Origin of the sequence: Janthinobacterium sp. PAMC25594, assembly GCF_019443505.1 — a bacterium.
Taxonomy (GTDB): Bacteria; Pseudomonadota; Gammaproteobacteria; order Burkholderiales; family Burkholderiaceae_D; genus Janthinobacterium.
This window is the reverse complement of record NZ_CP080377.1, coordinates 2,350,260-2,406,455: the sequence shown is the minus strand read 5'-3', so window position 1 is coordinate 2,406,455 and position 56,196 is coordinate 2,350,260. Positions and strand designations below refer to the sequence as shown.

Annotated in this window: 54 protein-coding genes (2 of these 54 running past the window's edge); 32 read left to right on the top strand and 22 right to left on the bottom strand. The window is 62.9% G+C overall.

The genetic code is table 11. The annotated features are described in order from the left end of the window. Positions 1-159 carry the 3' portion of a TIGR03790 family protein gene (locus KY494_RS10835; RefSeq protein WP_306823181.1) on the top strand. It extends 846 nt beyond the left edge of the window, so only the last 159 of its 1,005 coding nucleotides appear in the window; the start codon falls outside the window, past its left edge; its stop codon occupies positions 157-159. A gap of 6 nt (positions 160-165) precedes the next feature. Here KY494_RS10835 and KY494_RS10830 read toward each other — a convergent pair whose 3' ends face one another. Beyond that, entirely contained in the window at positions 166-915 is a 750-nt protein-coding gene (locus KY494_RS10830) for a PEP-CTERM sorting domain-containing protein (protein WP_219890931.1), read from the bottom strand. A 426-nt stretch (positions 916-1,341) separates the two neighbouring features. Here KY494_RS10830 and KY494_RS10825 point away from each other — a divergent pair, with 426 nt between their 5' ends. Then, positions 1,342-4,365 carry an ExeM/NucH family extracellular endonuclease gene (locus tag KY494_RS10825; RefSeq protein WP_219890930.1) on the top strand — a complete coding sequence of 1,008 codons (3,024 nt, stop codon included), beginning with the start codon at positions 1,342-1,344 and terminating at the stop codon, positions 4,363-4,365. 10 nt (positions 4,366-4,375) lie between these two features. Beyond that, entirely contained in the window at positions 4,376-5,014 is a 639-nt protein-coding gene (locus tag KY494_RS10820) for an NF038129 family PEP-CTERM protein (protein ID WP_219890929.1), read from the top strand. A 29-nt stretch (positions 5,015-5,043) separates the two neighbouring features. Here KY494_RS10820 and KY494_RS10815 read toward each other — a convergent pair whose 3' ends face one another. Continuing rightward, entirely contained in the window at positions 5,044-5,391 is a 348-nt protein-coding gene (locus KY494_RS10815) for a protease inhibitor I9 family protein (protein ID WP_219890928.1), read from the bottom strand. Positions 5,392-5,658: 267 nt separating this feature from the next. Here KY494_RS10815 and gspG point away from each other — a divergent pair, with 267 nt between their 5' ends. The 12 genes from gspG (at position 5,659) to KY494_RS10755 (ending at position 15,959) form a co-directional block, all read left to right on the top strand. Next, complete coding sequence (gene gspG, locus KY494_RS10810; protein ID WP_219133391.1) at positions 5,659-6,102, top strand: type II secretion system major pseudopilin GspG; 444 nt, start codon at positions 5,659-5,661, stop codon at positions 6,100-6,102. Positions 6,103-6,301: 199 nt separating this feature from the next. Further along, a complete protein-coding gene (locus KY494_RS10805) occupies positions 6,302-7,507 on the top strand; it encodes a type II secretion system F family protein (RefSeq protein ID WP_219890927.1) in 1,206 nt (401 codons plus the stop codon). Then, a complete protein-coding gene (locus KY494_RS10800; RefSeq protein WP_219891561.1) occupies positions 7,507-9,210 on the top strand; it encodes a GspE/PulE family protein in 1,704 nt (567 codons plus the stop codon). The genes KY494_RS10805 and KY494_RS10800 overlap by 1 nt, the downstream gene beginning before the upstream one ends. A 19-nt stretch (positions 9,211-9,229) precedes the next feature. Further along, positions 9,230-10,042, top strand: a complete 813-nt coding sequence (locus KY494_RS10795; RefSeq protein ID WP_219890926.1) for a hypothetical protein — start codon at positions 9,230-9,232, stop codon at positions 10,040-10,042. Then, on the top strand, positions 10,039-10,587 hold the full coding sequence (locus tag KY494_RS10790) for a hypothetical protein (protein WP_219890925.1): 549 nt from the start codon (positions 10,039-10,041) through the stop codon (positions 10,585-10,587). The genes KY494_RS10795 and KY494_RS10790 overlap by 4 nt, the downstream gene beginning before the upstream one ends. After that, entirely contained in the window at positions 10,584-11,147 is a 564-nt protein-coding gene (locus KY494_RS10785) for a hypothetical protein (protein WP_219890924.1), read from the top strand. The genes KY494_RS10790 and KY494_RS10785 overlap by 4 nt, the downstream gene beginning before the upstream one ends. Further along, positions 11,144-11,665, top strand: a complete 522-nt coding sequence (locus KY494_RS10780) for a hypothetical protein (protein ID WP_219890923.1) — start codon at positions 11,144-11,146, stop codon at positions 11,663-11,665. Before KY494_RS10785 ends, KY494_RS10780 begins: the two co-directional genes overlap by 4 nt. Then, positions 11,665-13,695: a secretin N-terminal domain-containing protein gene (locus KY494_RS10775; RefSeq protein WP_219891560.1), complete on the top strand. Its 2,031-nt coding sequence runs from the start codon at positions 11,665-11,667 to the stop codon at positions 13,693-13,695. The genes KY494_RS10780 and KY494_RS10775 overlap by 1 nt, the downstream gene beginning before the upstream one ends. Further along, positions 13,692-14,174 carry a type II secretion system protein gene (locus KY494_RS10770; RefSeq protein WP_219890922.1) on the top strand — a complete coding sequence of 161 codons (483 nt, stop codon included), beginning with the start codon at positions 13,692-13,694 and terminating at the stop codon, positions 14,172-14,174. Before KY494_RS10775 ends, KY494_RS10770 begins: the two co-directional genes overlap by 4 nt. Positions 14,175-14,177: 3 nt before the next feature. Next, positions 14,178-14,570 carry a type II secretion system protein gene (locus KY494_RS10765; protein WP_219133398.1) on the top strand — a complete coding sequence of 131 codons (393 nt, stop codon included), beginning with the start codon at positions 14,178-14,180 and terminating at the stop codon, positions 14,568-14,570. Positions 14,571-14,575: 5 nt separating this feature from the next. Then, entirely contained in the window at positions 14,576-15,250 is a 675-nt protein-coding gene (locus KY494_RS10760; protein ID WP_258194795.1) for a type II secretion system protein, read from the top strand. Positions 15,251-15,476: 226 nt separating this feature from the next. Then, positions 15,477-15,959, top strand: a complete 483-nt coding sequence (locus KY494_RS10755) for an FxDxF family PEP-CTERM protein (RefSeq protein ID WP_219133400.1) — start codon at positions 15,477-15,479, stop codon at positions 15,957-15,959. A 128-nt stretch (positions 15,960-16,087) separates the two neighbouring features. Here the strand turns inward: KY494_RS10755 and murJ are convergent, their stop codons facing one another. Beyond that, positions 16,088-17,635 (bottom strand): murein biosynthesis integral membrane protein MurJ, encoded by a 1,548-nt coding sequence (murJ, locus tag KY494_RS10750; protein WP_219133401.1) that lies wholly within the window; start codon positions 17,633-17,635, stop codon positions 16,088-16,090. Between the two features lie 308 nt (positions 17,636-17,943). Between murJ and rpsT the strand changes: the two genes are divergently transcribed. Beyond that, a complete protein-coding gene (rpsT, locus tag KY494_RS10745) occupies positions 17,944-18,210 on the top strand; it encodes a 30S ribosomal protein S20 (protein WP_010395935.1) in 267 nt (88 codons plus the stop codon). A gap of 131 nt (positions 18,211-18,341) precedes the next feature. Here the strand turns inward: rpsT and KY494_RS10740 are convergent, their stop codons facing one another. From KY494_RS10740 to KY494_RS10730, 3 genes are all read right to left on the bottom strand, one after another. After that, on the bottom strand, positions 18,342-18,794 hold the full coding sequence (locus KY494_RS10740; protein ID WP_219890921.1) for a DUF192 domain-containing protein: 453 nt from the start codon (positions 18,792-18,794) through the stop codon (positions 18,342-18,344). Between the two features lie 130 nt (positions 18,795-18,924). Beyond that, entirely contained in the window at positions 18,925-19,194 is a 270-nt protein-coding gene (locus KY494_RS10735) for a hypothetical protein (protein ID WP_219890920.1), read from the bottom strand. A 110-nt stretch (positions 19,195-19,304) separates the two neighbouring features. Next, positions 19,305-19,868 (bottom strand): pseudouridine synthase, encoded by a 564-nt coding sequence (locus KY494_RS10730; RefSeq protein WP_219890919.1) that lies wholly within the window; start codon positions 19,866-19,868, stop codon positions 19,305-19,307. A 290-nt stretch (positions 19,869-20,158) separates the two neighbouring features. Here KY494_RS10730 and icd point away from each other — a divergent pair, with 290 nt between their 5' ends. Further along, positions 20,159-21,412, top strand: coding sequence for an NADP-dependent isocitrate dehydrogenase (gene icd, locus KY494_RS10725; protein ID WP_219890918.1), 1,254 nt, complete (start codon positions 20,159-20,161; stop codon positions 21,410-21,412). A 95-nt stretch (positions 21,413-21,507) separates the two neighbouring features. On the opposite strand, the gene KY494_RS10720 is transcribed toward icd, so the two are convergent. Further along, positions 21,508-21,711: a cold-shock protein gene (locus tag KY494_RS10720; RefSeq protein WP_010395943.1), complete on the bottom strand. Its 204-nt coding sequence runs from the start codon at positions 21,709-21,711 to the stop codon at positions 21,508-21,510. A gap of 321 nt (positions 21,712-22,032) precedes the next feature. On the opposite strand from KY494_RS10720, the gene clpS reads away from it, so the two are divergent. From clpS to KY494_RS10705, 3 genes are all read left to right on the top strand, one after another. After that, positions 22,033-22,335, top strand: coding sequence for an ATP-dependent Clp protease adapter ClpS (gene clpS / locus KY494_RS10715; protein WP_096234388.1), 303 nt, complete (start codon positions 22,033-22,035; stop codon positions 22,333-22,335). Then, on the top strand, positions 22,332-24,632 hold the full coding sequence (gene clpA, locus KY494_RS10710; RefSeq protein ID WP_219890917.1) for an ATP-dependent Clp protease ATP-binding subunit ClpA: 2,301 nt from the start codon (positions 22,332-22,334) through the stop codon (positions 24,630-24,632). Before clpS ends, clpA begins: the two co-directional genes overlap by 4 nt. A 296-nt stretch (positions 24,633-24,928) precedes the next feature. Further along, positions 24,929-28,279 carry a S41 family peptidase gene (locus KY494_RS10705; protein WP_219890916.1) on the top strand — a complete coding sequence of 1,117 codons (3,351 nt, stop codon included), beginning with the start codon at positions 24,929-24,931 and terminating at the stop codon, positions 28,277-28,279. 4 nt (positions 28,280-28,283) lie between these two features. Here the strand turns inward: KY494_RS10705 and KY494_RS10700 are convergent, their stop codons facing one another. The 4 genes from KY494_RS10700 to prpR all read right to left on the bottom strand — a co-directional run bounded on the left by KY494_RS10700 (position 28,284) and on the right by prpR (position 32,727). Continuing rightward, on the bottom strand, positions 28,284-29,003 hold the full coding sequence (locus tag KY494_RS10700) for a LytTR family DNA-binding domain-containing protein (RefSeq protein WP_219890915.1): 720 nt from the start codon (positions 29,001-29,003) through the stop codon (positions 28,284-28,286). After that, positions 29,000-30,037 (bottom strand): sensor histidine kinase, encoded by a 1,038-nt coding sequence (locus tag KY494_RS10695; protein ID WP_219890914.1) that lies wholly within the window; start codon positions 30,035-30,037, stop codon positions 29,000-29,002. The genes KY494_RS10700 and KY494_RS10695 overlap by 4 nt, the downstream gene beginning before the upstream one ends. A gap of 15 nt (positions 30,038-30,052) precedes the next feature. After that, complete coding sequence (locus KY494_RS10690) at positions 30,053-30,925, bottom strand: alpha/beta fold hydrolase (RefSeq protein WP_219890913.1); 873 nt, start codon at positions 30,923-30,925, stop codon at positions 30,053-30,055. Positions 30,926-31,101: 176 nt separating this feature from the next. Further along, positions 31,102-32,727: a propionate catabolism operon regulatory protein PrpR gene (gene prpR, locus KY494_RS10685; protein WP_219133414.1), complete on the bottom strand. Its 1,626-nt coding sequence runs from the start codon at positions 32,725-32,727 to the stop codon at positions 31,102-31,104. A gap of 209 nt (positions 32,728-32,936) precedes the next feature. Between prpR and KY494_RS10680 the strand changes: the two genes are divergently transcribed. Next, positions 32,937-36,599 (top strand): bifunctional diguanylate cyclase/phosphodiesterase, encoded by a 3,663-nt coding sequence (locus tag KY494_RS10680; protein WP_219890912.1) that lies wholly within the window; start codon positions 32,937-32,939, stop codon positions 36,597-36,599. On the opposite strand, the gene xth is transcribed toward KY494_RS10680, so the two are convergent. Next, positions 36,596-37,360, bottom strand: a complete 765-nt coding sequence (gene xth, locus KY494_RS10675; RefSeq protein WP_219890911.1) for an exodeoxyribonuclease III — start codon at positions 37,358-37,360, stop codon at positions 36,596-36,598. The genes KY494_RS10680 and xth overlap by 4 nt on opposite strands. 570 nt (positions 37,361-37,930) lie before the next feature. Here xth and KY494_RS10670 point away from each other — a divergent pair. Genes KY494_RS10670 through KY494_RS10655 form a run of 4 tightly spaced genes read left to right on the top strand, consistent with a single transcriptional unit; the run spans position 37,931 to position 39,544 of the window. Then, on the top strand, positions 37,931-38,302 hold the full coding sequence (locus KY494_RS10670) for a hypothetical protein (RefSeq protein WP_096234395.1): 372 nt from the start codon (positions 37,931-37,933) through the stop codon (positions 38,300-38,302). 10 nt (positions 38,303-38,312) lie between these two features. Further along, the gene (locus KY494_RS10665) at positions 38,313-38,501 is read left to right on the top strand and encodes a DUF1653 domain-containing protein (protein ID WP_034782199.1); all 189 of its coding nucleotides are present in this window, start codon (positions 38,313-38,315) and stop codon (positions 38,499-38,501) included. Between the two features lie 33 nt (positions 38,502-38,534). After that, positions 38,535-39,005, top strand: a complete 471-nt coding sequence (locus KY494_RS10660; RefSeq protein WP_219133420.1) for a CreA family protein — start codon at positions 38,535-38,537, stop codon at positions 39,003-39,005. 11 nt (positions 39,006-39,016) lie between these two features. Next, positions 39,017-39,544, top strand: a complete 528-nt coding sequence (locus KY494_RS10655) for a hypothetical protein (RefSeq protein ID WP_219133421.1) — start codon at positions 39,017-39,019, stop codon at positions 39,542-39,544. Between the two features lie 92 nt (positions 39,545-39,636). On the opposite strand, the gene KY494_RS10650 is transcribed toward KY494_RS10655, so the two are convergent. Then, the gene (locus tag KY494_RS10650) at positions 39,637-41,130 is read right to left on the bottom strand and encodes a leucyl aminopeptidase (protein WP_219890910.1); all 1,494 of its coding nucleotides are present in this window, start codon (positions 41,128-41,130) and stop codon (positions 39,637-39,639) included. Between the two features lie 67 nt (positions 41,131-41,197). Here KY494_RS10650 and lptF point away from each other — a divergent pair, with 67 nt between their 5' ends. Genes lptF through KY494_RS10630 form a run of 4 tightly spaced genes read left to right on the top strand, consistent with a single transcriptional unit; the run spans position 41,198 to position 44,887 of the window. Then, a complete protein-coding gene (gene lptF / locus KY494_RS10645; RefSeq protein WP_219890909.1) occupies positions 41,198-42,343 on the top strand; it encodes an LPS export ABC transporter permease LptF in 1,146 nt (381 codons plus the stop codon). Beyond that, positions 42,340-43,509: an LPS export ABC transporter permease LptG gene (gene lptG, locus KY494_RS10640; protein ID WP_219133427.1), complete on the top strand. Its 1,170-nt coding sequence runs from the start codon at positions 42,340-42,342 to the stop codon at positions 43,507-43,509. Before lptF ends, lptG begins: the two co-directional genes overlap by 4 nt. Further along, positions 43,509-43,916, top strand: a complete 408-nt coding sequence (locus KY494_RS10635; protein WP_219890908.1) for a sirohydrochlorin chelatase — start codon at positions 43,509-43,511, stop codon at positions 43,914-43,916. Before lptG ends, KY494_RS10635 begins: the two co-directional genes overlap by 1 nt. Continuing rightward, positions 43,913-44,887, top strand: a complete 975-nt coding sequence (locus tag KY494_RS10630) for a Stealth CR1 domain-containing protein (RefSeq protein WP_219890907.1) — start codon at positions 43,913-43,915, stop codon at positions 44,885-44,887. Before KY494_RS10635 ends, KY494_RS10630 begins: the two co-directional genes overlap by 4 nt. Here the strand turns inward: KY494_RS10630 and KY494_RS10625 are convergent. The 8 genes from KY494_RS10625 to KY494_RS10590 all read right to left on the bottom strand — a co-directional run bounded on the left by KY494_RS10625 (position 44,884) and on the right by KY494_RS10590 (position 52,646). Further along, positions 44,884-45,534, bottom strand: coding sequence for a hypothetical protein (locus KY494_RS10625; protein WP_219890906.1), 651 nt, complete (start codon positions 45,532-45,534; stop codon positions 44,884-44,886). The two genes, KY494_RS10630 and KY494_RS10625, sit on opposite strands and share 4 nt — an antisense overlap. A 251-nt stretch (positions 45,535-45,785) precedes the next feature. After that, positions 45,786-46,550: a uroporphyrinogen-III C-methyltransferase gene (cobA, locus tag KY494_RS10620; protein ID WP_219890905.1), complete on the bottom strand. Its 765-nt coding sequence runs from the start codon at positions 46,548-46,550 to the stop codon at positions 45,786-45,788. A 14-nt stretch (positions 46,551-46,564) separates the two neighbouring features. After that, positions 46,565-47,884, bottom strand: coding sequence for a sulfate adenylyltransferase subunit 1 (locus KY494_RS10615; protein WP_219890904.1), 1,320 nt, complete (start codon positions 47,882-47,884; stop codon positions 46,565-46,567). Beyond that, positions 47,884-48,795: a sulfate adenylyltransferase subunit CysD gene (gene cysD, locus KY494_RS10610; RefSeq protein ID WP_071078849.1), complete on the bottom strand. Its 912-nt coding sequence runs from the start codon at positions 48,793-48,795 to the stop codon at positions 47,884-47,886. Before cysD ends, KY494_RS10615 begins: the two co-directional genes overlap by 1 nt. 40 nt (positions 48,796-48,835) lie before the next feature. Beyond that, entirely contained in the window at positions 48,836-49,552 is a 717-nt protein-coding gene (locus KY494_RS10605) for a phosphoadenylyl-sulfate reductase (protein ID WP_219890903.1), read from the bottom strand. A 9-nt stretch (positions 49,553-49,561) separates the two neighbouring features. After that, the gene (locus tag KY494_RS10600) at positions 49,562-50,122 is read right to left on the bottom strand and encodes a DUF934 domain-containing protein (RefSeq protein WP_219890902.1); all 561 of its coding nucleotides are present in this window, start codon (positions 50,120-50,122) and stop codon (positions 49,562-49,564) included. After that, positions 50,115-51,803: a nitrite/sulfite reductase gene (locus tag KY494_RS10595; protein WP_219890901.1), complete on the bottom strand. Its 1,689-nt coding sequence runs from the start codon at positions 51,801-51,803 to the stop codon at positions 50,115-50,117. Before KY494_RS10595 ends, KY494_RS10600 begins: the two co-directional genes overlap by 8 nt. A gap of 69 nt (positions 51,804-51,872) precedes the next feature. Then, entirely contained in the window at positions 51,873-52,646 is a 774-nt protein-coding gene (locus tag KY494_RS10590) for a sulfite exporter TauE/SafE family protein (RefSeq protein WP_219133445.1), read from the bottom strand. Between the two features lie 160 nt (positions 52,647-52,806). On the opposite strand from KY494_RS10590, the gene KY494_RS10585 reads away from it, so the two are divergent. The 3 genes from KY494_RS10585 (at position 52,807) to KY494_RS10575 (ending at position 55,653) form a co-directional block, all read left to right on the top strand. After that, the gene (locus KY494_RS10585; RefSeq protein ID WP_219890900.1) at positions 52,807-53,748 is read left to right on the top strand and encodes a CysB family HTH-type transcriptional regulator; all 942 of its coding nucleotides are present in this window, start codon (positions 52,807-52,809) and stop codon (positions 53,746-53,748) included. 61 nt (positions 53,749-53,809) lie between these two features. Then, entirely contained in the window at positions 53,810-54,460 is a 651-nt protein-coding gene (locus KY494_RS10580; RefSeq protein WP_141172200.1) for a class I SAM-dependent methyltransferase, read from the top strand. A gap of 194 nt (positions 54,461-54,654) precedes the next feature. Then, positions 54,655-55,653 carry a porin gene (locus tag KY494_RS10575; protein WP_219133447.1) on the top strand — a complete coding sequence of 333 codons (999 nt, stop codon included), beginning with the start codon at positions 54,655-54,657 and terminating at the stop codon, positions 55,651-55,653. Positions 55,654-55,700: 47 nt separating this feature from the next. Here KY494_RS10575 and KY494_RS10570 read toward each other — a convergent pair whose 3' ends face one another. Continuing rightward, positions 55,701-56,196 carry the end of a PAS domain-containing sensor histidine kinase gene (locus KY494_RS10570; RefSeq protein WP_219890899.1) on the bottom strand. 695 nt of this gene lie beyond the right edge of the window, so the window shows 496 of its 1,191 coding nt (coding positions 696-1,191); the start codon falls outside the window, past its right edge; its stop codon occupies positions 55,701-55,703.

The window sequence follows — 56,196 nt, the reverse complement described above, 5'->3', positions numbered from 1 at the left end:
GAACCGTGTAATTACTGGCAGAAGTTTCCGCAACCGACGGTGCTGCTGCAGCGCTATCTGTCCGGCGATACGGCGATCGAGGCTTACTGGAAGAGCGTGGCCTGGCCGGCGCAGGGCATCTTCATCGGCGAACCGTTGAGTACGCCATACCGACGCTGACAGGTATTAGCTGCGGCGGCGCAGCGCCAGGCTGACGAGGGCCAGTCCGGCCAGCAGCATGGCCCAGGTGGACGCTTCCGGGATGGCCGGGATATTCGGATCGACCGGCGTCACCACCGGTGGCGTCACTACCGGAGGTGTCACGACGGGCGGCGTTACGCTCGCGACGGTCGGATTGGTGCCAAACACGCCAGGGTCGCCGGAAGCGCCGCCAGTGGCGTCGGGGCTGACGAAGCTGGCAGCTGCCAGGCGTTCGGTGCCGCCAGCACTCGCCGCAGGCCAGCCGACCAGGCCAGCCGGCGCGAATGGCTGCAACGTTGATGCCGCATTGAAACTGTCCGTGCCCGTGCTGGTCAAGGCGCCAGGTATGGAAGCGAGCGGACGGCTGCTCACGCTGCTGAACTCCAGCGCATCCGATGGCAAGCGTTTTACGCCGGTCTTGGCATCGTCGCTGGGCAGGCTGCGGTGATAGGCGGCATCGTCACCGATGCTGCTGACCGCGCCGGGACCGACGCCATCATTCTTGAATTCATCGTAATTGATATCGCCATTGGACAGGCTGCACGGGCTGCTCACGCCTTCCATGCTGACGCCGGATGCGCCCTGGCCCTGCGCTTCTTTCGTGTTTCCATCTTGCATGGACTGCGAGCAATTCGGTTTTTTGCCAGGCGGCACGGCTTGCGGATTGACATAGTAACCAGCGTAGGTATTCGCCTGGGCCGGCAGCAGAGGCAGCAGCAGAGATCCTGCAAGCAACAGTGTTGAGTATGAAGGGTAACTATTTTTTCTCATGATCAATCTTTCCTATCCCTGCTGTTTGCCCGTTGCCGTGGCTGCTGGCGGCAACTGAGAGTCTGTTTGCCGCCAGATGTTTATCTAGCGCAAACAAATGGTAGCATACTTGCACTCTACGCAATTTCCCATAGTTTATTTTTATTATCAATTCATACATTTATGCATACTTTTATGCAACAAAATATTGTGTGATAGTCCAGCTTGGCATTCCTGTACGTGCAAAGTGCATGCATTCCAGTCAACTTTTGTCATCAAGCGGTCACGCTTGAATATTACTATCATCTGATAGTAAAAAGACTATTTAGTTGGCTAATGTTATTGCCTGAAATTCAGCGCCGCCTGCTTGTATTGGCAGACCGGAACTTTAAATTTCCACCAGGAATTTTCATGAAAAATACTTACACTCCGGCTCACCCTGCATCAGCCGGGCGGTCCCTGCGCGCCGCGCCGTGGCGCCTGACCCTCATGGCGGGCTTGCTGTCGTCGCTGGGCATGCCGGCACTGGCCGCTTCCGATATCGTCATCAGCCAGGTGTATGGTGGTGGCGGCAATACGGGGGCGCTATACCGCAACGATTTCATCGAACTGTTCAACCGTGGCGCCAGTCCCGTGAACCTGAGCAACTGGAGCGTGCAATATGCTTCCGCCACCGGCAGCAGCTGGGCAGTGACGGCCTTGCCGGCTATCGATTTGCAAGCGGGCCAGTATTTGCTGGTGCAACAAGCCAAGGGCGCGGGCGGCACGCAGGACTTGCCCACGCCCGATGCCGCGGGCAGCCTGGCCATGTCGGGCACGGCGGGCAAGGTGTTGTTGAGCAATAGCAAGACGGCGCAAACGGTGGTCAACCCGACGGGCGCAGCCGTCATCGACCTGGTCGGCTTCGGCACGGCCAACGGTTTCGAGGGCAATGTGGCGCCCGCACCATCGAACACCCTGTCGATTGCGCGCGCGAACGGCGGCTGCAGCGATACGGACGACAATGGCTTGGACTTCGCCAGCGGCAGCGTGACGCCGCGCAACACGGCCTCGCCGCGCCATGCCTGCGGCGGCCCCGTGGTGCACCAGATCATCACCAGCTGCCCCGCCAGCCTGGCCTTGGCCGTGGGCAATGGCGGCAACGCCGTGCTGCGCGCTTCCGATGTCGATGGCGTCGTGAATGCCGCGATCTTGAGTTCGCCCGCCGTGGCTGGCATCAGCCTGGCCAGTTTCAGCGCTGCCGGCGTGCCTGGCGAAAGCGCCAGCGTGAGCCTGCTGGTGGCTGCTGGCGTGCCGGTGGGCAATTATCCCGTCATCGTCAGTTTCAGCAACGACCAGCAGCAGACAGCCTCGTGCAAGGTGGACGTGGCCGTGCAGGGCCTGGCGGCCATCAGCCACACGATTCCGCAAATTCAGGGCAGCGGCGCGGCCAGCCCGTACGCCAATTCCGTGCAGACAAGCGAAGGCGTGGTGACACTGAAAGTGGGCACCGGCTTCTTCATCCAGGATGCGGCCGGCGACGGCGACCCATCGACGTCGGACGGCATCTTTGTCTACTCGGGCAATACCGGCACCACGGTGCAGCCAGGCGAACTGGTGCGCGTGACGGGCACGGTGTTTGAATACACGCCCACGGGCGCAAAAAATTCCTACACGGAATTGAAAGACGTGACGGCCATCCTCACGCAAAGCGCGGGCCACGCCGTCGTGCCGACGAATGTGACCTTGCCCAACGACAACCTGGCGGCCGTGGAAGGCATGCTGGTGCGCTTCACGCAACCGTTGACCGTGTCGCAGAACGCCTACCTGGGCGCGCGCGGCGAATTGACCCTGTCGGCCGGACGGCGCGAAGTGCCGACCAACCGTTACCCTGCCGGCTCCGCCGAAGCGCAAGCCTTGATCGCGGCCAATGCGAACAACCTGATCGTGCTTGATGATGGCATCTTCGTTGCACCGCCGACGATACCGTATATCGGCCAGGATGGCACCGTGCGCAGCGGCGATACGGTCGCCGACCTGACGGGGGTGGTCGATTTTGGCACCATCGGCGGTGGTGGCGCCGCGTACAAACTGCAGCCGACGCAAGCGCCGCAGTTTTCGCGTGATAACCCGCGCGGCGGCGCGCCGGAATTGGCGGCAGGCAACGTCAAGGTGGCCAGCGCGAATGTGCTCAATTTCTTCACGACCTTTACGAATGGCAGCAACGTGTTTGGCCAGACGGGGCAGGGCTGTACCCTGGGCACGTCGACCAGCAAGAGCAATTGCCGCGGTGCCGACAACCTAGCGGAATTCGTGCGCCAGCGCGACAAGATTGTCGCCGAACTGAAAGCCATCGACGCGGACGTGGTGGGCTTGATGGAAATCCAGAACAATGGCGAAACGGCCGTCACCTACCTGGTCGAGCAGCTCAACGCTGCCATCGGCGGCGTCACCTACGCCGTGGTGCCGAAGCCGGCCGCGACCGGCACGGACGCCATCCGCGTGGCGATGATCTACAAGCCGGCCAAGCTGGGCCTGGTGGGCGGCGCCTTGTCGGATGCCAACGCCATCAACAACCGTCCGCCGATGGCGCAAACCTTCCGCGCCGGCAATGGCGAGAAATTCTCGCTGATCGTCAATCACCTGAAGTCGAAGGGCAGTTGCCCGTCCGGCGGGCTGGACGCGGACCAGAACGATAGCCAGAGTTGCTGGAACGCCACGCGCGTGCAGCAGGCGCAGCGGCTGGTGGGCAGTTTCGTGCCGCAAGTGGCAGCCGCTGCCGGCGACGCGGACGTGCTCGTCATTGGTGACTTGAACTCGTATGGCGCGGAAGACCCGATCCAGGTCATCACGGGCGCCGGCTTCGTGAATGAACTCGAGCGTTTCGTGCGTCCGTCCGGCATGCCGTATTCGTATGTGTTTGGCGGCCAGAGCGGCTACCTCGACCATGCGCTGGCCAGCGCCGCACTGAGCCCGCAAGTGGTCGGCGTGGCCGAGTGGCATGTCAATGCCGACGAGCCGGAAGTGATCGACTACAGCATCGATGCGGCCAAGCCGCAAGACTTGTACAACGCCTTGCCGTACCGCGCCTCGGACCACGACCCCGTCGTCGTCAGCCTGGACTTGCAGCCCGCCTACCGCGACATCACGGCCGCCGTGGCGCAAGCCAGCTCGGGCCTGACGTTCAACCGCGCGACGCAAAAGTACACGGGCACGTTCTCGTTCACCAACACGGGCCGCAGCGCCTTGAGCGGCCCGTTCCAGGTGGTGTTCGGCGGCTTGCCGGCGGGCATCAGCCTGAGCAACGCCACGGGCAGCCATGCGGGCGCCCCCTACGTCACGGTGAACGGGGCCAGCCTGGCGCCGGGCGCGACGGCTTCGGTTGCCGTCAGCTTCAGCAATCCGTCGAAAGTGACGATCCATTATTCCGCCAGCATCTACGCCGGCAACTTCTGAGGACACCATCATGTTGACAACGACACTCAACCGTACCCTGTGCCGCGCCGTGCTGGCCGCCTTGCTTGCTGGCAGCTCCAGCCTGGCGCTGGCGGACACGCTCAGTTACCACGTGGAAATCGACACGCGCCAGTTCTCGGGCGCCGGCTTCCTCGACTTTGCCTTTATCGCCGGCAACAGCTCCGCACCGGGCGCCAGTGCCACCTTGAGCAACTTCTCGGGCGCGTTCGGCGCGCTGGCGTCGCAGGAAGGCAATGTCAGCGGCAGCGTGCCGGGCACCTTGACCTTCGGCAATAGCGGCGCCTACAACGACTGGTTTCACAACGTGACCCTGGGCGGCAAGTTCGCATTCAACGTGGTCTTCGGCGGCGACTTCCTGAACACGGCCGGCAACGCGGGCACGACGTTTGGCGTGGGCATGCTCGACTACACCGGCATGTCCTACATGGGCAACGCGAATGGCAACTTGCTGCAATTCGAACTGACGCCGGTCAATGGCGGCTTGCCCGCCAGCATCGCCGGCAGCACCTATGCCAGCATCGCGTCGATATCGGCCGTGCCGGAGGCGTCGGAATGGATGATGCTGACGGGCGGCCTGGCGCTGATCGGCTTTGCCTTGCGCCGCCGCCAGCGCCTGCCAGTGGCGTAAGCACCGGCTCTGCCGGCCCGGGCCAGGCTTCAGCGCTGCGCATCGGGCACGCTGCGCGCGCCCCTGTCATTGACATGCTCTTCGGTATCGGGGGAAACGCGCGCGACGAGGGGGCTGGCGCGCAGGCGCTTGACCTCGGCTGGCGTCAGCAGGGCGGCAAAGCCGTTCAGCGCGGCCGTATATTGGTATTGCACCGTGGCATCGGGTATCAGCGCCAGCACGGTGCGCCGTCCCGCTTCCCGCTGCGCCGCGTCGGGCAGCGGGGTCAATTGCACACACAGTTGCACAATATACGGTTGGCGCTGCACCGCCGATACGCCCGCTGGCAGCACGCTGGCGGCGGCCAGGAGGGCAAGGCTCAAGCGGATTGTAGACATGCAATTCCTTCGGCAGGTGGCGGCGGCAGGGCCGCTCATGCGCCGATTGTACGCCCGCGCCAGGTCCGGTGGCACGCGATTTGCGTTAGTGCAAACGCGATGGTTTCCCCAGGGTTTTTGTTGTTTTCAGTACAAATAAAAGATTGTATTAACCATAAGCGGCATGGTAGCCTGCTAGGCATCAGGCAGGCGCGCGCCGTCTGTGCGCAGCCACCAGCGGCGCACATGGCGGCAATGTATTGAAGGTAGGCAAGAAGGAGTTACCGGATGCATGCAGCACACAGGCAGAACTTTGCGGCAACGCGCCATGCGCGCGGCTTTACCTTGCTCGAATTGCTGGTCGTCATCGTGATCATCGGCTTGCTGGCGGCCTATGTCGGCCCCAAATATTTCGCCCAGCTGGGCAAATCCGAAGTGACGGTGGCCAAGGCGCAGATTGAGGCGTTTGAAAAATCGCTCGATACTTACCGCCTCGACGTGGGGCGCTACCCGAGCACGGAAGAAGGCCTGGCCGCGCTGCTGGTGGCGCCGCCGGCCGCCGGCACGCGCTGGAATGGCCCCTACCTGAAAAAGGCCGTGCCGCTCGACCCATGGGGCCATGCCTATCAATACCGCGCACCCGGCAGCAAGGGCGAATATGACATCGTATCGATGGGCAAGGATGGCCAGCCGGGCGGCAGCGGCGAGAATGCCGACATCAGCTCGCAATAAGAGCCTATCCCAGTAGATGAATACATCCCCTGCTGGCGCCCCTCAGAAGCGGGGACTGCGTTGATCGTCGTCGCGTGGCTCGCCACGCGTCCTCCTCACGCCTTGTCCGCGCTCCTGATGAACTGCCAGCAGAAGACGCTCCCTACTGGCATAGGCTCTAAGACCAGCGCGCCCACTCTTTCGTCACGGCCACGCCATCATGCAGTTTGAAGTGCGCGCGCTTTCCACGGACCAGGCCGTTGCTACCCTGACGACGTGCGTAATCGACGGCCGCGACGAAGCGGACGCGCGCCGCCAGGCCGAGGCGCGGGGACTGTTCGTCAGCGCCATCCGTCCGCTGCGCGCCACGCCGTTCAGCGCGGCCGGGCGCCAGCGCGCGCGGGCGCTGCCCTTGCTGCTGTTCAGCCAGGAATTGCTGGCGCTGCTCAATGCGGGCCTGGGCATCGTCGAAGCGCTGGAAGCCTTGCTGGAAAAGGAAGCGTCGCCCGCCACGCGCAGCGTGCTCACGCGTCTGCTGGAAGGCTTGCGAGAAGGCAAGCGTTTTTCCGCCGTGCTGGCAGAGCAGGCCGAACTGTTCCCCCCCTTATACATCGGCATCGTCAAGGCGGCCGAAGGCACCAGCGACTTGCCGCGCGCGCTGTCGCGCTACATCGACTACCAGCAGCGCATCGATACGGTGCGCAGTAAAATCGTCAGCGCCGCCATCTATCCGGCCATCCTGCTGGCTGTGGGCGGCGGCGTCAGCGCCTTTCTGATCAGCTATGTGGTGCCGCGCTTTGCCGAGGTTTACCAGGGCGCCGGGCGCAACCTGCCGTGGATGTCGCAAGTCATGCTCAGCTGGGGCCAGTTCGTCACCGAACACGGCCTGCTGCTGTTGCTCGGCCTGGCGCTGGTCGGCAGCGTCGTATTTACGGCCGTGCGGCGCCTGCTGCGCCACGGCGGCGTGGCGCGCCTGCTGGCGACACTGCCCGGCATCGGCGAGCGCGTGCGCATCTATGAACTGTCGCGCCTGTACCTGACCCTGGGCATGCTGGCAGAAGGCGGCATCACCATCGTGCAGGCAATTTCCACCGTGCAAGCGATGGTCTCGCCGCGCATGCAGGCGTCCCTGCAGGGCGCGCGCGGCGCCATCGAGGCGGGCCAGCCCCTGTCGTCCGCGTTTGAGCAGCATCAACTGACGACGCCGATTTCCCTGCGCATGCTGCGCGTGGGCGAGCGCACGGGCGACATGGGCCCCATGCTGACGCAGTCGGCGGCCTTTTACGACGGTGAAATCAGCCGCTGGATCGACCGCTTCACGCGCACCTTCGAGCCGCTGCTGATGGCCGCCATCGGCCTGATCGTGGGCGCCATCGTGATCCTGCTGTACATGCCCATCTTTGACCTTGCCGGCGATATTTCATGATGCATACCAGTCCCGAACCCGGCGCGCCCGGCGTGACCATCGACGCCGCGCTGCTGCAGCGCGCGCGCGCCCTGTGCCGGCAATCGAAGCGCAGCCTGGTCGAAGAATTGCGGCACTTGAGCGGCATCGACGCGCGCGCCGTGGTGCGCGCACTGGCGCGCCCGTTCGGTCTGGCCGTGCTGGAAACGGCCGACATGCTGGCATACGTCCCCGCCTTCGACCTGCTGCCGCTGTCGCAGGCCTTGGCGCGCCACAGCGTGCTGCTGCGCGCCGATGATGGTCAGCTGCTGGGCGTGATCGCCGACCCGTTCGATCTCGACCTGCAAACCTGGCTGGGCGCGCGCGCGGGACAGGCCAGCTTGACTGTGCGCCTGGCGCTGCAGGCCGACATCGGCGCCTACCTGTCGAAGCAGGAAGAATCGGCGCGCGCCGTCGACAGCCTGCTGCCCGGTGCCGCCTCGGACGCGCGGCGCGACGGCAAGACGGCCGCCGTGCTGTCATTCGCCAGCGTCTCGGAAGCGGCCAGCCCCGCCGTCAAGCTGGTCAACTCGACCCTGTACGACGCGCTGAAGGCGGGCGCCTCGGACATCCACCTGGAAAGCACGGCCGGCGGCCTGGCCGTCAAGTACCGGATCGACGGCGTGCTCGATCACGCCACGGCCGTCAACGGCATCGAAGTGGCCGAACACATCATCTCGCGCCTGAAGGTGCTGGCCGAACTCGATATCGCCGAACGCCGCGTGCCGCAGGACGGCAGCTTCCGCGTCGAATCGGGCGGGCGCGAAATCGATTTGCGCGTCTCCATCATGCCCAGCATCCATGGCGAGGATGCCGTCATCCGCATCCTCGACAAGCGCGCCATGATCGAGGCCTATGGCGCGCTGACCCTCGAAGCGCTGGGCTTTGACGCCCAATCGCTCGAAGCGTTGCGCGCCCTGGCGCAGGAAGCCTACGGCATGTTGCTCGTCACCGGCCCCACGGGGTCGGGCAAGACCACGACTTTATATGCGGCGCTGACGGAAATCCACAACGGGCGCGAAAAGATCATCACCATCGAAGACCCCGTCGAATACCAGCTGCCCGGCATTTTGCAGATACCCGTGAATGAAAAGAAGGGACTGACCTTTGCCAGGGGCTTGCGCTCGATCCTGCGCCATGATCCCGATAAAATCATGGTGGGCGAGATCCGCGACCGCGAGACGGCGGAAATCGCCGTGCAGTCGGCGCTTACCGGTCACCTGGTGCTCACCACCGTGCATGCGAATAATGTGTTTGACGTGTTCGGCCGTTTTACCCACATGGGCATCGACCCGTATGCGTTTGTCTCGGCCCTGAACGGCATCTGGGCGCAGCGGCTGATCCGCACCAACTGCCCCCATTGCGCCACCGACTACACGCCCGACGACAGTGAACTGGCCAGCGTGGGCCTGGCGCGCGCCGACGTGGCGCAGTATCAATTCAAGCAGGGCAAGGGTTGCGGCGACTGCCGCGGCACGGGCTACAAGGGACGCCGCTCGATCGCCGAAATCCTCGTGCTGACCGATGAAATCCGCGAACTCATCGTCGATAAAAAACCGATCCGCCAGATCAAGGCGGCCGCGTATGCGAATGGCACGCGCAGCCTGCGTCTGGCGGCGCTGGAACTGGTCAAGCGGGGCGCCACCACCATCACGGAAATCAAGAGGGTCACCCTGCATGCGTAGAAGTTTCGCGAAGTTGAGATTGGGACAAGCATTGCGCCTGGGCGTGGCGGCGGGCCACATGAGCCTGTGGCGCGGCAGCCGCTGGCGCGCGCCCGCCTGGAGCCTGCTGGGCGAAGCCGCGTATGTGCCGCACGCCGGTCTGGGCCTGCATGGCGACTTTGCCGCCCTGGGCCAGGCGCTGGAGCAGATTCTGCCGGCGGGGCAATATGCTGGCTGGCCCCTGGCCGTGGTGCTCGACGACGCGCTGGCGCGCCTGTGGCAAGTGGACATGCCGCAGGGCGCCGCGCGCCTGGCCGACATCGAGGCGGCCGCCGCGCTGCGCTTCCAGTCGCTGTATGGCGATGCGCCCGGCCTGTGGCACAGCAGCAGTGCCTGGGATGCGCGCGCACCGTTTTTCTGCGCCGTGCCGCGCGCGCTGCTGGCGCAGCTGACGCGCGTGGCGGCCGAACGCAAGCTGGCCCTGATCTTTATTACGCCGCAATTTGCGCGCCACTGGAACCGCTGGCACGGCGCGCTGAAACCGGGCGCCTGGTTTGGCCAGTTGCAGGAGAACACCTTGACCCTGGGCGTGCGTCATGATGGAGGCCTGCGCGCCGTGCGCGCGCTGCCCGTGCCGCAGGATGCAGGCCGCGACTGGCTGGAGCAGACGCTGGCGCGCGAAGCGCTGCTGCAAGGCGTGCCCGCACCGGCGCTGCTGCAGCTGTGCGGCGCGCCACCGCCCGCCTGGCTGGCGCAGGCGGAAGCGTTCCACTGCCAGGTTTTTTCCACGCCGGATGGGGAAGGTACCCTGTCGCCGGCCGCCCGCCTGGCCCGCAGCGGAGGCCTGGCATGACGCGCCTCGATATCGATTTCGCGCCACCAGGCTGGCGCCGCAGCCTGCAGCGCGTGCCCGCCTGGGCGTGGTGCGTGGGCGCGCTGGGCGTGGCCTTGATCGTCACGGCGGCGTGGGCCGGCAGCGCCGCTCGGCAGCGCCAGCAGGCCAGCGCGGCGCACTGGCAGCGCGCGCAGCAGCGCGTGGCGCAAGCCACGCAGGGGCCGGCACCCGTGGCGATCGTACCGATTGCGCCGGCGCAGGCGGCGGCCGTGAATGCGGCCATCCTGCAACTGAACCTGCCGTGGCGCGACCTGCAGGATGCGCTGACCAGCGCCACGCCGCCGGGCATCGCGCTGCTGGCGCTGGAACCGGATGCGCGCAAGCGCGTGCTGAAGATCACGGCCGAAACCACCAGCAGCGACGCCATGGTGGCCTACATCGCGCAATTGAAGCGGCAGGAACTGTTCGGCGTGCGCGTGCAGCTGCTGCGCCATGAAATCAACGCGCTCGATCCGAACCAGCCTTTGCGCTTCCAGCTCGAAGCGCGCTGGGGCACGCCATGATGGTTATCGACCTCGCGATGCTGCGCCTGCGCGCGCAACTGCTGCTGCGCCGCGCGGGCGCGCCTGCCTGCCTGGCCGTGGCCTTGCTCATGCTGGGCATGGCCGCCTGGGCCTGGGCCTGGCAGCAGCGCGCCGTGGCGGCGCGGCTGGAAGCGCGTCCATTGCCGGTGGCCTCCCTGGCCGCAGTTGCTGCGGCACCGGTGGCGACATCGAGCGAGAACCTGGCGCGCTTCCATGCGACGCTGGGCCAGCAGCGCCACGTCGAGCAGCAAGTCAAGCAGCTGTTCGACCTGGCCGCGAAAAACGGCTTGCTGCTGGCGCAGGGCGAATACAAGAGCGGCTACGACAAGGCCGGCAGGGTCGCCACATACCAGGTGACCTTGCCGCTGAAGGGCAGTTATGCGGCCGTGTGGCAGTTCGCGCTGCAAGCACTGCGCGCCATGCCGTTCGCCTCGCTCGACGAACTGAGTTTTCGCCGCGAGCAGATCGCCGATACGCAACTCGAAGCGCGCCTGCGCCTGACCTTTTATTTGACTGACAGCGCGGGAGATGCACCATGACGCCGCGCCACTGGCTCATGCTGGCCGGCTTGCTGGGCGCGGGCGCCTTGCTGCTGTTCGGCGAGCGCCAGCCCGTGTCCGGGGTGGCCGAGGCGGTCGAGCGGGCCGTCGCGCCCGCGCGCCAGCGCGCTGCCAGGCCTGCCGTCGCGCAGCCAGCCATCCTGGCACTGCTGCCGCGCAGCGAGGTGGCGGGCGAGGAGGGCGACACCTTTGGCGGCGCCGATGGCGTCTTCCAGAGCCAGAACTGGAATCGGCCGCCGCCGAAGGTGGTAGCCGTCGCCCCACCGCCGCCGCCACCGCCGATGGCGCCACCGCTGCCTTTCGTCTACCTGGGCAAGGCGGCCGCCGACGGCGCCTGGGAAGTGTTTTTGTCGCGCGCCGACAAGACGTATATCGTGCGCGCCCATACCGTCATCGATGGCACCTACAAGGTCGTGACGATCGCGCCGCCCGTCATGACGCTCACCTATCTGCCGTTGAACCAGCTTCAGCAGCTCAACATTGGAGTACTCGAGTGATGTCTCGTTCCTTTTCATCGGCGCCGTTGCTGGCGCTGCTGGTGCTGCTGTCCGGCTGCGCCGGGCAGCAGGCCTACCGCGACGGGCGCGAGCTGCTTGCGCAGAATCACATCCCGGCCGGCCTGCAAAAGCTGCAGGAAGCGCTGCAGCAAGACCCCGGCAACGCGCAATACCGCAGCGCGTATCTGCAGGCGCGCGAACGGGCCACCAGCACCCGCTTGCAGCAGGCCGAGCGCCAGGCGCAGGCGGGGCAGGGCGACCTGGCGCGCGCCTCCTTTCTGAGCGTGCTGGACATCGATGCGCAGAACGAGCGCGCCAACAGCGGCTTGCGCGCGCTCGAACGCGCGCAGCGCCAGGAGAAATTGCTGGCCGATGCACGCGCGGCGTTGGAGGCAAAACAATACGACCCGGCGCGCCAGCGCCTGAACGCCATCCTGACGGAGCAGCCGAACCATGCGGGCGCGCGCGCGCTGCTGCGCGAAGTCGATGAAAAGACGGCGCCGCCTATCGTCGAATCGGGCCTGGCCAAATCGTACAAGCAGCCGATCACCATCGAGTTCCGCGACGCGCCGTTAAAACAGGTGTTCGAACTGATTGCGCGCCGCTCGGGTCTCAATTTCGTCTTCGACAAGGACGTCAAGGCGGACGCGAAAACCTCGATCTTCCTGAAAAACAGCACGGTGGAATCGGCCGTCTACTTCCTGCTGGTGACGAACCAGCTGGAGCAGCAGGTGATGGATGCGAACACGATCCTGATCTATCCGAACGTGGCGGCGAAATTGAAGGAGTATCAGGAAGTGCTGGTGAAAACCTTCTTCCTGGCCAATGCGGACGCCAAACAGGTGGCCAACACGCTCAAGACGATTTTGAAGACGCGCGACGTGGTGGCCGATGAAAAACTCAACCTCGTCATCGTGCGCGACACGCCCGAGGCGATCCGCCTGGCCGAGCGCCTGATCGCGCTGCAGGACGTGCCCGAGGCGGAAGTGGTGCTGGAGCTGGAAATCCTCGAAGTCAAGCGCAGCCGCCTGCTGGAACTGGGCGTGGCCTGGCCAACGGGCCTGACCCTGACGCCGCTCTCCACCTCGGGCGGGATGGGCCTGACCATCAATGACCTGAATAACTTGAACCAGCGCAGCATCGGCGTGAGCGACCTGTCCGTGACGGCCAACATCAACAAGAAGGATGGCGATGCGAACATCCTGGCCAACCCGCGCATCCGCGTGCGGAACCGGGAAAAGGCGAAGTTCGTCATCGGCGACAGGGTGCCCGTGGTGACCACCACCATTTCGCCCGGCACGGGCGGCTTCGCTTCCGAATCCGTCAGCTACCTGGACGTGGGCCTGACGGTGAACGCCGAGCCGACCATCTACCTGAATAACGAGGTGGGCATCCGCATTTCGCTCGAAGTGAGCAACCTGGGCGCGGCCACCATCACCCGCAGCGGCTCGACCCTGTACCAGATCGGCACGCGCCAGGCGTCGACCATGCTGCAATTGAAAGATGGCGAAAACCAGGTGCTGGCGGGGCTGATCAACAACGAGGAGCGCAGCTCGGGCAACAAGGTGCCGGGCCTGGGAGATATACCCGTGCTGGGACGGCTGTTCGGCAGCAGCAAGGACGACAGCCAGAAGACGGAAATCGTGCTGTCGATCACGCCCCGCCTGGTGCGCACGGTACAGCGTCCGGAAGCGCGGGAGTCGGAATTCTCGGCCGGCACGGAAGGCAGCTTTCGCCGCCGTCCCGACATGGCGGCCAAGGCGCCCACGCAGATGCCGGGCACGGTGAGCGTGCATTCCGGCCCGTCCGCCGTCGGCATGCAGCCGGCGCCGGCGCAGCCGATGATGACGCCGGGCCAGGTGCCATCGACCTTGCCGCAGAGCGTGCCCGCGCCGGAAGTGGCGCCGTCACCCGAGCCTGCCGCGTCGCCTTTGCCGATATCGGCCGGCCAGCCCGTGCCGTTGCAGGCGACGCCCTTGCCGTTCTCGTCCAGCCAGCCGGTGCCGGTGCCGCCGCCCCCTGTCAAATGAGACTGGCGCGCGCGCACGGCGGTTTTACGCTGATCGAACTGCTGGTGACCCTGGCCATCCTGGGCGTGCTGGCCACGCTGGTGGTGCCCGTCACGCAGGTGGCCATGCAGCGGCGCCAGGAGCAGGAACTGCGGCGCGCGCTGCGCGAGATCCGCCAAGGGCTCGACGCCTACAAACGCGCTGGCGACGAGGGCCGCATCCTGCGCGCGCCCGACGCCAGCGGCTACCCGAAAAGCCTGGAAGTGCTGGTCGAGGGCGTGCCGGACCAGCGCAACCCGAAACGCAGCAAGCTGTTCTTCCTGCGCCGCGTGCCGCGCGACCCGTTCAATGCCGATGCCAGCCTCAGCGATGCGCAGACGTGGGGCCGGCGCAGCTACGCCAGCGAGGCGACCGAGCCGCGCGAGGGCGACGACGTGTACGATGTGTACTCGACTTCCAATAAGACCGGCCTGAACAATGTGCCTTACCGTTTATGGTGAACCATGGCTGCCGATAACCATGCCGCGCGCGCGCGCGGCTTTACCCTGATCGAACTGCTGGTGGTGCTGGGCATCGTGGCGCTGCTGCTGACTCTGGCCGTGCCGCGCTATTTTCCCAGCCTGGACAAGGCCAAGGAAACCGTGCTGGCGGACAACTTGCGCAATCTGCGCATCACCATCGACCAGTACCACGGCGATACGGGCCGCTATCCCGATACCCTGGAGCAACTGGTGGACAAGAAATACCTGCGCGCCATGCCCATCGACCCCATCACGGAGAGCGAATCGACATGGCTGATCGTGGCGCCGCCCGACGATACGCCGGGCCAGGTGTATGACGTCAAGAGCGGCGCGCCTGGCAAGGACCGCAACGGTACGCCGTTTGCCGACTGGTAGCTGCGATGCATGCTCGTGCGCACCGCCAGCGCGGCTTCACCTACCTTGGGCTGATCATCCTGGTGGCCATCCTGGGCTTGGTGGGCGCGGCCGGCCTGAAGATGGTTTCCCTGCTGCAGCGTCAGGCGGCCGAGCAGGAGCTGCTCGACATCGGCGCGCAGTTTTCCGATGCCCTGCGCAGTTATGCCGCCGCCACGCCCCCGGGGCAGCCGCAACAGCCGCCGACGCTTTCCGCCTTGCTGCGCGACCCCCGCGTGCCGCAGCTGCGCCGCCATCTGCGCAAGCTGTATGTCGACCCGATCACGGGGCGTGCCGAGTGGGGCTTGCTGTACCAGCCCGGCAGCAATGGCATCATCGGCGTGCATAGCCTGTCGCCGGCCGCAGCGTTGAAAGTAGGGAACTTCGAGGCCCGGTTTGCCGGTTTCGACGGCAAGGCGCGGCTGTCGGAATGGCATTTCATGGTCGACGCACAAGCGCTCCAGCCGGCGGCGCAGGCTGGGGAAGCCGGTCTGGCAAATGAATCGGACGCACCATCACCAGGCGGTGCCGCCGCACCGCCGCCATCGTTATTCCCCCAAACTATTTCTGCGCAGCAAGAAGACGCGCCGCCAGAAGCGCCCCAGATTCAGGCTCCGGCCGAGCTGCCAGCCGACGCAGCCGCGGTACCAGTGCCACGATAGCGGGCGGCTGGCAGCGGGACGATGCGTGCGGAACTATTTACCTATGGAAAGTGCTCGATACAGGCAAATAGTTCACTTCGTAAACGGTTATCTCAGACGAAACTTAGATAAAATATTTGCAAGTAATTAGATGTATTTATGCTACCATTCTGTTCAGTACTTTCAGTACTAAAGCTTTTGCTGGCCTGCGCATCGCAGGCATAAATTACTTTTTAAGGGATAAACTATGAGATTGAAATTTATCGCTGCCGGTATTCTGGCTGCGGCGTCGTTCAGTGCTTCCGCAGGTGACCAAGTCATTAATGTTAGTGCTGATGGCAGCGCGCATGCCTTCAACGCCGTCGTCGGCAATGGCATTCTGTCCGGCGGCCTCGATGAAATCTTCCTCAACGGCTTGGGCGCTGGCAAGTACAACATCGGCTTGTCGATTACCGGCCAGCAACTTTCGTTTAATGCGCTGAAATCGAATTTGAACGGGAAGCTGGGTGAATCATTATCGATTGGCAGCCTGCGCTTCTTTGGCGTGGAATACACCGGTGTCGGTCCGTTCAAGCTGCAACTGTACGGTAACGCCTTGGCTGGCGGTAATTACTCGGGGACGTACAGCGTCAGCGCCGTGCCTGAACCAGCAACCTATGGCATGCTGCTGGGCGGTCTGGGCCTGTTGGGCTTCATGGCGCGTCGCCGTGCCGCAAAAAAAGCGGCCTGATCACGTCACGCTGTCTTGTCGTATCGCCAAACCCGCCCGCTTATTCGGCGGGTTTTTTTTCGCCCCGCCACATTGCGCGGGGCGTCCTGCCGACGGCAAGGCGCCGGCGGCGGGGCCCGCACTGCGTGTCAGGCGCTGCGCTTGAAGTCGCGGAAGCGGAAGCCAACTAAAAAGAGGGTGGCAAAGTACGCCACGCCGCACAGGCTCACCAGCAGGGCCAGCGCGCCGGCCCGCAGCAGCGGATGGGCTTGCATAGCGATCCAGTCGATGCGCAGGGCGCCAGCATACGCCACGCCGCCCATCACGATGAGTGCCGGCAGCAGGCGCAGGAAGAACTTGGCCCAGCCCGGTTTCGGCTGGTAGATGCCGCGCTTGCGCAAGCCCCAGTAGAGAAAAGTGGCGTTCAGACAGGCGCCCAGGCCGATCGACAGGGCCAGGCCGGCCACGGCGATGTAGGGCACGAACAGCAGATTCATCAGCTGCGTGACGATCAGCACGCCGATGGCGATTTTCACGGGCGTGCGGATGTCCTGGCGCGCATAGAACGCGGGCGCCAGGGTTTTCACGAGGATGATGCCGATCAGGCCCAGGCTGTAGGCCACCAGCGGCTGCGTCGACATGGTCACCGATTCGGCCGTGAACTTGCCGTAGTGAAATAATGTCGCGATCAGCGGCGTGGCCAGGGTCGCCATGCCGACGGCGGCGGGCAGGGCCAGCAGGAAAGTCAGGCGCAAGCCCCAGTCCAGCAGGGCCGAGTATTCCGTCTTGTCGCCATCCACGTTGGCCTTCGACAGGCTGGGCAGCAAGATGGTGCCCAGGGCCACGCCCAGCATGGCGGTGGGGAACTCCATCAGACGGTCCGCATACGACAGCCAGGAAATGCTGCCTTCCGTCAGGCGCGAGGCGATGCTGGTGTTGATCATCAGGCTGATCTGGGCTGCCGAGACGGCGAACACGGCCGGTCCCATTTTTTTCAGCACGCGGCGCACGCCGCCGTCGGACAGGCCGATGGCGGGATTGAGCGACAGGCGCGGCAGCATGCCGATCTTGATCAGCGCGGGAATCTGGATGGCCACCTGCAGCAGGCCGCCAGCGAACACGGCAATGGCCATGGCGTAGATCGGCTGTTTCAGGTGCGGCGCGAGGAACAGCGAGGCGGCGATGAAGGATACATTGAGCAGCACCGGCGTGAAGGCGGGAATCTTGAATTCGCGCCAGGTATTCAGAATGCCGCCGGCCAGGGCCACGAAGGACATGCAAGTAATATAAGGGAACATCAGTCGCGTCATCCACACGGCCGCGTCAAAAGCGCCCGCGTCCTTGGTCAGGCCCGTGGCGATCGCATACACGAACCACGGCGCGCCGACGATGCCGATGGCGGACACGAGCAACGTGGCCCAGACCAGGGTGGTGGCCACATGGTCGGCCAGTTGCTTGCTGGCTTCCTGGCCATGCTGGTTCTTGTATTCAGACAAGATCGGCACGAAGGCTTGCGAGAACGCGCCCTCGGCAAACAAGCGGCGCAACAGGTTGGGGATGCGGAAGGCAACAATGAAGGCGTCCGTGTAGGCGCCGGCGCCAAAGGCGCGCGCGAACAGGCTTTCGCGCAATAATCCGGTTACACGGGACAGCATGGTCATGCTGGAGATGGCGGCGAGGGTTTTAAGCAAGTTCATGGGGGCAGATTATAGCCGGGCGCGCTACCGTTAAACGCTTAAAATATGGTAACAATTGCTGCCGATTCGCTGCCGATTCGCCCTTGCCAGCCCCATTTTCACGTGTTTTTGGTGTCACACACGGTTTTTTGATTTGCCCCCGCTTGAAAATATCGCTATAATCGAAGGCTGTACAGAATTCTGTTACGCAGACACTAATGTTTGACAGGCACTGGTTTGGCACACATGGTTCGGCAGACGCACAGAACGCACCGGTTGGCAAACACTAATGTTTGCAAACGCACTTTGACCCTGTTTTAGGAAATTCCATGGCAAATACCGCACAAGCGCGCAAACGCGCTCGTCAAGCAGTTAAGCAAAACGCACACAATTCGTCCCAACGTTCGACCTTGCGCACGGCTATCAAAGCTGCTCGCAAAGCGATCCAGGGCGGCGACAAGGCAGCTGCTGCTGCAATCTTCCAAGCATCCGTGTCGACCATCGACCGTATCGCTGACAAGAAGATCATCCACAAAAACAAGGCAGCTCGCCATAAGAGCCGTCTGGCAGCTGCCTTGAAAGCACTGTCCGCTTAATATTCGCCAGCAGGCAAGCCACCATGGTGGCTTGCCTGTGCCGGTACGCTGGCACTGGTTGAAAAGCAAAAACCCGCAGATTCGTTCTGGCGGGTTTTTTCGCGTTTCTTTGCGGCCGCGGCCGCCACTGCCTAGCGCGTCGCGGGCAGGTTGCCGATGCTCATGCCCGGCTTGATGTTTTTTTGCTTGAACCAGCCCAGGTTCATTTCCAGCGCATAGCGCACGGGTACGGTTTTGGTCGAGCAATGGCTGTCGAGCGTGTGCGCTTGCATGTCTTCGATGTTGACGATCTTGCCGCTGGCATCGATAAAGGCCACGGACAGGGGCAGCGGCGTATTCTTCATCCACATGCATTGCGTGGACGGGTTGCCAAAGACGAACAGCATGCCTGCATTCGCCGGCATCTTTTCACGGTACATCAAGCCTTGTTCGCGTTGCGCTTCCGTGGCGGCCACTTCCGCCTGGATCAAATGCATGCCGGCAGAGAGCTGCAAGCTCTTGCCTTGCGGTGTTTGCGCGTGCGCAATGCTGGCGCACGCGAGCAGGGCGATGGACAGGCTGAGACGGCGAAGGGAAGTTTTCATGGCGCGGGACGGTGGCTGCGAAGCGGCGATTAAGCCATGCTGGCGGCTGCCTGGTCAAGCATGCTGCCTGGCCGCGCCGAAAGCGTGGGGTGACAGCAACAGGGCTGCTGCCGTCACCCCGGGGTAGCACTTACTTCACGGGCTTGCCTGCTTCAGCGGCCGGCTGCTTCGTCTTGCGCGGCTGCGGAATCAGGCGCGGTGCATCGGTCGCGGCAGAGGCGTTGACCGAGGCCGCTGCCGGCTTGACGGCGTCGGTGGCGGCCGAGGCATGGCTGGCTGCCGAGGCGGGTGGCGGCTTGACGGCATCGGTCGCTGCGGAAGCATGCACCTGGGCACCCGATTGCGCCAGTGCGGCGCCGGCAAGCAGGGAAGCGGCCAGCATCAGTATTACTTTTGTCATCATCTTTCCTTTTCCGTCATGTTAAGGTCAGATGATTTTAATACATTATCTAAAAATAAATAGTGCTTATTGGCAAAATTTTAGTGCCGAAGCCACTTTTCTTGTCCTGCTCACGCTTTTCCAATGTTCTCGGCTGGCACTTCACACCATTCACCGGGCAGCAGAGGGTGGCTGGCCAGCGAGAACGGCCCGATGGCGCTGCGCACCAGGCGCAGGGTGGGCAGGCCGACGGCCGCCGTCATGCGCCGCACTTGCCGGTTTTTACCTTCTTTCAACGTGATCGCCAGCCACGAGGTCGGCTTGTCGGCGCGCGCGCGGATCGGGGGGGTGCGCGGCCACAGCCAGTCCGGCTCGGCGATGCGCACGGCCTTGCACGGCTTGGTGATGAAGTCGCCCAGATCCAGCGGCGCCTGCAGGCGCGCCAGGCTGGCCGCATCGGGCACGCCGTCGACCTGCACCAAATAGGTTTTCGCTTCCTTGCGGTCGGGGTGGCTGATCTCGTGCTGCAGGCGGCCGTCGTCCGTCAGCAGCAGCAAGCCTTCGCTGTCGGCGTCGAGCCGGCCGGCCGGGTAGATGCCGGGAATGGTCAAATGGTCGGCCAGGGTGAGGCGGCCGTCCTGCGGCGAAAACTGGCACAGGACCTGGAATGGTTTATTGAAGAGGATGAGTGGCATGCTGGTAGAGGAATTGATGTAAGCGATGGTGGCTGCTGGTTGGCGCCGCGAAAGCGTGGCGCCCTGTAAGATAGTGGTGCATAATGTGAAACACAGTCTTATGTCTTATAGAAGACATGGGCGATAGGGCAGCGAGGTTCTTTGGCGCCGCGGATGGTCCGGGGTTTCTTTCCCTGCTAAAGTGCGTTGTTGCCGCCATGTTCGGACTTGTTTTTGTAAACTCTGCAACCGCAGAGCGCGTCGCCGGCCCGTGTTGCCCGCCAGCGGTGTGTCCCACTTCGGAGATCACGATGTATCAACATATCACTGTACCTGCTGACGGCCAAAAAATCACCGTCAACGCCGATTTTTCGCTGAATGTACCAGATAATCCCATCATTCCCTTCATTGAAGGCGATGGCACGGGCATCGATATCAGCCCGGTCATGATCAAGGTGATCGACGCTGCCGTGGCCAAGGCCTACGGCGGCGCGCGCAAGATCAGCTGGATGGAAATCTACGCGGGCGAAAAATCGACGAATGTGTACGGTCCCGACGTGTGGCTGCCGGAAGAAACCCTGGCCGTACTGAAAGAGTACGTCGTCTCCATCAAGGGCCCGCTGACCACGCCCGTCGGTGGCGGCATCCGCTCGCTGAACGTGGCCCTGCGCCAGCAGCTCGATCTGTACGTCTGCCTGCGCCCCGTGCGCTACTTCACGGGCGTGCCATCGCCCGTGAAAGAGCCGGAAAAGACGGATATGGTGATTTTCCGCGAAAATTCGGAAGACATCTACGCCGGCATCGAATACCAGCAAGGCTCGCCTGAAGCCAAAAAATTGATGGATTTCCTGATCAATGAAATGGGCGTGACGAAGATCCGCTTCCCGGCCACGTCCGGCCTGGGCATCAAGCCCGTCTCCATCGAAGGCACGCAGCGCCTGGTGCGCAAGGCCATCCAGTATGCGATCGACAATGACAAGCCCTCCGTGACGATCGTGCACAAAGGCAACATCATGAAGTACACGGAAGGCGGTTTCCGCGACTGGGCGTATGCGCTGGCGCAAAAGGAATTCGGCGCCGAGCTGATCGATGGCGGCCCATGGTGCAAGTTCAAGAATCCGAAGACGGGCCGCGACATCATCGTCAAGGATTCCATCGCTGACGCGTTCCTGCAACAGATTTTGCTGCGGCCGGCCGAATACAGCGTCATCGCCACCCTGAATCTGAACGGCGATTACATTTCCGACGCGCTGGCGGCGCAAGTGGGCGGCATCGGCATCGCGCCGGGCGCCAACCTGTCCGACTCCGTGGCCATGTTCGAAGCGACGCATGGCACGGCGCCGAAGTATGCGGGCAAGGATTACGTGAACCCCGGCTCCCTGATCCTGTCGGCGGAAATGATGCTGCGCCACATGGGCTGGCTGGAGGCGGCCGACCTGATCATTTCGTCGATGCAAAAGTCGATTGCCTCGAAGCGCGTCACCTACGATTTCGCCCGCCTGATGGAAGGCGCGACGCAAGTGTCGTGCTCCGGTTTCGGCGACGTGATGATCGAGCACATGTAACACGCGGGGCAGGGCAGGGTGCAGCGCACCCTGCGGACGAAAAAAAACCCCGCTTCAAGGAAACGGGGTTTTTCACATCTGAGGGCCGGCGATGCTTAGGCTGCTTGGATGTTGGAAGCTTGCTTGCCTTTAGGGCCTTGCGTGACTTCGAATTGAACTTTTTGACCTTCTTTGAGGGTCTTGAAACCGTTCATGTTGATTGCGGAGAAGTGAGCAAACAAATCTTCGCCGCCGTCATCTGGAGTGATGAAGCCAAAACCTTTGGAATCATTGAACCACTTAACTGTACCTGTTGCCATAAAAAGAACTTTCAAAATTAAAACAAATCACACGAGCCATAAAAGCAAGAAGCTTCTTGCCCCCTCCTCGACGTCTCACTTCTTATCAAGCTGTACATTACTGCAACAGTCGATACAGCATTGTTGGCGGAATAAATAATGAAGTCAAGCGCTTTTCCATCGATATTGCCAAATTCTTCACGGCAACCAAAAAAGCAACTCTTGATTTTGACAGCAAGGTCGCCATCTGCGCACTATTAAGAAAACGCGTAAGATTGAAAACAATTGGAAAGGCGTAGATATTGCGCATGACAACCACTGTGAAAGCATTAGAATAAGCGTATGGCAACCAAGCACGACACAGAAACCCTGCTGGAGCGGCAAGTGCTGAAGCCGCCGCCGCTCTACCAGGTGGCCTTGCTCAATGACGACTACACCCCGATGGAATTCGTGGTGGCCATCATTGAGGAGTATTTCAACAAGGACCGTGAAACGGCGACGCAAATCATGCTCAGTGTTCATCGCTACGGCAAAGGAGTGTGCGGCGTGTTCTCTAAAGATATAGCGTGTACCAAAGTGGAGTTCGTTTTAACGCATGCGCGCAAGGCGGGGCACCCCCTGCAGTGCGTGATGGAGGAAGTATGATTGCGCAGGAATTAGAAGTAAGTTTGCACATGGCGTTTGTCGAAGCTCGGCAGGCACGGCACGAATTCATCACGGTTGAGCATTTACTGCTGGCACTGCTGGACAATCCCTCCGCTGCCGAGGTGTTGCGTGCCTGCGCGGTCAATATTGAGGACCTGCGCAAGACCCTCACCAATTTCATCGGCGATAACACGCCGACCGTGCCTGGCACGGGCGAAGTCGACACCCAGCCGACGCTTGGTTTCCAGCGCGTGATCCAGCGCGCCATCATGCACGTCCAGTCCGCATCGAATGGCAAGAAGGAAGTCACTGGCGCCAATGTGCTGGTGGCCATCTTCGGCGAAAAGGATTCGCATGCGGTCTACTACCTGCACCAGCAGGGCGTGACGCGCCTGGACGTGGTCAATTTCATTTCGCACGGCGTGCGCAAGGACCAGTCGACGGAAAGCGCGAAAGCTTCCGAAGGCGTGGAAGACGCGCCTGTCGAGGGCCAGCCGAAGGAAAGCCCGCTCGACCAGTTCACGCAAAACCTGAACAAGGCCGCTGCCGAAGGCAAGATCGACCCGCTGATCGGTCGCGAGGAAGAAGTCGACCGCGTGATCCAGATCCTGTGCCGCCGCCGCAAGAACAATCCGCTGTTGGTCGGCGAGGCGGGCGTGGGCAAGACGGCCATCGCCGAAGGCCTGGCCTATCGCATCACGCAAAGCGATGTGCCGGAAATCCTGCAAAATGCCGTCGTGTATTCGCTGGACATGGGCGCCTTGCTGGCTGGTACGAAATACCGCGGCGACTTCGAACAGCGCCTGAAAGCCGTGCTCAAGCAATTGAAGGACAATCCGAACGGCATCCTGTTCATCGACGAGATCCACACCATCATCGGTGCGGGCTCGGCTTCGGGCGGCACGCTGGACGCCTCCAACTTGCTGAAACCGGCACTGGCGAATGGCCAGCTGAAATGCATCGGCGCGACCACGTACACGGAATTCCGCGGCGTGTTCGAGAAAGACCATGCGCTCTCCCGCCGCTTCCAGAAAGTGGACGTCAACGAGCCGACCGTCGAGCAAACCGTGCAGATCTTGCGCGGCCTCAAATCGCGCTTCGAAGAGCACCATGGCGTGAAATACTCGGCATCGGCGTTGTCGACGGCGGCCGAACTGGCGGCGCGTTTCATCAACGACCGCCATCTGCCCGACAAGGCGATCGACGTCATCGATGAAGCGGGCGCGGCGCAGCGCATCCTGCCGAAGTCGAAGCAAAAGAAAACCATCGGCAAGGCCGAGATCGAGGACATCATCGCCAAGATCGCGCGCATTCCGCCGCAAACGGTCAACCAGGACGACCGCAGCAAGCTGCAGACGATCGACCGCGACTTGCGCAACGTCGTGTTCGGGCAAGATCCCGCCATCGACGCGCTGGCCTCGGCCATCAAGATGGCGCGTGCCGGCCTGGGCAAGACGGACAAGCCGATCGGCTCCTTCCTGTTTTCCGGTCCGACCGGTGTCGGCAAGACCGAGGTGGCCAAGCAACTGGCTTTCATCCTCGGCATCGAGCTGATCCGTTTCGACATGTCGGAATACATGGAACGCCACGCCGTCAGCCGCTTGATCGGCGCGCCGCCGGGCTACGTCGGTTTCGACCAGGGTGGTTTGCTGACGGAAGCGATCACCAAGAAGCCGCATTCGGTCTTGCTGCTCGATGAAATTGAAAAAGCCCATCCGGACATTTTCAATATCCTGCTGCAAGTGATGGACCATGGCACCTTGACGGATAACAATGGCCGCAAAGCCGATTTCCGCAACGTGATCATCATCATGACCACCAATGCGGGCGCGGAAAGCTTGCAGAAAGCTTCGATCGGTTTCACCAACTCCAAGCAGGCAGGCGACGAGATGGCCGACATCAAGCGCATGTTCACGCCGGAATTCCGTAACCGCATCGACGCGACCATCAGCTTCCGCGCGCTGGACCAGGACATCATCCTGCGCGTGGTCGACAAGTTCCTGATGCAGCTGGAAGAGCAGTTGCACGAGAAAAAGGTCGAGGCCGTGTTTACCGAGAAGCTGCGTGCTTTCCTCGGCAAGAAAGGCTTCGATCCGCTGATGGGCGCGCGGCCGATGGCACGCCTGATCCAGGATCTGATCCGCAAGGCCCTGGCCGACGAGCTGCTGTTCGGCCGCCTGGTCACGGGCGGACGGGTCACCGTCGACCTCGACGACAAGGACCAGGTCTTGCTGGAATTTCCGGAACCGCCAGACGCGGCACCGACGGCAGCGCCGGAAACGGTGGAAGTGGAATAAAACACCGAACCAAACCTACTGCGCGTCGCGATTTGCGGCCTCCGATGCTCACTGTGCTCTTGCACAGTTCCGCTTCTCGGCCGCAACTCGCTGCCGCTCGCTACGGTTTTGTTCGGCGTTCAGCGCGTTTCTGCTCTTGTCAAAAAACCCGCCCCACGCAAGTGGCGCGGGTTTTTTTACGTTTTTGTGGGCAATAAAGAAGGTTTTCTTTGGTCGTGCTTATGCCAGAATTGCTGTCCGGTATCGACATGATGTCCATGCCGTCTTATCGCCCTGACCGCTATCTGGATGCTCACATGAAAATTTCCCGCACTCTCGCCTCTCTCCTGTTTTCCGCCGGCCTGCTGGCTAACGCTGCGGCCGCCGCTGCCGCGCCTGCCGGCAGCTATTTCCGTTTTCCCGCCGTGCGCGGCGATACCGTCGTCTTCACGGCCGAAGGCGACTTGTGGAAAAGCAGCGTGCGCGGCGGCGCGGCGCAGCGCCTGACCACGCATCCCGGCTATGAAACGAACGCGGCGATTTCGCGCGACGGCCAGTGGCTGGCGTTTTCCGCAGCCTATGAAGGGGCGCAGGAAGCGTATGTGATGCCGCTGGCGGGCGGCTTGCCGCGCCGTATTTCCTTTGATAATGGCGGCGTGCTGGTGCTGGGCTGGACGGCGCAGGGCGAAGTGCTGGTCAGCACGCAGAATACGGACGGTCCCGCTTCGCGCCGCATCGTCGCCGCCATCGATCCCGTGAAACAGACGCGGCGCGTGTTTCCCGTGGCTGACGCCAATGACGCCGTGCTCGACGATGCGGGCAAGACGCTGTTCTTCACGCGTTTCGGCCTGGCCATGACGAACGACAATGTGCGCAACTACCGGGGCGGTGCGCATGCCACTCTGTGGCGCTATGCGCTCGATGGCAAGGGCGAGGCCGTGCGCATGCATACGCTGCCTGCCGTGTTGGAGGGTAACAACAAGCGCCCCATGTGGTGGCAGGGCCGCGTCTATTACATCAGCGACGAGGGCGGCAGCGATAATTTGTGGAGCATGCTGCCCGACGGCTCCGACCGCCGCGCCTTGACCAGCCACACGCAGTGGGACGTGCGCAACGCCGCGCTGGGCGATGGCAAGATTGTGTATCAATTGGGTGCGGACCTGCGGGTACTGGACCTGGCCGCAGGGACGGACTCATCGCCATTGCCGATCAGCCTCGTGTCCGACTTCGACCAGCAGCGCGCGCGCCAGATCCGCTCGCCGCTCGACACCTTGAGCAACGTGCAGCTGTCGGGCAAGGATGAGCGCATCATCCTCACTGCACGGGGCCGCGTCAGTATCGCCGGCACGGGCAGCTTGCGCAGAGTCGACATCGCCATTCCCGAAGGAGCACGGGCGCGCGATGCCGTCTTTTCCAGCGATGAAAAATCCGTCTTCGCCATCGTCGACACGAGCGGCGAAAATGAAATCTGGAAGTACGCGGCCAATGGTTCGGGCAAGGGTGAGCAGTTGACGACGCAGGGAGACAATCACCGCTGGAAACTGTATCCGTCGCCGGACGGACGCTGGCTGGCGCACACGGACAAGAAGGGCCGCTTCTGGCTGCTGGACTTGGCAACGAAGGGCAACCAGCTGATCGACGACGCGGGCAAGGCGGGCGTGGACAAGCACGACGAAGTGCAATGGTCGCCCGACAGCCGCAACCTGGCCATCGTGCGCGTGGCCAGCAATGAGCAGCGCGAGCAGATCGGCCTCTACAACCTCGCCTCGAAGCAGTTGCAGTTCGTCACCAGCGACCGCTATACCTCCGCTTCGCCCGTGTTTTCGCCGGACGGCAAGTGGTTGTACTTCATGTCGGCACGCAATTTCCAGCTGGCCAACGGGTCGCCGTGGGGCGACCGCAACATGGGTCCCGTGTTCGACAAGCGCATCGGCGTGTATGCGCTGGCGCTGCAGCCGGGCAACCGCTTCCCGTTCCAGCCTGACGATGAACTGAGCCGTCCGGGAGTGAAGCCGGCCGAGACGGACGATGAAAAGGCGGCCGAACAGGCGGCGGAAAAAGCGCTGGAGAAAGCCGGCGGCAAGACGGCCGTCAGGAAGACGCCGGCCGCGCTGCCGGATGTCGTCTTCAAGGGACTGGCCGAGCGCCTGTATGAAGTACCGCTGGCGGCGGGCAATTACAGTGCGCTGGCCATGGATGACAAGCGCCTGTATTTCCTCGAGCGCGACAGCGGCGAGAACAAGTCCAGCCTGAAAACACTCGCCATTGGCAATACCGGCTCGAAGCCGGAACTGCTGGTGGCCAATGTGCGCGAATTCGACCTGGCGCAGGATAAAAAGCATCTGTACTACCGCACGGCGACGGCCACAGGACCGGGCGAGATGCTGGTGATCGAGGCGGGCGCCAAGCTGCCGTCCGACCTGTCGAAGGCGAAAGTAAAAGTCGACGACTGGACGTTTGTGTCGAATCCGCGCCTGGAATGGAAGCAGATGTTCAACGACGCCTGGCGCTTGCACCGCGACTTCCTGTACGACGCGAAGATGCGCGGCGTGGACTGGAAGGCGGCGCGCGATAAATATGCGCCGCTGGTCGAGCGGGTCACGGACCGGGCCGAGCTCAATGATTTACTCGGCATGATGGTGGCCGAAGTGGGCGCCCTGCATTCGCAGATCCGTCCCGGCGAATTGCGCCGCACGGAGCAGGAAGGTACGCCGGCCGGCCTGGGCGCCGTGCTGGCGCGCACTGGCGACGGCTACCTGGTCGAGCACGTCTACCGCAGCGAGGCGGAATTGCCCTCGGCGCGCGCCCCGTTGTCGCGCCCCGAAGTGGATGTGAAGGCGGGCGACGTGATCACGGCCGTCAACGGCAAGGACGTCTTGGGCGCGCGCGACATCAGCGACCTGCTGCTGAACCAGGCCGACAAGCAGGTGCTGCTGCAGGTCCAGCGAGGTAAAGGCGCGCCGCGCGCCGTCATCGTCACGCCCGTCAACATGGCGAAACAGACGGCGCTGCGCTATGGCGACTGGGAATTGAGCCGCGCCGAGCAGGTAGCCGCCGCCTCGCAGGGGCGCATCGGCTACCTGCATTTGCGCGCCATGGGCGCGAACGACATCGCATCGTTCGCGCGCGACTTTTACGCCAACATCAACCGCGAAGGCCTGATCATCGACGTGCGGCGCAATAACGGCGGCAATATCGACAGCTGGATCATCGAAAAACTGCTGCGCAAGGCCTGGGCCTACTGGGCGCCGCCGGGCGTGCAGCCATCGTCGAACATGCAGAACACCTTCCGCGGCCACCTGGTGGTACTGGTCGATGAACTCACGTATTCGGATGGCGAGACCTTCGCCGCCGGCATCAAGGCATTGAAACTGGCGCCGCTGGTGGGCAAGCGCACGGCCGGCGCGGGCGTCTGGCTCAGCGACAATACGCGCCTGGCCGACAATGGCATGGCGCGTGTGGCGGAAAACGGCCAGTTCGGCGTCGATGGCCAGTGGCTGATCGAAGGCGTGGGCGTGGTGCCGGATGTCGAGGTGGAAAATCCGCCGCACGCCACTTTCAATGGCGCCGACCGCCAGCTGGAAGTGGCGCTCGACATGCTGGCGAAAAAACTCCAGGAGCAGCCGCGCCCCGCCTTCCAGGCGCAGCCCATCCCCGCGCTGAAGTAGGGGACTACAGGCCGGTGACGGCCTTGAACTGTTGCGCGCGGCGGCGTGATACTTCCACCACGCTACCGTCCAGCAGGTGCAGGTCGAGGCCATCGGCCGCATTCGGCGCCACTTGCGCCACCTGCGCCAGGTTGACGATCTGGCGCCGGTTGGCGCGCAAGAACAGGGCGGGGTCGAGCTTTTCTTCCAGCTGGTTCAGGGTGCGCAGCATCAGCGGCTGGTGCGCGCCGAAATGCACGCGCGTGTAGTTGCCTTCCGATTCCAGCAGGCGGATATCGTCCAACGCGACAAACCAGCAGCGTTCCCCATCCTTGATGAAAACCTTGCGCGGCGCGGGCGGCGGCATGGCTTGCGCCCGCGCGCCGGCACGCGCCAGGGCCGTGGCCAGGCGTGCCGCCTGCACGGGTTTTTGCAGGTAGTCGAGGGCGCTCACTTCAAACGCCTGCAGCGCGTACTGGTCGAAGGCCGTGCAAAAGATGACGTCGGGCGCATCATCCAAGGCGGCCAGCAGGTCGAAACCGGAGCCGCCCGGCATCTGCACGTCGAGCAGCAGCAGGTTCGGGCGCAGCTTGCCGATCTGCGCGATGGCGTCGGCCGCGCTGGCCGCCTCGCCGACGATCTCCACGGCGTCCCGCTGCACATGCGGCGCCAGCAGGCGGCGCAACTCGGCGCGCGCCAGGCGCTCGTCATCGACCAGCAGTATCTTGAGCGGCTGACCGTTCATGCCAGCTCCGGCAAATGGATGGTGGCATATACCCAGCCCGCCTGCTGGCGCAGTTCCAGGCTGGCGTGCTCGCCGCAGGCCAGCTGCAAACGCTGGCGCGCATTGCGCAGGCCGATGCCGATGGAGCCGGACGCGCCACGCAGTTCGCCCGTGTTGGCCACCTCGATCCGCAGCGCGACCATGCCCGCGCCGCGCCGCGCCGCGATGCGGATGTCGCCGCCATCGGCGCTTGTCTCCACGCCATATTTGACGGCGTTTTCCACCAGCGTTTGCAGGGCCATGGGCGGCACGCGCACGTGATCGATGCCGGGGGGGATGTCGAAGCTGACGCGCAGGCGCTCCTCGAAGCGTATTTGCTCGATCGCCAGGTAGGCGCGCACGGCGTCCAGTTCGGCCGCCAGCGGCACCGTCGCATGCTGGCTGGACTGCAGCGCGTGGCGCATCAGGTTGGCCAGCTGGTCGATCATGTGCGCGGCCGCCTCGCGGTCTTCGAAGATCAGGGCGCGCACGCTATTGAGGCTGTTGAAGAAAAAATGCGGATTGACTTGCGCCTGCAGGGCGCGCAGTTCCGCTTCCCGTCCATGCAGCTGCAGGCGCAGGGTTTCCGCTTCCAGGTGGGCGGCGCGGCGCAGCGACAGCGTGGTGAAGTAAAACACCGTCCAGGTCAGAAATACCCCGAACCAGAACAGCAGCGCGCCGGGCAGCCATGCCAGGCCACGCAGCACGTCGGGTGGATACATGGCGTGGAAGGCGGCCGTCACGCTGGCCGTCTGGATGGCGGCCAGCAAGGCCAGCGAGGGCAGGATGCGTTTCCAGCGCAAGCCGTTCGCCGCCCAGCCGCGCCGGCGCAGGATGCCATGCCACAGGTGCGACAGCAACAGCCCGCCCAAGGACCCCCAGCAGGAAATCGTCACGACGATGCGCAGCTGCGAGGAGCCGCCATACACGCTGTTGAACAGGGTGAGTGCGCCCCAGCCGGCCAACTGGAAGGTCCAGTACCAGTTGATCCTGGCCAGCAGCGGCGGACGGTGCAAGGGCGCGCTCACGGTCTAGTTGAGGAACTGTTCGATGCGCGCATACATCCAGTCCGGCTGGTCGTACATGATGAAATGGCGCGCCGTGTCGGCCAGCGCGATTTTTACGCCCGGCAGCTGTGCATACTGCTGCTGGAAGGTCGCTTCGATGGCCGCGCGCGGCGCATAGTCCTTGTAGGCGATCCAGGTGCCCAGCACCAGCGTGGGCGAGGTGATGCGCGCCACCTCCTGGCGCAGGTCGCTGGCCATCAGCGTGCCCATGGCGCGGATAATCGTTTCGCGGTCCGAGCGCTGGCCCCAGCCGACGATGCGCTCCACATCGGCCGGCGCCGTCGCCATGCCGGCAACCGTTCGGCGCTGGCTGGCGCTGGAGCTGGCCGCATCCTGAGCGCGCATGGCCGATTGCATCTGGCTTGACATGGCTTGCAGCTGTTCCTGCGTGATGGAGGGCATTTGCACCGCGCCCAGCGCCGGCAGCGAGTCGACGATCAGCAGCTTGCCCGTTTGGGCCGGATGGTCGATGGCCATTTTCAACGCCAGGAAGCCGCCCAGGCTATGCCCGATGATGGCTGGCCGGCCCAGTTTCTGGGTGCTGATGTAGTCGGCCAGTTGCTGCTCCGCCTGCGCCAGCAGGTCGCCTTCGATGGGCGCCACGCCGGCAAAGCCGGCCAGGGTCAGCACATGGCAGGCGCGTCCTGTCTTCGGTCCGCACAGGCGCGCCACCGTGCCTTGCCAGACTTCGCCCGAGGATGCCAGGCCGGGAATCAGGATCAGCGGGCGGCCCTGGCCCGTGACGTCGACCGTGAATGCAGTCGGGGCGGCGGCCCGGCTGGCGCCCGCCAGCAGCACGGTACTGAGCAAGATCAAAGTTTGCAGTGTTCGTTTCATGATGTGTTCCTCCTTGACGACGATGCTAGCGGGCCAGGCGCCGCGCCGCCAGCACCGCGGGATGACCGGCGGCAGGCAGGGATGAACGGTGCAAAAGATGCGGGTGCCGCTGCCGTACCAGTGCTGGCAGGCGTGGCGCATCGTTTTGAGCCATGGTCGTTTCCGTGCTTGAACATTCAGCCGGCGCGCAGGCGGCGCCACAGCGTGGTGCGGCTGATGCCGAGGTAATGGGCGGCCGCGTCGCGGCGCCCGCCGAAGCGCGCCAGTACGGCGCTGGCGCTTTCGTCTTCCGGGCGCGGCGGTGCGGCGGCAGCCGGTGCCGCCAGCACGCTGGGCGCGGTGGCGCCGTGATCCAGTTCCGGCGCCACGCCCAGCACGAAGGCGGGGGTGAGTGCCTGCAGCGGTTCGGCGGCCAAGAACAGCGCCAGGCGCTCGGCCAGGTTGCGCAGTTCGCGCACGTTGCCGGGCCAGTCGTAGCGGCGCAGCAGCGGCGCGCAGGCGATGATTTCCGCGTGCAGGTTGGGGTGCGGACGGGCGCCCAGCGCGGCCAGCGCGTTTTTCAGCGACCATTCGGCCAGGCCTGGAATATCGCTGGCGCGTTCGCGCAAGGCGGGCAAATGCAGGCGCAGCACGGCCAGGCGGTAGAACAGGTCGGCGCGGAAGCGGCCTTCGCGGATGCGCTGTTCCAGGTCGCAGTGCGTGGCGCTGATGATGCGCACGTTGATGGCGATGGGCCGCGTGCCGCCCACGCGCACCACTTCGCGCTCTTCCAGCACGCGCAGCAAGCGCGTTTGCAGGGCCAGCGGCATTTCGCCGATTTCGTCGAGGAACAGGGTGCCGTGGTTGGCCGCTTCGAACAGGCCCGCATGGCCGCCCCGGCGCGCTCCCGTAAACGCCCCGTCCTCGTGGCCGAACAGTTCCGATTCCAGCAGGGACTCGGCGATGGCGCCGCAATTGATGGCGATGAAGGGCCGGTTCGCGCCCAGGCTGCGCGGGCTTTCGCGGTGGATGGCTTGTGCCACCAGCTCTTTGCCGCTGCCCGTTTCGCCCTGGATCAGCACCGTCGCCGGCGAGCGCGCATACAGCACCACCGACTGGCGCAGCGCTTCCATCGCTTCCGATTCGCCGCGCAGGTCGTGCAGGCCGTGGCGCGCGCGCAGGGTGTCGGCCACCACCGCGCGCCTTCCCCTGTTCGATTCGATCTGGGTCAGGCGCGCCAGTTCCAGCGCGTCGTCGAAGGCGCGCCGGATGGCCGTGGCGGAATACACGAAGACGGCGGCCAGCCCGGCTTCCTCGGCCAGGTCGGTGACGAGGCCCGCGCCGACGACGGCTTTGACGCCCGCCGCCTTCAGTTCATTGATCTGCGCGCGCGCGTCTTCCTCGGTGGCATAGGTGCGCTGGGCGATCTGGAAGCCGAAGGTGGCGGCAAATTCGGCCAGTTCCGGCATCGGATCCTGGTAGGTGACGACGCCGATGTCCGGCGAGATGCGCCGCGCGCGCGCCAGCGCCTGCATCACGTCGTAGCCGCTGGCCTTGGCGATGATGACGGGCACCGACAGCCGGCCTTTCAGGTAGGCGCCGTTCGAGCCGGCCGCGATGACCGCGTCGCAGCGCTCGGTGGCCATGCGTTCGCGGATGTGGCGCACGGCGTCGTCGAAGCCCAGGTTGATCGGTTCGATCGTCGCCAGGTCGTCGTATTCGAGCGTGATGTCGCGGAACAGGTCGAACAACCGTGAGACGGAGACGGTCCAGATGACGGGTTTGTCGCGGTGGTCGAGCGGAGGTTGGGGCGGGCGGCGCATGCTTTATTCTAAACGATTTGTTTCATTTTCTTGCCATGCAACGGCATTGCAACGAGCGTGTTGCAACTGGTCTGTGGCGTTTCAGATATTGCCAATAAGGAATATGAAAAAACCCCGGGAAACTGGTTTATGATCTAACAGCACTATGATGCCTGACAAATATATTGTTCAAGTGCATTCCGACCGCTAACAACCGACCCATGGTGTCCATGAACCGCGTACCGACCAGTCCCGATTTCATCGCCGATGCCTTGCAGCTGATCGCCTTGCCCGCCTGCGCCTGCGATGCCTGCGGCATGGTGGTCGCGGTGAATGGCGCCTTGAGCGCCTTGCTGGGCAGGGATGTGTCGGGCCGCCTGCTGGCCGACTGTTTTACGGACGCCTACCGCGCGTCGAGCACCAGCATGCTGCGTGGCGCGCTCGGTGCGGCCGGGCGCGAGCGGCACTGGGACAGCAGTCTGGAGGGAATCGATGCGACCATCGCCGTGCAGGTATGGGCCAAGCCGCTGCCGGTGGGCGATGGCTTGCCGGGCGCGACCCTGGTGTTTGCCGACATCAGCGTGCAGCAGCGCGACCAGCAAGCCTTGCGCAAGACCTTGCTGGAACAGCAGGCCATCCTGGAAAGCGCGGCCGTCGGCATCGTGTTTTCCAGGGGCGGCTTCATCGAGGAGTGCAATATCCGCGCCGCCGAGATGCTCGGCTATGCGCGCCACCAGTTGACGGGCATGCCGGGCGCGGTGCTGTATCGCTCCGCCGAGCATTGCCGCAACCTGGGGCTGGAAGCGGCGCCGTTGCTTTCCAAGGGCAAGCCGTACCGCACCGAACTGGAATTGCGGCGCCAGGATGGCACGCTGTTCTGGAGCCGGCTGCACGGGCGCGCCGTCGATCCCTTGAATACCCATGACGGCACCGTATGGATCATCGAAGATATCAGCGACCACCGGCGCGATGAAGACCAGCTGCGTCGCGCCATGCTGGAAATGCAGGCCGTGATGGACAACGCGCCGCTGGCCATCGGCTTCCAGCGCGACAAGGGCGTGCTGCGCTACAACCGCCGCTTCGCCGAATGCTTCGGCTTCGATGGCGACAGCGGCGTGGGCCTGGCCGTCGCCGACCTGTACCCGTCGCGCGCGGCCTACGAGAACGTGGTGCGGCAAGCGTCGCCTCTGCTGCGACGCGGCCAGCCGTTCCAGGGCGAGATGGAGATGCGCCGCCGCGACGGCTCCACGTTCTGGGCGCTGGCGTATGGCTACGTGCTGAACCCGGAGAGCCAGACCGACCGCGGCTTGCGCGATACGATCTGGCTGTTCGACGACCGCAGCGCGCAAAAGGCGGCCGAGGAGGCCACGCGCCAGCTGATGCTGGAGCAGCAGGCCATCCTCGACAATGCATCCGTCGGCATCCTGTTTTCGCGTTCGCGCCTGGTTCTGCGCTGCAATCCCCGCTTCGCCGAAATGTTCGGCTACGCGCAGGAGGAGATGACGGGCCTGCCCGCCGCCGAGTTGTTTCCCTCGCCCGCCGCCTACGAAGCGTTTGGCGTGCAAGCCACGCCGCTGCTGGGGCAGGGCTTGCCGTACGAGCAGGATGAGACGCTGTTCCGCCGCCGCGATGGCAGCCTGTTCTGGTGCCGCATCCGCGCCAAGGCCGTCGACCAGGCGCACAGCGAGCAGGGCACCATCTGGATACTCGAAGACGTCACGGACAGCCGCCAGGCGCAGATGGAGGTGGCGGCCATCATGACGAATGCCTCGGTGAGCATCCTGTATACCAAGAACCGCCAGATCACGCGCTACAACCTGGGCTTTGCCGCGATGTTCGGCTACAGCGGCGACGAGGCGCTGGGCCTGCCCGGGCGCGCGCTGTACGTGTCGCAGCAATCCTACGAGTTGCTCGGCGCGGCGGCCTTCCCTTTCCTGTCGGTGGCCAAGCCGTTCCAGACGGAAGTGGAAATGATGCGCCGCGACGGCACGACCTTGTGGGCGCAGCTGATCGCCTATGTGGTCAATCCGGACGATCCGGCCGCCGGCACCATCTGGATCATCGAGGACCGCACGGAAGCGAAGCGCGCCGAAGAATCCTTGCGCAATGCGCTGCTGGAAAACCAGGCCATCCTCGACAGCGCCGTGCTGGGCATCTCGGTGGTGGAGGGCGGCTACAATTTGCGTGCCAACAGCAAGATGGAAGAGCTGTTCGGCTATGGCCCCGGCGAGATCAACGGCCTGTCGGTGCAGGCCCTGTATCCGGACGTGGCCGCGTGGAAGACGGCACGCGGCGAGACAGCGCGCGACTTCGAGGCCGGCAGGGTGCACATGTCGGAATACCAGCTGGTGCGCAAGGATGGCAGCCGCTTCTGGGCGCGCCTGTCCGGCCGGCCGTTCGACCTGGCGCATGCGCATGGCCGTTCCGTGTGGCTGGTCGACGACGTGACGGCGCGCCGCGAGGCGGCCGAGGCGGTGCGCCGCGCGCGCGACGAACTGGAGCTGCGCGTGCACGAACGCACGGCTGAACTGGCCGGCGCCAATCTGCTGCTGCAGGGCGAGATCGCCGAGCGGCGCCAGGCCGAGGCGCGCGTGCACCACATGGCCTACCACGACAACCTGACGGGCTTGCCGAACCGCGCGTTGTTGTCGGACCGCCTGGAGCGGGCCATGCTGTCCTCGCAGCGTTCCGGGCGCAAGCTGGCCGTGATGTTCATCGACCTGGACCGCTTCAAGACCATCAACGATTCGCTGGGCCACATGACGGGCGATTTGCTGCTCAAGGAAGTGGCTGCCCGGCTGTGCCGCGCGGTGCGCGCCAGCGACACGGTGGCGCGCCTGGGCGGCGATGAATTCGTCGTGCTGGTGCCGGGCATCCGCGACACCGACGAGGCGGCGCGCGTGGCCGAGAAGGTCATCGAGGCGCTGACGCCCGCTTTTCCGCTCGATGGCCATGTGCTGCACGTGACGCCGTCGATCGGCATCTGCGTGTATCCGGACGATGGCGGCGATGTCGACGCCCTGATGCGTCATGCCGATGCGGCCATGTACCACGCCAAGGGCAATGGCCGCAATAATTACCAGTTCTTCACGCAGACGATGAACCAGGCGGCGGCCCTGCACTTCGACCTGGAAAGCAGCTTGCGCACGGCGCTGGCGCTGCAGCAGTTCGAACTGTTTTACCAGCCCATCATCGATATCGCCACGCGCCGCCTGCATGGCATGGAAGTGCTGCTGCGCTGGCGCCGTCCAGGCCATGGCCTGGTGCTGCCTGACCGCTTCATTCCCATCATGGAGGAAAACGGCTTGATCGTGCCGGTGGGCGAATGGGTCATGCGCCAGGCCTGCGAGCAAAGCATGGCCTGGCAGCGCCAGGGCTTGCAGCCCGTGCCGCTGGCGGTGAATTTGTCGCCGCGCCAGTTCATGCACAAGGGCCTGGTGGCGGCCATCGGCGACGTGGTGCGGGAAACGGGCATCGATCCGGCGCTGCTGGAATTCGAGATCACCGAGACGGCGCTGATGCAGCACGGCGAGCATACGCTGGAGATTTTGCGGCAGATCAATGGCATGGGCCTGCGCCTGTCGATCGACGATTTCGGCACCGGCTATTCCAGCCTGGCCTATCTGAAACGCTTCCCCGTGAAAAAGGTCAAGATCGACCGTGCCTTCATCAAGGACCTCGAGCACAGCGCGGAAGACCGCGCCATCGTGGCGGCCATTATCGCGCTGGCCGACAGCCTGCAATTGTCGACCGTGGCAGAGGGCGTGGAGACGGAAGAACAGTTCGCCCTGCTGCAGGCGAACGGCTGCCGCTATGCGCAGGGCTATCTGTTTTCCGCGCCCGTGCCAGCCGTGAACGCGCAGGCCTTGCTGGAGCGGCTTGCCGTTAGTTAGTCAATCGTCGCCACGACCGGCGCGTGGTCGGACGGCTGTTCCCATTTGCGGGGCACGCGGTCGATCACGCAGGCCGTGCAGCGAGCGCTCAAGGCTGGCGAGAGCAGGATATGGTCGATGCGCAGGCCCTTGTTCAGGCGGAAGCCCAGCTGGCGATAATCCCACCAGCTGAACGATTTTTCCGCCTGCTCGAACAGGCGGAAGGCGTCCGTCAGGCCGATGTCGAACAGGCGTTGCAGGGCGGCGCGTTCCTTGTCCGAGACCAGCACCTGGCCGGCCCAGGCGACGGGGTCGTGCACGTCGCGGTCGTCGGGCGCGATATTGTAGTCGCCGACGACGGCCAGTTGCGGATGCTGCCGCGCTTCCTCGGCCAGCCAGTCGTGCAGGGCGGACAGCCAGCCCAGCTTGTATTCGTATTTGTCCGAGTCGACGCTCTGGCCGTTCGGCACATAGGCGCAGACGACGCGCACACCGCCGATGGTGGCGGCCAGGATGCGCTGCTGCGCATCTTCATAGCGGGGATTGTTCTTCACCACGTCGGTGATCGGCAGCTTCGACAGGATGGCCACGCCGTTATAGGTTTTCTGGCCGCTGAAGACCACCTGGTAACCAGCCGCCTCGATCTCGGCGACGGGGAACTTGTCATCCGTGAGCTTGGTCTCTTGCAAGCAGAGTATGTCGACCGGATTGTCGGTCAGCCACTGCAGCACTTGCGGCAGGCGCACTTTGAGTGAGTTGACATTCCAGGTGGCGAGTTTCATGGTAAAAATCCTTGCTTGAATAGGTATCGATAAGCGCGAATCTTACCGCATGCGTGTCGCCGGCGTGCTGCCCGCCGCTGGTCGCGCAAGCACCTTATTTTCCTACAGGGAAAAAGAGTGTTAATAAAGTATTTATATTTAGCCAATCGTGGCGCATGAATATTATGTTTTTGTGTATGATTGATCAACCCCTATGTTTGATTTGGCATAAGTGGCTGGCGTGGCAGGCTGCGTCTCGCCGTTTAACGCGACAAAGGTGTAAAGTTTCTCGCTGAAACGCGATAAAAACTACTAAAATGGCACAATGTAACAACTGTGTCACACCGCTTTGTTACAGCCAAGTTGAGAACCGAACAGGAAGCAGTTGTAATTAGTTGTAATTGCTATTCCGATTACATGACCACTGTGCCGGGGCGGAGCGTCAATTCCGTTCCTGGCGCCGCCAGACTTGTTATATAAATTGCAGTACTATATCTATGAGACTGTTTTGCGACATCAATAGATGGTACTATTTTGAAATGTTGCAGTTTTAATAGTGAGACTTGCGCGTAGCATTTGCAAAGGAAGAAAATGCGAACTGCATTTGAAGCGTGGGCGCAGCGTGACGGCCACATTGTGCGGCGAAGAGAAGACAAACCGGATGAGTACCTGATTTTCGAGACCCAGCGTCGCTGGGTTATCTGGCAGGCAGCTCTGACGCATGGCAAGACGGCGGCCAAGCCGCGCGTGAGCGCGGCCGAAAAGGCGGCGAAAGCCCAGCGCGCGCTGGAAATGTCCTCCGATGAGGCGACCGTGCGCAACAAGGTGCTCAATGAAGTGCTCGATGCCTTCAGCGGCGCCGATGGCGCTGCCGGCATGGAAGGCATACTGAAAGTGATCCAGGGCCTGAAGATGAAGCAGAAGGCACTGGCCGACGACAAGAGCGAAGATTCAACGGCTTGAGGGGACGGCGATGCGTTATCGACACTACAAGGGTGGCATTTATGAACTGGTGTGCGAAGCCACGCTGGAAGCGGATCTGACGCCGATGATCGTGTATCGCGCCGCGGACGGTTCCATCTGGACCCGGCCGAAAGACGTGTTTTTTCAACTGATCGAAGTCGAAGGCGTGATGGTCCAGCGTTTCGCTCCCATCAACTGATGGCCGCCTGCGTGCGTGCCCGGGATTATCTTCATGCGTAAATTGCTGTCTGCCGCTTTGGTGCTGGGCTTTGCCTGCACCGCGGCACATGCCGAAACCATCGGTTCGGTCGACACGGTGTTCAAACTGATCGGCCCTGACCACAAGATCGTCGTCGAAGCCTACGACGATCCCCGTGTCGCTGGCGTCAGCTGCTACCTGTCGCGCGCCAAGACCGGTGGCATCAAGGGCGCCGTCGGCCTGGCCGAGGACAAGGCCGATGCGGCCGTCGCCTGCCGCCAGGTGGGGCCGCTGCAATTCAAGGGCAAGCTGCCGCGCCAGGAAGAAGTGTTTACCGAGCGTGCCTCGATCTTCTTCAAGCACGTGCGCGTGGTGCGCATGGTCGACAGCAAGCGCAATGCGCTGGTCTATCTCGTGTATTCCGACCGCCTGATCGAGGGCAGCCCGAAAAACAGCGTCACCGCCGTCGCCGTGCCCGGCGACCAGCCGATTCCCGTCCGTTAAGCGAGCTTCCCATGCGCGTGCCATCGTCTGTCGCCCTTGTAGCCAGGACGCTGCTGCTGTTTGGCCTGGGCGGCTGCGCCACCTTGACGGGCAATACCGAGCAGATGGTGCTGGTGCAAACCATCCAGGACAACCGCGAGCTCAATGGCGCCGGCTGTATCCTCAGCAACGACGTGGGCAAGTGGTTCGTCACCACGCCCGGGCGCATCACCATCCGCAAGAGCCAGGAACCGTTGAAGGTCGATTGCCGCAAGCACGGTTCGCCCGCCATCGCCACGGACGACCACATCGACCCCAAGCTCAATGGCAGCGTCTGGGGCAATGTCATCCTGACCCTGGGCGTCGGCTACTTCGTCGACCGCAATACGGGCGCGGGCTTCGACTATCCATCGGTCCTGACCATCGTCATGCAAGACCCGGCCCGTCTGGCACCGCCGCCCGCGCCGGTTTCCGCGCCGCCGCCGCCGGCCGCCGTGCCGGAAACGGTGGTGCAGCCGAAGGTGGCGCCATCGCCTTTGCCCAATCCCGTCGTCTACTGATTCACTTACACATAAAAAAGCCGCCAGGGTCAGTGACCGTGGCGGCTGCTTCGCGACGCCGATAGCGCAGGGCGCTATCGGCAGGCGTCAACTTAGACGCGGTTGATCAGGAACGTGGTCAAGAGTGGTACTGGACGGCCGGTCGCGCCCTTCGATCCGCCCGATTTCCATGCCGTACCGGCGATGTCCAGATGCGCCCAGGTGTACTTCTTGGTGAAGTTTTCCAGGAAGGCCGCTGCCGTCACCGAACCGCCGCCTGGCGTGCCGATGTTGGCCAGGTCGGCGAAGTTCGACTTCAACTGCTCGTTGTAGGCCTCTTCGATCGGCATGCGCCATGCCGTGTCGCTCGACTGCTTGCCTGCTGCCAGCAGTTCATTGGCCAGCTGGTCATGCGCCGCATCGCTGCGCGTAAACAGGCCGCTGTTGTGGTGGCCCAGGGCGACGACGCAAGCGCCCGTCAGGGTGGCGATATCGACCACGGCTGCCGGCTTGAAACGTTCGGCGTAGGTCAGCGCGTCGCACAGCACCAGACGGCCTTCGGCATCGGTGTTCAGCACTTCGATGGTCAGTCCGTTCATCGAGGTGACGATGTCGCCCGGCTTGGTGGCGCGGCCCGACGGCATGTTTTCGCACGCGGCGATGACGCCGATGACGTTCAGCTTCAGGTTCATTTCGCCGATGGCGCGGAAGGTGCCCAGCACCGAGGCGGCGCCGCACATGTCGTACTTCATTTCATCCATGCCAGGACCGGCCTTGATCGAAATGCCGCCCGTGTCGAAGGTGATGCCCTTGCCGACCAGGACCACCGGTGCATCCTTGGCTTTGCCGCCCATGTGCTTCAGGACGATGAATTTCGGCGGCTGTTCGCTGCCGTTGGTGACGGACAGGAAGCTGCCCATTTTCAGCGCTTCGAGCTGTTTGCGGTCCAGTACTTCGACTTCAAACTTGTAATCCTTGGCCAGCTGCTTGGCCGTGTTGGCCAGGTAGGTCGGATTGGCGACGTTCGCCGGCAGGTCGCCCAGATTGCGCGTCAGGTCGGAACCGTTGGCGATGGCGATGGCTTGCGCCAGCGCGCCGCGCGTGGCTGCCGTTGCTGGTGCCGACAGGACGATCTTGCGCACGCCTGCTGGCGCCGGATCTTTTTTGCTTTTTTGCGAGTCGCAGCGGTATTCGCTGTCGTGGGCGGCTTGCACCACGCAACGGATTGCCCAATTTACGTCGCGCTCTTTCACTTCCGTCAGCGGTAATGCGATAATGGCGTCCGCAGCACCCAGCGAGCCGAAAGCCTTGAGGGCCGCTTGTACACCGGTAGCGAAGCTTTTTTCGCTGACAGCTTCATCGCTGCCCATGCCTACCAGCAGAACACGTTCGGCGGCGACGCCATCGACTGCGCGCAGCAGCAAGGTGCTGCCTGGCTTGCCGCTGATGTCGCCGGACTTCAGCGCAGCCGAAATCGCACCCTTGCTGTCCAGCGATTTTGCCGCTGGCGACAGTTTTTTGTTTTCGAATACCGCAACCGCGATGCATCCGCTTTTGGCCGTGCCGAGGGTGCTCTTGGTATCGAATGCTTTTATGCTAAAGTCCATTTGGTTCTCCGTTTTCATTTACTAGTAACGTGTTACTCAACTAACTGACCCGAATTATAAACTCCGAATGATCTTTCAACGCGCCCTTCGACGTGAATTGGCTAGTGCCGCCGGGGCCACCTTCACTGTTTTGTTCAGCATCCTGCTCACCTGGATGCTGATCGGTATTCTCGGCAAGGCGGCGGGCGGCAAGATTGCGTCGGCCGACGTCATGTCGCTGATGGTTTTTTCCGCCCTGATGCAGCTGCCCACCATCATCATCCTTACCGGTTTCATTTCGGTGCTGATGGTCGTCACGCGCAGCTACAAGGAGTCGGAGATGGTGGTGTGGTTCGCCTCGGGCCTGAGCCTGTCGCGCTGGATCTGGCCCGTGCTCAGCTTCGGCCTGCCGCTGGTGCTGGCCACCGGCATCCTGAGCCTGTATGCCACGCCGTGGGCGCAAAAGAAAAGCGATGAATATGTGGCGCGCTTTGAAAAGCGCGAAGACCTGCAGAAAGTCACGCCGGGCCAGTTCCGCGAATCGGCCGGCAGCAACCGCATCTTTTTCGTCGAGGGCGTCAGCGGCGAGAAGAACGTGGTGCAGAACGTCTTCGTCAATACCGTCGATGAAAAAGGCAGCGCCGTCGTCGTCGTCGCCAAGGAAGGCGTGATCAATACCGACGCCAAGGGCGAACGCTTCCTGGTGCTCAAGAGCGGCCGCCGCTACCAGGGCGTGCCGACGCAGGCGGACTTCCAGACCATGGAATTCGAGCAGTACATCATGCGCATCGAGAGCAAGCAGCAGGAACCGGGCGCGGAACTGGGCGTGCGCGCCATGAGCACCATGGCGCTCATCGCCGATCCGAATCCCTACACCATGGCCGAATTGCTGTGGCGCGTCAGTGCGCCCATGATCGGCCTGATGCTGATCCTGCTGGCCATTCCGCTGGGCTTTGTCAATCCGCGCGCCGGCAGTTCGGCCAACCTGATCGTGGCCCTGCTGATTTTCTTTACGTATAGCAACCTTATCAAGGTCGTCGAAGCGAGCGTGAAACAGGGGCGCCTGACATTCGGTCTGGCCTGGTGGCCGCTGCACCTGCTGGCGGCACTGGCCGTGGTGGCGCTGTTTGCATGGCGTTTGAATGTGAATCACCGCTATCATCCGCTGGTCCTGCTGGCGTCCTTCAAGCGCGCGCGCCGCGCCGGCAAACCAAGTAAAGCGGCATCGAAATGAAGATTTTACAGCGCTATTTTGCGGTCTCGATATTCCAGGCGGTGCTGTTCGTGCTGCTGGCCTTCCTGGCACTGCAAGCCTTCATCGACCTGACGGGCGAACTGCCCAAGGTGGGCCGCAACGGCTACACCATCCAGTATGCCTTCCTGTATGTGCTGGTGCTGGTGCCGGGGCATGTGTACGAGGTGATGCCGATTGCGGCACTGATCGGCACGATCTACACGATGGCGCAGTTTGCGGCCAGCTCCGAATTTACCATCATGCGCGCTTCGAGCATGTCGACGGCGATGGCGGCCGGTTTCCTGTTCCGCATCGGTATCGTTTTCGTCGTCATTACCTTCATCTTTGGTGAGCTGATCACGCCGCGCACCGAGCCGCTGGCCGAACGCCTCAAGCTCACTTCGCGCGGCGCGGCCGTGTCGAGCGAGTTTCGCTCGGGCCTGTGGACCAAGGACATGGTCAAGAGCGACGGCCTGACGGGCACCGTCACCGGTTCGCGCTTTTTCAATGTGGGCGAAGCGCGTCCCGACGGCCAGCTGAAAAACGTCAAGCTGTATGAATTTGATACCGATATGCGTTTGCGCACCCTGACCGTGGCCAAGGGGGCGACGTATCAGGGCAATAACATCTGGCGCCTGACCGATGTGACGGAAACCTCGTTCTCGAACAGCGCGGCGACCTCGCCCGGCTTCGAACCGAAGCTGACGAACTACTATGGGCAGGAAACGAGCCTGGTGCGCACGGTGCAGAGCGCCAGCAAGGACATGACGTCGGAAGTGACGCCGAAGATCCTGACGGTGTCGGCTTCCGATCCCGAGCGCATGTCGGCCAGCGAACTGGCCGTGTACACGCGCCACCTGGCCGAGAACAAGCAGGAAACGGAACGCTTCCGCATCGCCTTCTGGAAAAAGCTGATCGATCCGCTGGCCATCTTCGTGTTGATGGCGCTGGCGCTGCCGTTCGCCTACATGCACACGCGCAGCGGCGGCATCAGCCTGAAGATCTTCATCGGCATCATGATCGGCGTGAGCTTCATGCTGGTCAATACCCTGTTTTCGCATCTTGGGCTGCTCAGCACCTGGCCGGCCTTCCTGACGGCGGTGGCGCCGAGCACCCTGTATCTGCTGCTGGCGCTGGGCGCCCTGTGGTGGGTGGAGCGGCACTGATGGAGACGAACGTGCAACAGGCACTGATCTTGTTTGCCCATGGCGCGCGCGCCGCATCGTGGGCCGCCCCATTCGAGCGCCTGCGCGACATGAGCCAGGCGCGCATGCCCGGCACCAGCGTGCATCTGGCCTTCCTGGAGCTGATGACGCCGCGCCTGCCCGAACTGGTGGCGACCCTGCTGTCCGAACTGCCCGCCGGTGCCATCCTCGATGTCACGGTGGTGCCCGTGTTCCTGGGGCAGGGCGGGCATGTGCTGCGTGACTTGCCGCTGTTGCTGGAAGAGCTGCGCCAGCGGCATCCGGCACTGCGCCTGAAGGTGGTCGAGGCGGTGGGCGAGAACGCCAGCGTACTGGCCGCCATCGCCGATTACTGCGTGGCGGCGCCAGGCTCCAGCCCCCTGCCTTGAACGGCATCGACATCGACATCGTCTACCTGTGGGTTGACGGCGCCGATCCCGCATGGCGCACGCGCCGGCGGCACGCCTATGCCGCCTGGGCGCAGGCGCATCCCGGCCAGCTGGCCTTGCACGGCAACGTGGCGGGGCGCTACCGCGACAACGGCGAACTGCGCTACAACCTGCGCGCGCTCGAGCGCTTCTTCCCCGGCCACGGACATATCTACCTGCTGACGGACCGGCAAGTGCCCCACTGGCTGCGCGCCTCACCGCGCCTGACGGTGATCGACCATGCCAGCCTGATGCCCGATGCATCCCTGCCCGTGTTCGATTCCGGCCATATCGAATCGTACCTGCACCATATTCCTGGTTTGTCCGAACGCTTCCTGTACCTGAACGACGACGTTTTTTTTGGCGCGCCGTTCGAGCCCGCATTCTGGTTTGGCGATGAAGGGGAGGGGCGTCTGAGCGTGTTTACGGAGAGCGCGCTGCAGCCCGATTTGCAGGGCTTGCGCGCCGACGTGGCGGCACCCGTCAATTGCGCCACCCTGTCGCGGCAATGGCTGTCGGCGCAGTACGCCGATTACCGGCATGAACCGCGCCTGTATGCGCATGCGCCGCGGCCCATGCTGAAAAGCGCGCTGCATGCACTGGAAGGGCTGGCACCGGCCATGTTTGCCGGCGTGCGCGCGACGGTGTTTCGCTCGTGGCAGGTGCCGGCATTGCTGCCCGACCTGGTGCCGCGCTGGATGGTGCATCAGGGGCTGGCGCGGTCGCACATGCTCGACCCGCTGCATATCGCCAGCGGCGATGTGGAGGCGCCGCAGCAGCTGGAGGAGCTGGCGGCGCGTTTCGGCAGCTTGCCGTTTTTCTGCATCAACGATACCTGCGACGAGGCCGAGGACGACGACCCGCGCCTGCTGCGCGTGGCCGCGACCTTGCAGCGGCTGCTGCCGCTGCCATCCTCATTCGAAGGCGCTTAAGCCGCTTTTTTGTTTGGCGCCAGGCTGATGCGGGCGGCGGCCGTGGTGTCGGACAGCGACGCGAGGAACAGCAGCAAATAGGCGCCCAGTTCGAGCACTTCCTCGCCCAGCAGCGCGTAAGCGTCCGGCATGCCGTGAAATACCTTCTTGTCGAAAGGCCAGCCAGCGACCATCAGCAAGCCGCCGATGGCCGTCAGGATGGTGATGCGCATGCTGAAAATCCGCGGCGCCGCGGCAAACACCTTGCGCGCGCGCGGCGCGAAGAAAATCAGCAGGCGTATCAGGATCAGCAATTCCATCACGCGCAAGGCTTTTTCAAGCTGTGCCCAGGCGGGGGCCGTGCCGAACTGGTCGATATCGAGTTCGCGCAGCAGGAAGCCGAACAGCAGGGCCGACAAGCCCGCGTGCATGAGGAAACGCAGGGACTGGCGGTCAGGCTCTTGCCATGCGCACATGCCGTGCACGGTGCAGGCCAGGGCCAGGAACAGCGCCTGCAGCCATTCCAATAAATGGTTTTCATCGTCGATATTCGGAAACACCGTCCACAGGGCGATGGAGGCTGCCATGCTCAGGAGTACTGCGCTGGCGACGCCGGCATTGCTGCGGCTGAGCGAAGTCAGGGCTTCGCGCATGGAAGTGAAATTCATGGTTGGATCGTAACGGCTAAAGTTGCGCGGCGGCGGTATTGCAGCCTGCGGGCGCAGCTTTTTTCGGGGAGACTGCTACGCGGTTCCCGTCAACGGGGAGGCCGCACAGCAAGCGCTATGGCGGGGTGTAGCGGGAATTTCATTGCTGTTACGCAATAACTTCTCGAGAAAAGATGCGTGAGCATCGTATCATGTTTCTTTTGAAGACGTCGGTTACTGACTTTAAAGTCGGTAAAATACGGTGTATTTATTCAGGCATGGCGCGCCAGAACAGCAGCCTCATTTTCGATGGCCTGGTGCGCGCGCGTGGCCATGGCGTCGCCCAGCATCACCAGCACGGGACCGTGCGTGTCGCCCAGGCCATGCGCCAGCGCGCTCAGCGTCAGGCGCACGATGCGCTGGTCCGGGCGGCTGCAGTTTTCAATCACCACCACGGGCGTGTCGGCCCGGCGGCCCAGGGCCAGCAGGCGCTGCGCCGTGGCGATGGCTTCGCGTCCGCCCATGTATTGCACCAAGGTGTCGCAGTCGGGAATGCGCGTCTGCTCCGGTTCGCCCGGCGCCGTGCTGGAGGTAAAGAAGGCCACGCTGCGCGACACGCCCCGCTTGGTCAGCGGTTGCAAGGTGGCGGCGGCGGCCGCCAGGGCCGTGGTAATGCCGGGCACCACTTCGACGGCGATGCCCGCTTCTTCCAGCGCCCGCAGCTCTTCGTCGGCACGGCCGAACAGCATGGGGTCGCCCCCTTTCAGGCGCACCACGATGGCATGCTTGCGCGCGTTGTCGACCAGTTGCTTGTTGATGAAGGCTTGTGCCGTCGACAACTGGCCGCAGCGCTTGCCGACCAGGATCTTTTGCGCCTGCGGGCACAGCTCCAGCATCTCGCTTGTCACCAGCGCGTCGTGCAGCACGACGTCGGCCTGCGCCAGCAGGCGCGCGCCGCGCAAGGTCATCAGGTCTTGCGCGCCGGGGCCGGCACCGATCAGGTAGACCTTGCCAGGGAGAGATGTGGAGTTGTTCATGGTGCTTGCCTTCCTTAGCTGACGCGGATCATTCCCGCGGCGACCGTCTGGTGGGTCACTTCATCGATCAGGATAAACGCCCCGGTGGCGCGGATATCGGCATACGCGTCGGCCGCCAGCGCCTGCTGCACGTTCAGGCTGATGCGGGCGATGTCGTTCAGCTTCAAGCCTTCGGCAGGATGGCGCTGCTGCGTATTGATGTCGAGGATCGAGTCGATCGCCGTCACTTTGGCCGCCGTCTGCCTGGTGCCGTGCTTGATCCAGTATTTGCGGCGCAGATCCAGCGCGTCTTCCGACAGCCAGCATACGTCGGCCACCACCTGTTTCAGCAGGGTGGCGGGGCGGTCTGCTCCAGCCAGCAAGTCGCCGCGCGAGATATCGAGATATTCATTCAGCAGCAAGGTGACGGACTGGCCTACCACGGCCGTCGGCAGCGAGCCGTCCAGCGTGACGATATCCTTGACTGTTGCCGTCTGGCCAGACGGCTGCACCACGAGGGTGTCGCCGATGCTGACCTTGCCCGCTTCGATGCGGCCCATGTAGCCGCGGAAATCGTTTGCTTCATGGCCATTGTGGCGCGCCACCAGTTGCACCGGGAAGCGGAATGGCGTGTCGTGCGATTCGTCGTACACGGACAAGGATTCAAGCAGCTCGATCAGGGTCGGGCCCGTGTACCAGCCCAGCTTGTCGCCGCGTTCGACGACGTTGTCGCCCGTCAAGGCCGACAATGGAATCGGCGTGATGTCCTTCAGACCCAGCGACTGGGCGAACTCGCTGTAGGCGGCGACGATGCGGTTATACACCGTTTCATCGTAGTCGACCAGGTCCATCTTGTTGACGGCGACGACCACGTGCTCGATCTGCAGCAAATGGGCAATCGTCGAATGGCGCTTGGTCTGGATCAGCAATTCCACGCTGCCGTCGTCACCGAGTTTGACTTTCGACACGTCGATCAGGATGATGACGGCGTCGGCCGTCGAGGCGCCCGTGACCATGTTGCGCGTGTATTGCTCATGGCCCGGCGTGTCGGCGATGATGAACTTGCGTTTCGGCGTGGCGAAATAACGGTAGGCCACGTCGATGGTGATGCCTTGTTCGCGTTCCGCTTCCAGGCCGTCCGTCAGCAGCGACAGGTCGACCGTGTCGCCCACCGTGCGCTTGTGCTTGGAGCGCGACATGGCGTCGAGCTGGTCGGCGAAGATGCCCTTGCTGTCGAATAGCAAACGGCCGATCAGGGTGCTCTTGCCGTCATCGACGGAACCGGCCGTGATAAAGCGCAACATGCCGCGTTCAACGCTGTCGGTGAGAGTGGTGCTGGAGATTGCTGCGTTCATTAGAAATACCCTGCTTTCTTGCGTTTTTCCATCGAGGCTTCGGAAGTCTGGTCATCCATGCGGGTGGCGCCCCGTTCCGTGATTTGCGTGATTGCCGTTTCGGCGATGATGGCGTCGACCGTCGCCGCGTCGGACGAGACGGGGCAGGTGCACGAAATGTCGCCCACCGTGCGGAAGCGCACGACTTGCGTTTCCACCGTTTCGCCTTCGCGTGGTGGCGTCAGGTCCGTCAGCGGTACCAATAAACCGTTGCGCGGGATCACCTGGCGCTCGTGGGCAAAGTAGATCGGCGGCAATTCCAGCTTTTCGCGGGCAATGTATTGCCACACGTCCAGTTCCGTCCAGTTCGAGATGGGGAAGACGCGCATGTTTTCACCGGGATGCACGCGCGTGTTATACAGGTCCCACAGTTCCGGGCGCTGGGCTTTCGGGTCCCAGGCGCCGAATTCGTCGCGGAAGGAAAAGATGCGTTCCTTGGCGCGGGCCTTTTCTTCATCGCGGCGCGCGCCGCCGATGCAGGCGTCAAATTTATGTTCGGCGATCGTTTCCAGCAAGGTCACGGCTTGCGCCGCATTGCGCGAATCCGTGGCCGGGTTGCGCAGGCGCACGGTGCCGCGCTGGATCGAGTCTTCCACGGAGCCGACGATCAGGCGTTCGCCCAGTTCGGCCACTTTCTTGTCGCGGAACGTGATGACTTCCGGGAAGTTGTGGCCCGTGTCGATATGCACGAGCGGGAATGGAAACTTGCCTGGACGGAAGGCTTTTTCGGCCAAACGCAGCAGGACGACGGAATCCTTGCCGCCGGAAAACAGCAGCGCGGGATTGGCCGATTCGGCCGCCACTTCGCGCAGGATGTGGATGGCTTCCGATTCAAGGCTGTCGAGGTGACGCTGGTTCAAAATATTGCTCATATGGGGTGCTTTCTTGTTCTGCTGAGTCTGTTGTGTCTGTTCAGGCTGCCACGGATTTGATGCGTATCAACTTACCGTCCACCATGTGCAGGCCGCATTCCTTGGAGTCCGGGTTTTCCCACCACCAGCGTCCGGCGCGCACATCTTCGCCCGGCTGGACGGCCCGCGTGCACGGTTCGCAGCCGATGGACGGGTAGCCCTGGTCGTGCAGCGCGTTGTAGGGCACGTCGTTGGCACGGATATAGTCCCACACATCCTGCTCGGACCAGTCGGCCAGCGGATTAAATTTCGTCATCGCGTGCGCCGGATCGTCTTCCTGCACATGCAGTTCGGCGCGCGTGGTGGACTGCGCGCGGCGCTGGCCCGTGACCCAGGCCTTGTTGCCGGCCAGGGCGCGGCCCAGCGGCTCGACCTTGCGGATGCGGCAGCATTCGCGGCGCATCTCGACGCTGTCATAAAACGCGTTGAGACCGTTCTGTTCCACGTAGGCGGCGACAAGCTCCGGCTGCGGGCGGTACAGGGTGATGTCGTGGTCGTAGCGGGCCTTGACCTTGTCGAGCACGGCCAGGGTTTCCTGGTGCAGCCGTCCCGTTTCCAGGGAAAAGATGCCGATTGGCAGCTTTGCCTTGAGAATCATGTCGGTCAGCACCATGTCTTCGGCTGCCAGGCTGGACGCGAACACGGCCGGCGAAAACTCCGCGGCGATGCGTGTCAGCGTTTGCCCGGTGGCGTCAATCAAAGAAGTCAAATCGCTCATGACGCTTCCTCAGATGCCGGCTGCGTTGTCGAGGTCAGGATTCTGGCCTTCGCGCTGGTGGCGGCGGAACAGCGGCGATTTCTGATCCCACGAGGCCTGGTAGGTTTCCGAAAAGACCGATAAACCTTTCAGGGCGTCATGGATGCTGCGGTCGGGCCGGGTCGCATACGCGTCGAAGCCGACGCGATGCATGGAAAACAGCTGGTCGCGCAGCACGTCGCCGATGGCGCGCAATTCACCCTGGAAACCCAGGCGGGCGCGCAGGTTGAAGGCGATGGAGTAGCCGCGGCCATCCGTGAATTTCGGAAAGTCCACGCCGATGACGGGCAGTTGCGCCACGTCGGCGGCCAGTTCTTCCGGGCGCTCGTCGCTGGCCAGCCAGACGCCGATGTCGGGCTGGCGTGCCAGCAGGGTTTCGCGCTGGGCTTGCCACACGGGCAGCGGCACGATGACCTTGCCTGCAGGCACGACCACCGTTTCCGGCGTCTCGCCCTCATCGAGGCGCAGCAAGCCCCAGGTATTTGGCACCACGGCGGCGTTCTTGATGATTTCTTCGCGTACTTCAAACATATTCGTCTTCTCCCACCAGGTTGCCGACCGTGATCGGCGTTGCATATACGTGTTCCTTGAACGGCGCCAGGCCCAGGCGCTGGGCCGTATCGACGAAGCGCTCGCCTTCATGGCGGTCGCGCACGTAGACGTGCAGCAGGCGGCCGATGACTTCAGGCATCTGCAGGGAAGAGAACGATGGTCCGATGATCTTGCCGATGGCCGCGTTGTTGCCTTGCGCGCCGCCGATCGACACTTGATACCATTCGCTGCCATCCTTGTCGACGCCGAGGATGCCGATGCTGCCCACGTGATGGTGGCCGCAGGCATTGATGCAGCCGGAAATATTCAGTTCGATCTCGCCGATGTCGTGCTGGAAGTCGATGCTGTCGAAGCGTTCCGCGATGGCGGCCGCGATCGGCAGCGACTTGGCGTTCGCCAGCGAGCAGAAATCGCCACCGGGGCAGCAGATCATGTCCGTCAGCAAGCCGATGTTCGGCGTGGCCAGGCCGTGCGCCTTGGCTTCCTGCCACAGCTTGAACAGTTTCGATTGCTCCACGTCAGCCAGCACCAGGTTTTGCTCATGCGTCACGCGCAGTTCGCCGAAGCTGTAGCGGTCGGAGAGATCGGCCGCGAAGTCGATCTGCTCGGCCGTCGCGTCGCCCGGTGGCACGCCCGTTTTTTTGAGCGACAGCACCACGGCCACGTAGCCGGGGCGCTGGTGTGGCTTGACGTTGCGCGCCAGCCAGTTCACATACGCCTTGTTGTCCTCATGTTCGGCCTTGTAGTCGAGTTCCGGCAGGGCAAGGTAAGCGGGCGGATTGAAAAAGTCCGCCACGCGCTGCATTTCCTCGGTCGTCAATGTTTCCGGGCCATCCTTCAAATCGACCCACTCCGCTTCCACCTGGCGCGTGAATTCTTCCACGCCGATGGCTTTCAACAGAATCTTGATGCGCGCCTTGTATTTGTTGTCGCGGCGGCCGTGCAGGTTGTACACGCGCATGATGGCCTGGATGTACGTCAGCAAATGCTGCCATGGCAGGAAGTCGCGCACGACGCTGCCCAGGATCGGCGTGCGGCCCATGCCGCCGCCCGCCATCACCTTGAAGCCCACCTCGCCAGCGGCGTTGCGCACGGCCGTCAAGCCGATGTCGTGCACGGCGATGGCGGCGCGGTCTTGCTCGGCGCCATTGATGGCGACCTTGAATTTGCGCGGCAGGGCGATGAACTCGGGGTGGAAGGTGCTCCACTGGCGCAACACTTCCGCGTACGGGCGCGGATCGATGATTTCATCGGCGGCGACACCGGCGTACGGGTCCGATGTTGTATTACGGATACAGTTGCCGGACGTCTGGATCGCGTGCATTTCCACGGAAGCCAGGTCGGTCAGGATATCGGGCGTCTGTTCCAGCTCGATCCAGTTGAACTGGATGTTCTGGCGCGTGGTGAAATGGCCATAGCCGCGGTCATACTTGCGCGCGATGTGCGCGAACATGCGCATCTGCGTCGACGACAGCAAGCCGTACGGCACGGCGATGCGCAGCATGTAGGCGTGACGTTGCATGTACAGGCCGTTTTGCAGGCGCAGCGGGATGAATTCCTCTTCCGTCAGTTCATTGGCGATACGGCGCGCAACCTGGTCTCGGTACTGGGCGATGCGCTCTTTGATGATGAGGTGGTCGTACTGATCGTAATGGTACATATCAATTCCTAAAAAAGCCGGGGTACTGGAAGACTGCCTGGGATGATGTTCTGGATACTGCTCTTGTCTTTAATAGATTAGCTTTATTGCCACGCCGGTCAAGGTCATCGCCAGCAGCACTCTTAAAAACTTTTCCGGCACGGAGCGCGCGACCCAGGAACCGAGCGTGATGCCGGGCAGGGAGCCGACCAGCAGCGAGGCCAGCAGTTCCCAGTGGATGGAACCGAGCCACCAGTGGCCCAGGGCGGCGATGGCCGTCAGGGGCACGGCGTAGGCGATATCGGTGCCCGCCACTTCGGCCGAACTCATGCGTGGATACAGCATCACCAGCAAGGTGGCGCCGATGGCGCCGGCGCCGATCGACGAGATCGTGACCAGCGTGCCCAGCACGACGCCTGAAATGATGGTCGCGGCGGCAAGCTTGTTGCCTTGTAATTGTTTCTCAGGGTGGGCGTTGATCCACGTCAGCATGCGGCCCTTGAAGACCAGCGCGACCACGGTCAGCAGTACGGAGCCGGCGATCGAGTAACGGATGATCTGGCCGATTTCCGGCGACAGCGTGCCAAAGGATTTGAGCGCCAGGGTCGACACGACGGCGGCAGGCAGGGCGCCGATGCACAGGCGCTTGACGATATCCCAGCGGATGGTGCCACGCAGGCGGTGTGTCAGGGTGCCGGCGCTCTTGGTGATCGAGGCGAAAGCCAGGTCGGTGCCCACGGCCACGGAGGGCGGCACGCCAAACAGCAGGGTTAACAGCGGCGTCATCAGCGAGCCGCCGCCCACGCCGGTCATTCCTACGAGTAATCCTACGGCAAATCCTGAGACTATATAAGACAAAGTCATGCTTGCACCCCCAAAGTACCCGCAATAGTAATAAACTTAGTGTTTATTCCAAACTACTTAGTACGCATTTGCTTATATGCGATATGCGTATATGCATGAACGCAAAATCATGGGTGGGGCGGAAACTCGGCAAATTACGGCAATCTAGGGCAAACCAGCAATGAATCTCCATCAACTGCGCTTCGTGCGCGAAGCGGTCCGTCAGAACTATAACCTGACGGATGCCGCCAAGGCCTTGTTTACGTCGCAACCTGGCGTATCGAAAGCCATCATCGAGCTGGAGGAAGAGTTGGGTGTGGATATTTTTACACGCCACGGCAAGCGCATCCGCAGCTTGACGGAGCCGGGCCGCCTGGTGCTGGAATCGGTCGAGCTGATCATGCAGGAAATCGACAGCATGAAGCGCATCGGCAAGGAGTTCGCGGCGCAGGACAGCGGCAGCTTTACCATTGCCACCACGCATACGCAGGCGCGCTACACCTTGCCCAAGGTGGTGCAAGCCTTCATGCTGAAGTTCCCCAAGGTACGCTTGTCTTTGCTGCAAGGCAACCCACGCCAGATCGCCGAGATGGTGCAGCGCGACCAGGCCGATCTTGCCATCGCCACGGAATCGATCGCCGCCATCGATGGCCTGATTACCTTGCCCTGCTATCAATGGGAGCACGTGGTGGTGGTGCCGGTCGACCATCCGCTGCTCAAATCGAAGTCCGTGACCCTGGAAGAAATCGCCGCTTTCCCCCTGATTACCTATGACAGCGCGTTTGCCGGACGCAACAAGATCGACCACGCTTTCGTGCTGCGCGGCCTGAAGCCGGACATCTTGCTGGAAGCCATCGATGCCGACGTCATCAAGACTTATGTCGAGTTGGGCATGGGGATTGGTATCATAGCGGGTATGGCCTTTGATGCCGAACGCGACAAAGGCTTGCGCTCCATCCCTGTCGGCCACCTGTTCGGCATGAATGTGTCGCGCGTGGCCGTCAAGCAGGGCGCGTATTTGCGCAGCTATATTTATACCTTTATCGAGTTGCTGACGCCGACCCTGAACCGCAAGCTCATTGAGCAGGCGATGAGCGGTGATAAAGAGCACTACGAACTATAACAATGCATGAAGTCGGCCGGGCGATGTGTCTGGCCAAGATTATTTAAGAAGAGAAGAAACAATGATTACCGATCAGCTTGCCAAATATTACGCCACCATCGCGCAGCAGTACGAGCGCGTCTATGACAAGCCCGAACGCCAGGAAGACCTGGAAGTGTTGCGCGACAAGGTTGCCGACGTGCTGGAAGGCCACACCGTGCTGGAACTGGCCTGTGGTACCGGCTACTGGACGGAAGTGGTCGCCGAGTCGGCCGAGTCCGTGCTGGCCACCGATATCAACGATGAAATGCTGGCGCTGGCCCAGGCCCGCGGCTTGCCCGACAACGTCACCTTCGCCAAGCTCGACGCATTCAACTTGCCCGATGATCTGCTGGGCAAGTTCACGGCCGTGTTCGCCGGTTTCTGGTGGTCGCACGTCAAGCGCGAAGACCAGGACAAATACCTGAAGCAATTGCGCAACAAGCTGGGCAAGGACATCCTGCTGGTGCTGATCGACAATTCCTATGTCGATGGCAGCAGCACGGTCATCGCGCGCACTGACTTGCTGGGCAATACCCACCAGTTCCGCACAACGGATGCGGGCGAGCGCTATGAAGTGCTGAAGAATTTCCCGTCGGATAGTCATCTGCGCAAGAAGTTTGCCCACTCGGCCCGTGAAATCCGCATGAAGCGCCTGGAATACTACTGGCTGCTGAGCTGCCGCCTGAAGTAAGGCCGGCACGGCAAGACAAGCCGCCTGCGGGCGGTTTTTTTTCGTCTGTTGTTTTTATGTAACACGGTGTTGTGTCAAAAAGCAACATCTTGTCGATGTCATATTGTTGAAGTATTTCGTGGGCATGATTTGGTTCAGCAGCTAAGCAGCTCAGCAGCAGCTCAACTTGTCCAACTTAATGTAGAGAATCTCAAGTGAAAAAAATTACTCTGGCAGCATTGATCATCGGTACCTTCGCAGCAGCGACGGCGCAAGCACAATCGAACGTTACCGTCTACGGCGTGGTCGATCTGGGCATTGCCAAGACCACGGGCGCTGCGTTGCTGGAACGTGAAAATCAGGCATCGCGCATTGGTTTCAAGGGCACGGAAGATCTGGGTAATGGCTTGAAAGCCATTTTCAACCTGGAAAGCGAATTCAAGGCTGACACCGGTGCGCAAGCGACCGCCAATACCCTGTTCGATCGCCAGGCATGGGTTGGCCTGACCGGTGACTTCGGTACCGTCTACCTGGGCCGTACCAAGGACCTGATCGATGGCACCCTGGCACGCGTCGATCCATTCAACACCTACGGCGTCATCGGCAAGATCAATGAGCCAGTCATGCGCGGCGGCCAGTCGCCCAATGGCCCGCAAGCCATCCCGAGCACATCGGTCGTGGGCGTGTCGCGCGTCAGCAATGCCGTGACCTACAACAGCCCATCGTTCAGCGGTTTCGTCGTCAGCGGCCAATACGTCGCCAGCGAAATCAAGGATGCCGATTCGGGCTTCAGCGTGGTTGCCACGTATGACCAAGGTCCAGCGAGCGCACACGCCGGCTACCAGAAGAAAGTGCAGTCCGCTGCCAACGCAGCGGCTGAGCCGAAACTGTGGATCGTCGGCGGCGGTTACAAATTTGGCCCTGCCAAAATCACCGTCGATTACTCGAAAGCAGATACCGATGTCGCCGTTACCGGCGAATTCAAGAGCTACCTGCTGGGTCTGGCCTATGACATCGGCGGCGGCGCCATCAAGGTCAGCTACGTGAAGCAGAAGCAAGACAGCAAGACCGTCAGCGGCAAGGAAACGGCCAAGGCCTATGGCCTGGGCTATGATTACCCGCTGTCGAAGCGTACTGCCGTTTACGGCTATGCTGGCCGCGACCAGTTCAGCGAAAAATCGATGTATCAGCTGGGTATGACCCACAAGTTCTAAGCAAAAGTCTTTTGCCACGACAAAGGCGCCTGCGGGCGCCTTTTTTGTTATGACGTGGCTGTTTCCATCACTTCCGCCTGCATGGGCAGCGAGATTTCGATGCGCGTGCCGCCCAGCTCGCTATCGGCGCCGATATGGATGCTGCCGTTCAAGCCCCACACCCGCTCGCGCATGCCCAGCAGCCCCAAGGCCGTGGCTTTTTCCAGGTCATGTTCGGCAATGCCGCGGCCGTCATCCTGAATGGTGATCGCCAGCGAGGAATCGATGCGGTGCAGGGCGATGGTGATGTGGCTTGCCTCGGCATGGCGCGCGATATTCGTCAGCGCTTCTTGCACGATGCGGTAGATGGCCGTGCTGCGCGCGTCGTCGAGCACGAGGTCGGCCTCGTCGGCCAGCAAGTCAAAATGGATGGCGCGGCGCAAGAGGAAGTCGTGGCGCAATTTTTGCAGCGCGAAATACAAGCCTCCTTCATCGAGCGCGCGCGGACGCAGGTTGCTGGCGATGCGCCGCAGCGAAGTGATGGCCGTCACCAGCAAGCCGTCC

Bases quoted from the DNA above. Each gene is read 5' to 3' on its own strand.
- KY494_RS10600 (WP_219890902.1), bottom strand. From the start codon at position 50,122: ATGTTTGAAGTACGCGAAGAAATCATCAAGAACGCCGCCGTGGTGCCA.
- KY494_RS10655 (WP_219133421.1), top strand. From the start codon at position 39,017: ATGCGCGTGCCATCGTCTGTCGCCCTTGTAGCCAGGACGCTGCTGCTG.
- KY494_RS10735 (WP_219890920.1), bottom strand. From the start codon at position 19,194: ATGACAAAAGTAATACTGATGCTGGCCGCTTCCCTGCTTGCCGGCGCC.
- KY494_RS10800 (WP_219891561.1), top strand. From the start codon at position 7,507: ATGCATACCAGTCCCGAACCCGGCGCGCCCGGCGTGACCATCGACGCC.
- KY494_RS10590 (WP_219133445.1), bottom strand. From the start codon at position 52,646: ATGACTTTGTCTTATATAGTCTCAGGATTTGCCGTAGGATTACTCGTA.
- KY494_RS10775 (WP_219891560.1), top strand. From the start codon at position 11,665: ATGTCTCGTTCCTTTTCATCGGCGCCGTTGCTGGCGCTGCTGGTGCTG.
- KY494_RS10780 (WP_219890923.1), top strand. From the start codon at position 11,144: ATGACGCCGCGCCACTGGCTCATGCTGGCCGGCTTGCTGGGCGCGGGC.
- KY494_RS10755 (WP_219133400.1), top strand. From the start codon at position 15,477: ATGAGATTGAAATTTATCGCTGCCGGTATTCTGGCTGCGGCGTCGTTC.
- KY494_RS10700 (WP_219890915.1), bottom strand. From the start codon at position 29,003: ATGAACGGTCAGCCGCTCAAGATACTGCTGGTCGATGACGAGCGCCTG.
- KY494_RS10770 (WP_219890922.1), top strand. From the start codon at position 13,692: ATGAGACTGGCGCGCGCGCACGGCGGTTTTACGCTGATCGAACTGCTG.
- icd (WP_219890918.1), top strand. From the start codon at position 20,159: ATGTATCAACATATCACTGTACCTGCTGACGGCCAAAAAATCACCGTC.
- KY494_RS10825 (WP_219890930.1), top strand. From the start codon at position 1,342: ATGAAAAATACTTACACTCCGGCTCACCCTGCATCAGCCGGGCGGTCC.
- KY494_RS10730 (WP_219890919.1), bottom strand. From the start codon at position 19,868: ATGCCACTCATCCTCTTCAATAAACCATTCCAGGTCCTGTGCCAGTTT.
- KY494_RS10765 (WP_219133398.1), top strand. From the start codon at position 14,178: ATGGCTGCCGATAACCATGCCGCGCGCGCGCGCGGCTTTACCCTGATC.
- KY494_RS10785 (WP_219890924.1), top strand. From the start codon at position 10,584: ATGATGGTTATCGACCTCGCGATGCTGCGCCTGCGCGCGCAACTGCTG.
- lptF (WP_219890909.1), top strand. From the start codon at position 41,198: ATGATCTTTCAACGCGCCCTTCGACGTGAATTGGCTAGTGCCGCCGGG.
- gspG (WP_219133391.1), top strand. From the start codon at position 5,659: ATGCATGCAGCACACAGGCAGAACTTTGCGGCAACGCGCCATGCGCGC.
- xth (WP_219890911.1), bottom strand. From the start codon at position 37,360: ATGAAACTCGCCACCTGGAATGTCAACTCACTCAAAGTGCGCCTGCCG.
- KY494_RS10595 (WP_219890901.1), bottom strand. From the start codon at position 51,803: ATGTACCATTACGATCAGTACGACCACCTCATCATCAAAGAGCGCATC.
- KY494_RS10580 (WP_141172200.1), top strand. From the start codon at position 53,810: ATGATTACCGATCAGCTTGCCAAATATTACGCCACCATCGCGCAGCAG.
- KY494_RS10805 (WP_219890927.1), top strand. From the start codon at position 6,302: ATGCAGTTTGAAGTGCGCGCGCTTTCCACGGACCAGGCCGTTGCTACC.
- murJ (WP_219133401.1), bottom strand. From the start codon at position 17,635: ATGAACTTGCTTAAAACCCTCGCCGCCATCTCCAGCATGACCATGCTG.
- KY494_RS10705 (WP_219890916.1), top strand. From the start codon at position 24,929: ATGAAAATTTCCCGCACTCTCGCCTCTCTCCTGTTTTCCGCCGGCCTG.
- lptG (WP_219133427.1), top strand. From the start codon at position 42,340: ATGAAGATTTTACAGCGCTATTTTGCGGTCTCGATATTCCAGGCGGTG.
- cysD (WP_071078849.1), bottom strand. From the start codon at position 48,795: ATGAGCAATATTTTGAACCAGCGTCACCTCGACAGCCTTGAATCGGAA.
- KY494_RS10650 (WP_219890910.1), bottom strand. From the start codon at position 41,130: ATGGACTTTAGCATAAAAGCATTCGATACCAAGAGCACCCTCGGCACG.
- KY494_RS10760 (WP_258194795.1), top strand. From the start codon at position 14,576: ATGCATGCTCGTGCGCACCGCCAGCGCGGCTTCACCTACCTTGGGCTG.
- KY494_RS10585 (WP_219890900.1), top strand. From the start codon at position 52,807: ATGAATCTCCATCAACTGCGCTTCGTGCGCGAAGCGGTCCGTCAGAAC.
- KY494_RS10660 (WP_219133420.1), top strand. From the start codon at position 38,535: ATGCGTAAATTGCTGTCTGCCGCTTTGGTGCTGGGCTTTGCCTGCACC.
- KY494_RS10625 (WP_219890906.1), bottom strand. From the start codon at position 45,534: ATGAATTTCACTTCCATGCGCGAAGCCCTGACTTCGCTCAGCCGCAGC.
- clpA (WP_219890917.1), top strand. From the start codon at position 22,332: ATGATTGCGCAGGAATTAGAAGTAAGTTTGCACATGGCGTTTGTCGAA.
- KY494_RS10635 (WP_219890908.1), top strand. From the start codon at position 43,509: ATGGAGACGAACGTGCAACAGGCACTGATCTTGTTTGCCCATGGCGCG.
- KY494_RS10690 (WP_219890913.1), bottom strand. From the start codon at position 30,925: ATGAAACGAACACTGCAAACTTTGATCTTGCTCAGTACCGTGCTGCTG.
- cobA (WP_219890905.1), bottom strand. From the start codon at position 46,550: ATGAACAACTCCACATCTCTCCCTGGCAAGGTCTACCTGATCGGTGCC.
- KY494_RS10820 (WP_219890929.1), top strand. From the start codon at position 4,376: ATGTTGACAACGACACTCAACCGTACCCTGTGCCGCGCCGTGCTGGCC.
- KY494_RS10720 (WP_010395943.1), bottom strand. From the start codon at position 21,711: ATGGCAACAGGTACAGTTAAGTGGTTCAATGATTCCAAAGGTTTTGGC.
- KY494_RS10790 (WP_219890925.1), top strand. From the start codon at position 10,039: ATGACGCGCCTCGATATCGATTTCGCGCCACCAGGCTGGCGCCGCAGC.
- KY494_RS10670 (WP_096234395.1), top strand. From the start codon at position 37,931: ATGCGAACTGCATTTGAAGCGTGGGCGCAGCGTGACGGCCACATTGTG.
- clpS (WP_096234388.1), top strand. From the start codon at position 22,033: ATGGCAACCAAGCACGACACAGAAACCCTGCTGGAGCGGCAAGTGCTG.
- rpsT (WP_010395935.1), top strand. From the start codon at position 17,944: ATGGCAAATACCGCACAAGCGCGCAAACGCGCTCGTCAAGCAGTTAAG.
- KY494_RS10815 (WP_219890928.1), bottom strand. From the start codon at position 5,391: ATGTCTACAATCCGCTTGAGCCTTGCCCTCCTGGCCGCCGCCAGCGTG.
- prpR (WP_219133414.1), bottom strand. From the start codon at position 32,727: ATGCGCCGCCCGCCCCAACCTCCGCTCGACCACCGCGACAAACCCGTC.
- KY494_RS10615 (WP_219890904.1), bottom strand. From the start codon at position 47,884: ATGAACGCAGCAATCTCCAGCACCACTCTCACCGACAGCGTTGAACGC.
- KY494_RS10605 (WP_219890903.1), bottom strand. From the start codon at position 49,552: ATGAGCGATTTGACTTCTTTGATTGACGCCACCGGGCAAACGCTGACA.
- KY494_RS10665 (WP_034782199.1), top strand. From the start codon at position 38,313: ATGCGTTATCGACACTACAAGGGTGGCATTTATGAACTGGTGTGCGAA.
- KY494_RS10740 (WP_219890921.1), bottom strand. From the start codon at position 18,794: ATGAAAACTTCCCTTCGCCGTCTCAGCCTGTCCATCGCCCTGCTCGCG.
- KY494_RS10680 (WP_219890912.1), top strand. From the start codon at position 32,937: ATGAACCGCGTACCGACCAGTCCCGATTTCATCGCCGATGCCTTGCAG.